53 protein-coding genes, 1 tRNA gene and 1 other RNA gene (2 of these 55 running past the window's edge) are annotated in these 56,330 nt (G+C 68.3%); 24 read left to right on the forward strand and 31 right to left on the reverse strand.

The features are described 5' to 3' along the window. On the reverse strand, positions 1–154 hold the beginning of the coding sequence (locus tag WFM69_RS11840) for an alanine racemase (protein WP_337004882.1). It extends 887 nt beyond the left edge of the window; the window shows 154 of its 1,041 coding nt (coding positions 1–154); the start codon lies at positions 152–154; the stop codon falls past the left edge of the window. Further along, a complete protein-coding gene (locus tag WFM69_RS11845; RefSeq protein WP_337004884.1) occupies positions 151–855 on the reverse strand; it encodes an alanine racemase in 705 nt (234 codons plus the stop codon). The genes WFM69_RS11840 and WFM69_RS11845 overlap by 4 nt, the downstream gene beginning before the upstream one ends. An 80-nt stretch (positions 856–935) precedes the next feature. On the opposite strand from WFM69_RS11845, the gene WFM69_RS11850 reads away from it, so the two are divergent. Beyond that, entirely contained in the window at positions 936–1,952 is a 1,017-nt protein-coding gene (locus WFM69_RS11850; RefSeq protein WP_337004886.1) for a sugar-transfer associated ATP-grasp domain-containing protein, read from the forward strand. A 114-nt stretch (positions 1,953–2,066) separates the two neighbouring features. On the opposite strand, the gene WFM69_RS11855 is transcribed toward WFM69_RS11850, so the two are convergent. The 3 genes from WFM69_RS11855 to WFM69_RS11865 form a co-directional block, all read right to left on the reverse strand. Next, positions 2,067–2,759, reverse strand: coding sequence for a coenzyme F420-0:L-glutamate ligase (locus tag WFM69_RS11855; protein WP_337004888.1), 693 nt, complete (start codon positions 2,757–2,759; stop codon positions 2,067–2,069). Beyond that, on the reverse strand, positions 2,759–4,003 hold the full coding sequence (locus WFM69_RS11860) for an RNA polymerase sigma factor (protein WP_337004890.1): 1,245 nt from the start codon (positions 4,001–4,003) through the stop codon (positions 2,759–2,761). Before WFM69_RS11860 ends, WFM69_RS11855 begins: the two co-directional genes overlap by 1 nt. 168 nt (positions 4,004–4,171) lie before the next feature. Beyond that, positions 4,172–5,113: a proteasome assembly chaperone family protein gene (locus WFM69_RS11865; RefSeq protein WP_337004892.1), complete on the reverse strand. Its 942-nt coding sequence runs from the start codon at positions 5,111–5,113 to the stop codon at positions 4,172–4,174. Positions 5,114–5,227: 114 nt separating this feature from the next. Between WFM69_RS11865 and WFM69_RS11870 the strand changes: the two genes are divergently transcribed. The 3 genes from WFM69_RS11870 to sucB all read left to right on the forward strand — a co-directional run bounded on the left by WFM69_RS11870 (position 5,228) and on the right by sucB (position 9,891). Then, positions 5,228–6,700 carry a leucyl aminopeptidase gene (locus WFM69_RS11870; RefSeq protein WP_337004894.1) on the forward strand — a complete coding sequence of 491 codons (1,473 nt, stop codon included), beginning with the start codon at positions 5,228–5,230 and terminating at the stop codon, positions 6,698–6,700. 4 nt (positions 6,701–6,704) lie between these two features. Then, positions 6,705–8,078 carry a dihydrolipoyl dehydrogenase gene (gene lpdA / locus WFM69_RS11875; protein WP_337004896.1) on the forward strand — a complete coding sequence of 458 codons (1,374 nt, stop codon included), beginning with the start codon at positions 6,705–6,707 and terminating at the stop codon, positions 8,076–8,078. 67 nt (positions 8,079–8,145) lie between these two features. Next, positions 8,146–9,891 (forward strand): 2-oxoglutarate dehydrogenase, E2 component, dihydrolipoamide succinyltransferase, encoded by a 1,746-nt coding sequence (gene sucB / locus WFM69_RS11880; RefSeq protein WP_337004898.1) that lies wholly within the window; start codon positions 8,146–8,148, stop codon positions 9,889–9,891. 10 nt (positions 9,892–9,901) lie between these two features. On the opposite strand, the gene WFM69_RS11885 is transcribed toward sucB, so the two are convergent. Then, positions 9,902–11,365: a hypothetical protein gene (locus tag WFM69_RS11885; RefSeq protein WP_337004900.1), complete on the reverse strand. Its 1,464-nt coding sequence runs from the start codon at positions 11,363–11,365 to the stop codon at positions 9,902–9,904. 163 nt (positions 11,366–11,528) lie between these two features. Here WFM69_RS11885 and WFM69_RS11890 point away from each other — a divergent pair, with 163 nt between their 5' ends. Beyond that, positions 11,529–12,239: a DUF4191 domain-containing protein gene (locus WFM69_RS11890; protein WP_337004902.1), complete on the forward strand. Its 711-nt coding sequence runs from the start codon at positions 11,529–11,531 to the stop codon at positions 12,237–12,239. A gap of 63 nt (positions 12,240–12,302) precedes the next feature. On the opposite strand, the gene WFM69_RS11895 is transcribed toward WFM69_RS11890, so the two are convergent. Beyond that, positions 12,303–13,490 carry a RimK family alpha-L-glutamate ligase gene (locus tag WFM69_RS11895; protein ID WP_337004904.1) on the reverse strand — a complete coding sequence of 396 codons (1,188 nt, stop codon included), beginning with the start codon at positions 13,488–13,490 and terminating at the stop codon, positions 12,303–12,305. 20 nt (positions 13,491–13,510) lie between these two features. Here WFM69_RS11895 and WFM69_RS11900 point away from each other — a divergent pair, with 20 nt between their 5' ends. Next, positions 13,511–14,002, forward strand: coding sequence for an ATP-dependent zinc protease family protein (locus WFM69_RS11900; protein WP_337004906.1), 492 nt, complete (start codon positions 13,511–13,513; stop codon positions 14,000–14,002). Between the two features lie 8 nt (positions 14,003–14,010). Here the strand turns inward: WFM69_RS11900 and WFM69_RS11905 are convergent, their stop codons facing one another. Beyond that, positions 14,011–14,439, reverse strand: a complete 429-nt coding sequence (locus tag WFM69_RS11905) for an RDD family protein (protein ID WP_337004908.1) — start codon at positions 14,437–14,439, stop codon at positions 14,011–14,013. Positions 14,440–14,586: 147 nt separating this feature from the next. On the opposite strand from WFM69_RS11905, the gene glnA (WFM69_RS11910) reads away from it, so the two are divergent. Beyond that, the gene (glnA, locus tag WFM69_RS11910) at positions 14,587–16,011 is read left to right on the forward strand and encodes a type I glutamate--ammonia ligase (RefSeq protein WP_337004911.1); all 1,425 of its coding nucleotides are present in this window, start codon (positions 14,587–14,589) and stop codon (positions 16,009–16,011) included. A gap of 180 nt (positions 16,012–16,191) precedes the next feature. Next, positions 16,192–17,325: an AI-2E family transporter gene (locus WFM69_RS11915; RefSeq protein ID WP_337004913.1), complete on the forward strand. Its 1,134-nt coding sequence runs from the start codon at positions 16,192–16,194 to the stop codon at positions 17,323–17,325. Between the two features lie 20 nt (positions 17,326–17,345). Here WFM69_RS11915 and WFM69_RS11920 read toward each other — a convergent pair whose 3' ends face one another. The 5 genes from WFM69_RS11920 to WFM69_RS11940 form a co-directional block, all read right to left on the reverse strand. Continuing rightward, entirely contained in the window at positions 17,346–18,266 is a 921-nt protein-coding gene (locus tag WFM69_RS11920) for a diacylglycerol/lipid kinase family protein (RefSeq protein ID WP_337004915.1), read from the reverse strand. A 49-nt stretch (positions 18,267–18,315) separates the two neighbouring features. Then, complete coding sequence (locus WFM69_RS11925) at positions 18,316–19,485, reverse strand: sulfatase-like hydrolase/transferase (protein ID WP_337004917.1); 1,170 nt, start codon at positions 19,483–19,485, stop codon at positions 18,316–18,318. A gap of 276 nt (positions 19,486–19,761) precedes the next feature. Next, positions 19,762–22,737, reverse strand: a complete 2,976-nt coding sequence (locus WFM69_RS11930) for a bifunctional [glutamine synthetase] adenylyltransferase/[glutamine synthetase]-adenylyl-L-tyrosine phosphorylase (protein ID WP_337004919.1) — start codon at positions 22,735–22,737, stop codon at positions 19,762–19,764. Positions 22,738–22,744: 7 nt separating this feature from the next. Further along, on the reverse strand, positions 22,745–24,082 hold the full coding sequence (glnA, locus tag WFM69_RS11935; protein ID WP_337004921.1) for a type I glutamate--ammonia ligase: 1,338 nt from the start codon (positions 24,080–24,082) through the stop codon (positions 22,745–22,747). Between the two features lie 2 nt (positions 24,083–24,084). Then, positions 24,085–24,327: an SPOR domain-containing protein gene (locus tag WFM69_RS11940; RefSeq protein WP_337004923.1), complete on the reverse strand. Its 243-nt coding sequence runs from the start codon at positions 24,325–24,327 to the stop codon at positions 24,085–24,087. Positions 24,328–24,395: 68 nt separating this feature from the next. Here WFM69_RS11940 and ppgK point away from each other — a divergent pair, with 68 nt between their 5' ends. Continuing rightward, positions 24,396–25,142: a polyphosphate--glucose phosphotransferase gene (gene ppgK / locus WFM69_RS11945; protein ID WP_337004924.1), complete on the forward strand. Its 747-nt coding sequence runs from the start codon at positions 24,396–24,398 to the stop codon at positions 25,140–25,142. Between the two features lie 56 nt (positions 25,143–25,198). Here ppgK and rnpB read toward each other — a convergent pair. The 6 genes from rnpB to WFM69_RS11975 all read right to left on the reverse strand — a co-directional run bounded on the left by rnpB (position 25,199) and on the right by WFM69_RS11975 (position 29,371). Further along, an RNA gene (gene rnpB / locus WFM69_RS11950) (RNase P RNA component class A) lies at positions 25,199–25,555 on the reverse strand. Between the two features lie 43 nt (positions 25,556–25,598). Next, a complete protein-coding gene (locus WFM69_RS11955) occupies positions 25,599–27,299 on the reverse strand; it encodes a bifunctional 3'-5' exonuclease/DNA polymerase (RefSeq protein ID WP_337004925.1) in 1,701 nt (566 codons plus the stop codon). A 22-nt stretch (positions 27,300–27,321) separates the two neighbouring features. Then, a complete protein-coding gene (locus WFM69_RS11960; RefSeq protein WP_337004927.1) occupies positions 27,322–28,056 on the reverse strand; it encodes a zinc ribbon domain-containing protein in 735 nt (244 codons plus the stop codon). 36 nt (positions 28,057–28,092) lie between these two features. Then, on the reverse strand, positions 28,093–28,476 hold the full coding sequence (locus WFM69_RS11965; protein WP_337004929.1) for a YchJ family protein: 384 nt from the start codon (positions 28,474–28,476) through the stop codon (positions 28,093–28,095). Further along, complete coding sequence (locus WFM69_RS11970; protein WP_337004931.1) at positions 28,473–28,850, reverse strand: hypothetical protein; 378 nt, start codon at positions 28,848–28,850, stop codon at positions 28,473–28,475. Before WFM69_RS11970 ends, WFM69_RS11965 begins: the two co-directional genes overlap by 4 nt. After that, a complete protein-coding gene (locus WFM69_RS11975; RefSeq protein WP_337004933.1) occupies positions 28,847–29,371 on the reverse strand; it encodes a PadR family transcriptional regulator in 525 nt (174 codons plus the stop codon). Before WFM69_RS11975 ends, WFM69_RS11970 begins: the two co-directional genes overlap by 4 nt. Before the next feature lie 72 nt (positions 29,372–29,443). Here WFM69_RS11975 and WFM69_RS11980 point away from each other — a divergent pair, with 72 nt between their 5' ends. Continuing rightward, positions 29,444–30,283 (forward strand): aldo/keto reductase, encoded by an 840-nt coding sequence (locus WFM69_RS11980; RefSeq protein ID WP_337004935.1) that lies wholly within the window; start codon positions 29,444–29,446, stop codon positions 30,281–30,283. Positions 30,284–30,289: 6 nt separating this feature from the next. On the opposite strand, the gene WFM69_RS11985 is transcribed toward WFM69_RS11980, so the two are convergent. After that, positions 30,290–31,126 carry a helix-turn-helix transcriptional regulator gene (locus tag WFM69_RS11985; protein WP_337004937.1) on the reverse strand — a complete coding sequence of 279 codons (837 nt, stop codon included), beginning with the start codon at positions 31,124–31,126 and terminating at the stop codon, positions 30,290–30,292. 100 nt (positions 31,127–31,226) lie between these two features. Between WFM69_RS11985 and WFM69_RS11990 the strand changes: the two genes are divergently transcribed. Then, positions 31,227–31,991 (forward strand): SDR family oxidoreductase, encoded by a 765-nt coding sequence (locus tag WFM69_RS11990; protein ID WP_337004939.1) that lies wholly within the window; start codon positions 31,227–31,229, stop codon positions 31,989–31,991. A 37-nt stretch (positions 31,992–32,028) separates the two neighbouring features. Here the strand turns inward: WFM69_RS11990 and WFM69_RS11995 are convergent, their stop codons facing one another. The 4 genes from WFM69_RS11995 to WFM69_RS12010 all read right to left on the reverse strand — a co-directional run bounded on the left by WFM69_RS11995 (position 32,029) and on the right by WFM69_RS12010 (position 35,412). Further along, positions 32,029–32,982, reverse strand: coding sequence for an L-lactate dehydrogenase (locus WFM69_RS11995; RefSeq protein WP_337004941.1), 954 nt, complete (start codon positions 32,980–32,982; stop codon positions 32,029–32,031). Between the two features lie 55 nt (positions 32,983–33,037). Beyond that, entirely contained in the window at positions 33,038–33,925 is an 888-nt protein-coding gene (locus WFM69_RS12000; protein ID WP_337004943.1) for a TIGR01777 family oxidoreductase, read from the reverse strand. Between the two features lie 80 nt (positions 33,926–34,005). Beyond that, positions 34,006–35,148 carry a serine hydrolase domain-containing protein gene (locus WFM69_RS12005; protein ID WP_337004945.1) on the reverse strand — a complete coding sequence of 381 codons (1,143 nt, stop codon included), beginning with the start codon at positions 35,146–35,148 and terminating at the stop codon, positions 34,006–34,008. Between the two features lie 191 nt (positions 35,149–35,339). After that, a tRNA-Val gene (locus WFM69_RS12010) sits at positions 35,340–35,412 on the reverse strand. A 153-nt stretch (positions 35,413–35,565) separates the two neighbouring features. Here WFM69_RS12010 and aceE point away from each other — a divergent pair. The 6 genes from aceE to WFM69_RS12040 all read left to right on the forward strand — a co-directional run bounded on the left by aceE (position 35,566) and on the right by WFM69_RS12040 (position 43,185). Beyond that, entirely contained in the window at positions 35,566–38,292 is a 2,727-nt protein-coding gene (gene aceE / locus WFM69_RS12015) for a pyruvate dehydrogenase (acetyl-transferring), homodimeric type (protein WP_337004947.1), read from the forward strand. A 31-nt stretch (positions 38,293–38,323) separates the two neighbouring features. Further along, positions 38,324–39,520: a PucR family transcriptional regulator gene (locus tag WFM69_RS12020; RefSeq protein WP_337005294.1), complete on the forward strand. Its 1,197-nt coding sequence runs from the start codon at positions 38,324–38,326 to the stop codon at positions 39,518–39,520. A 96-nt stretch (positions 39,521–39,616) separates the two neighbouring features. Beyond that, positions 39,617–40,537, forward strand: coding sequence for an ACP S-malonyltransferase (locus tag WFM69_RS12025; protein WP_337004949.1), 921 nt, complete (start codon positions 39,617–39,619; stop codon positions 40,535–40,537). Next, the gene (locus tag WFM69_RS12030; protein ID WP_337004951.1) at positions 40,534–41,535 is read left to right on the forward strand and encodes a beta-ketoacyl-ACP synthase III; all 1,002 of its coding nucleotides are present in this window, start codon (positions 40,534–40,536) and stop codon (positions 41,533–41,535) included. The genes WFM69_RS12025 and WFM69_RS12030 overlap by 4 nt, the downstream gene beginning before the upstream one ends. 68 nt (positions 41,536–41,603) lie before the next feature. Beyond that, the gene (locus tag WFM69_RS12035) at positions 41,604–41,852 is read left to right on the forward strand and encodes an acyl carrier protein (protein WP_017830435.1); all 249 of its coding nucleotides are present in this window, start codon (positions 41,604–41,606) and stop codon (positions 41,850–41,852) included. 94 nt (positions 41,853–41,946) lie between these two features. Further along, positions 41,947–43,185: a beta-ketoacyl-[acyl-carrier-protein] synthase family protein gene (locus tag WFM69_RS12040; protein ID WP_337004953.1), complete on the forward strand. Its 1,239-nt coding sequence runs from the start codon at positions 41,947–41,949 to the stop codon at positions 43,183–43,185. Positions 43,186–43,256: 71 nt separating this feature from the next. On the opposite strand, the gene yczE is transcribed toward WFM69_RS12040, so the two are convergent. Further along, a complete protein-coding gene (gene yczE / locus WFM69_RS12045; RefSeq protein WP_337004956.1) occupies positions 43,257–43,922 on the reverse strand; it encodes a membrane protein YczE in 666 nt (221 codons plus the stop codon). A 95-nt stretch (positions 43,923–44,017) separates the two neighbouring features. On the opposite strand from yczE, the gene yczR reads away from it, so the two are divergent. Then, on the forward strand, positions 44,018–45,421 hold the full coding sequence (gene yczR / locus WFM69_RS12050; protein ID WP_337004958.1) for a MocR-like transcription factor YczR: 1,404 nt from the start codon (positions 44,018–44,020) through the stop codon (positions 45,419–45,421). Between the two features lie 137 nt (positions 45,422–45,558). Here the strand turns inward: yczR and WFM69_RS12055 are convergent, their stop codons facing one another. Next, a complete protein-coding gene (locus WFM69_RS12055) occupies positions 45,559–46,062 on the reverse strand; it encodes a DUF3145 domain-containing protein (protein ID WP_337004960.1) in 504 nt (167 codons plus the stop codon). A 186-nt stretch (positions 46,063–46,248) separates the two neighbouring features. After that, entirely contained in the window at positions 46,249–47,022 is a 774-nt protein-coding gene (locus tag WFM69_RS12060) for a hypothetical protein (RefSeq protein ID WP_021200730.1), read from the reverse strand. A gap of 175 nt (positions 47,023–47,197) precedes the next feature. Here WFM69_RS12060 and WFM69_RS12065 point away from each other — a divergent pair, with 175 nt between their 5' ends. Genes WFM69_RS12065 through WFM69_RS12075 form a run of 3 tightly spaced genes read left to right on the forward strand, consistent with a single transcriptional unit; the run spans position 47,198 to position 50,789 of the window. Further along, on the forward strand, positions 47,198–49,201 hold the full coding sequence (locus WFM69_RS12065) for a DUF262 domain-containing protein (protein WP_337004962.1): 2,004 nt from the start codon (positions 47,198–47,200) through the stop codon (positions 49,199–49,201). After that, positions 49,198–50,451, forward strand: coding sequence for an alpha/beta fold hydrolase (locus tag WFM69_RS12070; protein WP_442928383.1), 1,254 nt, complete (start codon positions 49,198–49,200; stop codon positions 50,449–50,451). Before WFM69_RS12065 ends, WFM69_RS12070 begins: the two co-directional genes overlap by 4 nt. Before the next feature lie 56 nt (positions 50,452–50,507). Beyond that, complete coding sequence (locus WFM69_RS12075; RefSeq protein WP_337004966.1) at positions 50,508–50,789, forward strand: hypothetical protein; 282 nt, start codon at positions 50,508–50,510, stop codon at positions 50,787–50,789. A gap of 71 nt (positions 50,790–50,860) precedes the next feature. On the opposite strand, the gene WFM69_RS12080 is transcribed toward WFM69_RS12075, so the two are convergent. The 3 genes from WFM69_RS12080 to glgA all read right to left on the reverse strand — a co-directional run bounded on the left by WFM69_RS12080 (position 50,861) and on the right by glgA (position 53,197). After that, positions 50,861–51,118, reverse strand: a complete 258-nt coding sequence (locus WFM69_RS12080; RefSeq protein WP_021200734.1) for a type B 50S ribosomal protein L31 — start codon at positions 51,116–51,118, stop codon at positions 50,861–50,863. A 91-nt stretch (positions 51,119–51,209) separates the two neighbouring features. Further along, complete coding sequence (locus tag WFM69_RS12085; protein WP_337004970.1) at positions 51,210–51,995, reverse strand: ABC transporter ATP-binding protein; 786 nt, start codon at positions 51,993–51,995, stop codon at positions 51,210–51,212. A gap of 17 nt (positions 51,996–52,012) precedes the next feature. Further along, positions 52,013–53,197 carry a glycogen synthase gene (glgA, locus tag WFM69_RS12090; protein ID WP_337004972.1) on the reverse strand — a complete coding sequence of 395 codons (1,185 nt, stop codon included), beginning with the start codon at positions 53,195–53,197 and terminating at the stop codon, positions 52,013–52,015. Between the two features lie 46 nt (positions 53,198–53,243). Between glgA and WFM69_RS12095 the strand changes: the two genes are divergently transcribed. The 3 genes from WFM69_RS12095 to WFM69_RS12105 are packed head-to-tail and all read left to right on the forward strand — an operon-like array spanning position 53,244 to position 55,905. Next, complete coding sequence (locus tag WFM69_RS12095; RefSeq protein ID WP_337004974.1) at positions 53,244–54,485, forward strand: glucose-1-phosphate adenylyltransferase; 1,242 nt, start codon at positions 53,244–53,246, stop codon at positions 54,483–54,485. A 49-nt stretch (positions 54,486–54,534) separates the two neighbouring features. Beyond that, a complete protein-coding gene (gene serB, locus WFM69_RS12100) occupies positions 54,535–55,170 on the forward strand; it encodes a phosphoserine phosphatase SerB (RefSeq protein ID WP_337004976.1) in 636 nt (211 codons plus the stop codon). A 39-nt stretch (positions 55,171–55,209) separates the two neighbouring features. Next, positions 55,210–55,905, forward strand: a complete 696-nt coding sequence (locus WFM69_RS12105) for an alpha/beta fold hydrolase (RefSeq protein WP_337004978.1) — start codon at positions 55,210–55,212, stop codon at positions 55,903–55,905. Between the two features lie 15 nt (positions 55,906–55,920). Here WFM69_RS12105 and WFM69_RS12110 read toward each other — a convergent pair whose 3' ends face one another. Beyond that, positions 55,921–56,330, reverse strand: the 3' portion of a protein-coding gene (locus WFM69_RS12110) for a beta-ketoacyl-ACP reductase (RefSeq protein ID WP_337004980.1). 301 nt of this gene lie beyond the right edge of the window; only the last 410 of its 711 coding nucleotides appear in the window; its start codon lies off the right edge, out of view — the gene reads right to left on this strand; its stop codon occupies positions 55,921–55,923.

Here is a 56,330-nt window from a genome sequence, read left to right on the forward strand (position 1 = left end):
GCGCGACGGCGTTCTCCACGGCCCACGAGAGCCCGTGTCCGTAGGCGTCGTCCTTGAGCACGAGCATCAGCGCAGAAGGTGCCACGCGTGTGCGGACGGCATCGATGTTGGTACGGAATGCGCCGCTGCTCAGTCGCAGTTCGGGACGCGTCATGCTTCCCACCCCCGTGCGGCGTGCGCGCCGGCCACGGACACGAGTTCGGCGACTCCCATGCCGGTGACGGCAGCCCAGCGGGCCAGCCCCGCCGACGCCGGGCCTCCACCGCCGAAATAGGTGGCCTCGGCGCCGAGCTCCGCGGACGCGCCTTCCAGGTCGACGACGCAGACGTCCATCGCGACCCGACCGACGATCGGCCTTGCGATACCGTCGATCTCCACGTTCGCGCGGTTTCCCAGCGCGCGGACAATGCCCTGTGCGTACCCCCCGGTCACGAGCGCCACGGTCGTCTTCGCCGCAGCGCGGAAAGTGTATCCGTACGACACGGCGTCACCCGGCTGCAGCCGCTTGGTCGAGAGCACCCGACCCGTCAAGCGCATGACCGGGCGCGTCGCCGACTCACCCTGCGCGTCGGGGAGGCCGTAGAGAAGGTATGCATCGACATCCGGTTCTCCGGCCGTCACGGCTTCGATGCCCTCGAGCCGCAGCGCCTCGACCGCACCGCGCCCATCGACGAGTACCCGCTCCGCTCCCGCGGCGGTCACCGCCTGCGCGACGGCGAGGATCCCGTGGCCCCAGGCGTCGCGTCGAAGATCGGCGATCCGGCCCCCGGCGAGAACCGCAGCGGATGCTCCCGCGGCCAGGGCGGAGCGGGACATGATCGCTCGCGGCTGGGCACTGGACGTCGTCTCACACACGTGTTCCAGCCTAGCTTCCGCCTCCCAGGTCGCCCGCCGACGCCCCCGTAGACTGGTGGGGACCCCGACCCTGGAGCCTCATGACTCGTCTTTCTCTCGCGCCCCGCATCCGCTATCTGCTGGGACGTGCCCGCCGCATCGACGTCGGATCGGTGGTGGAGCGAGCCAAGGAGGCATCCGAGCAGCACCACAAGGCCGTACCCGCCATCGTGGTCGACATGCTGTGGTCCGCCGCGCGTCACAACGTCGGGTTCCAGGACTACATCGACTACGACTTCGCGATCCTCACCCGCGCGGAGCGTGAGACGTACATGACCCACCCCGTGTCGAACCAGCTCTCGCAGCGGTTCGACCACCCCGACTACCGCTGGATCTTCCAGGACAAGGTCGAGTTCGACAAGCAGTTCTCGCATTTCCTCAAGCGTGAGTGGATGATCGTCGAAGAGGGCAACGCCGACGCGGTCCGCGAGTTCACCCAGCGACTCAGCACGATCGTCACGAAGGAGCCGGTCGGACAGGCGGGCACCGGCGTGCACCGGTACCACGCGGCCGACATCGAGGACTGGGACGAGTTCCACCGTGGGCTGCTCGACCGTGGCGAGCTTCTCATCGAAGAGGTCATCCGTCAGCACGATGCGCTTGCGGCTGTGTGCCCCGGCACCGTGAACACGACCCGCATCACCGCCTTCTTCGACGGAGAGAAGGCGCACATCCTCGCGATGGCGCAGAAGTTCGGACGCGGGGCCGTGAGCGACCAGATGACGTTCGGCGGCTTCTACACGATGCTCGACGAGAACGGGCATGCGGTCGGCGCAGGCTACGACTCGCACGGGCACGTGCACGAGACGCACCCGGATTCCGGCTTCCGCATCGCGGACTTCCAGCTGCCGTGCATGGACGAGGTGCGCACCTTCATCGACGAGGTCGCCCGCGTCGTGCCTCAGGTGCAGTACGTCGGATGGGACGTCGTCGTGTCACCGGATGGCCCCGTGCTCGTGGAAGGCAATTGGGGCGCAGGGGTCTACGAGAACAAGCCCAGCGTCACCGGCATCCGCACCGGCCACAAGCCCCGCTACCGCGAGGTCATCGGCTTCTGACCCCGTTGCCCGGTTCCCGAGACGCGAACCGGCCCCTTCTACGCGAACCGGCCCCCTCCATACATATGGAGGGGGCCGGTTCGATGTGAAGGGGGTGGTTCGGCGCGCGGGCCGTCAGATCGCGCGGACGATACCGAGCGGCGTGGACTCCAGGCCCTGTCCGAGCGGGTTGTCGCCGAGGATCCGGACGAGACGGTGCTCCCCGGCCTTGTCGAGCGTCGATCCGAGGATGTTGCCACCGAGATCGTTGATGTCGACCACTGCGACCTCCGCCTGTCCGCCGATCAGTTTCTTCAAGCGCGCAGCGACACCGTCCGGGTCCTTCGGTCCGAGCACGACCGCCTCGTTGTACGGCGGGATGGTGTGCTTGGTGGGACCGTCGATCGCCCGGGCCTTGTCGCCAGCGATGCGGTAGAAGTCACCACGACGGCCGAACGCCTTGGTCACCGCGGCGACAGCCGAAGCGAACAGGATGCGAGGCGTCCCGCATTCCCGCAGCGCCATCTCCATCGTCTCCGGCATGCCGAGCCCGATGCCGTACGGCGTACGCGTGACGTACTTCGAGAGGAACAGGGCGAGCTTGCGGGGCTTGATCTCGTCGAGACGATACGACCGTCCCTGCGTGATCGCCACGATCTTCTCGGTCACGAACAGCAGGTCCCCCGGCTGCACGGCGTCCTTCGCGTACTCCGTGATGACCGCGTCGAGGTCGTCATCCGGCATCACGACGCGGGTACGCAGCGGGATACGCGCATAGCTCTTTCCGTCGACGCTCGTCTCGAGCGCCTTGCCCTCGTTTGCCTGCATCACTCGAGGTAGTCCCGCAGCGACTGCGAGCGGCTCGGGTGACGGAGCTTCGCCATCGTCTTGGACTCGATCTGACGGATGCGCTCGCGGGTGACGCCGAACGTGTCTCCGATCTGGTCGAGCGTCTTCGGCTGACCATCGCCCAGGCCGAAGCGCATGCGGATCACGCCGGCCTCGCGCTCGGAGAGCGAGTCGAGGAGCTGCTCGAGCTGACGCTGCAGCATCGTGAAGCCGACCGCGTCGGCGGGGACCACGGCCTCGGTGTCCTCGATGAGGTCACCGAACTCGCTGTCGCCGTCTTCGCCGAGCGGCGTGTGCAGGGAGATCGGCTCGCGGCCGTACTTCTGCACCTCGACGACCTTCTCCGGGGTCATGTCGAGCTCGCGGCTGAGCTCTTCCGGAGTGGGTTCGCGACCGAGGTCCTGCAGCATCTGACGCTGGACGCGGGCGAGCTTGTTGATGACCTCGACCATGTGGACCGGGATGCGGATCGTGCGGGCCTGGTCGGCCATGGCGCGGGTGATCGCCTGACGAATCCACCAGGTCGCGTAGGTCGAGAACTTGAAGCCCTTGGTGTAGTCGAACTTCTCGACCGCGCGGATGAGACCGAGGTTGCCCTCCTGGATCAGATCCAGGAACTGCATCCCACGGCCGGTGTAGCGCTTGGCCAGCGAGACGACGAGACGGAGGTTCGCGCCGAGCAGGTGGCTCTTCGCGCGCTGTCCGTCACGAGCGACCCACTGCAGGTCGAGCCCGAGCTGACTGGTCTTCTCGGCGGCCGTCATCGCGGAGAGCTTCTCCTCCGCGAACAGGCCGGCCTCGATGCGCATCGCGAGCTCGACCTCTTCGGCCGCGTTCAGCAGTGCGACCTTGCCGATCTGCTTCAGGTAGTCCTTGACCGGATCCGCCGTCGCGCCGGTGATCTGCGTCGAGTAGACCGGAACGTCTTCGTCGTCGTTCGACGAGATGACGATCGCGCCGGTCGGCAGCGGCTCGGTGAAAGCGGGCTTGGCGTCCTCATCCTCGTCATCGCCATCCTCGACGGCGGCGACGGCAGGCGACTCGTCTTCTTCGACGATGTCATCGGACTTCTTCTTCTTCACGGGCGCGCGCTTCGCAGCGGCACGCTTCGCCGCGCTCAGGGGCGCGGGCTTCTCGGGCGCATCGGCCTCGACCGGAGCGTCGGCGGTCGTCTCTTCGGCAGCCTTCTTCGTCCGGGTGTTCTTCGTCGTGGCAGGAGTCACGTTTCGCCTTTCACGGGACTGCTGTGAAGCCCCGGGACATTTCGGACACTAGTAAGACCCTTGTCAAGTCCAGTGCTCGAAAACACCGATTGACAACGGGTCAGAGTCCTAGTATCGCACACGTGTGGCGATGCGGACGCATTCCGACGAAGTTCTCGCCGATCCGCCTCAACCTCGACCGGGCTTGTCCTCGTCGCCGGAGGGGCGCGAGGCCAGGTAGCGCTCGAGCTCGGCCGCCAGTTCATCGGCACTGGGAAGGTCGCGCTCGCTGAATCCGCCCTCGTCGTACGAGTCATCGTCCGGGTTGCGGCCGGCCATGTAGGCGTCGTACCGGCGCTCGAGGTTATGCACCATCTGCTGCAACTCGTCGTTGCCCGCGACCTGTTCGTCGACGCGCGCCAGGTAGTCTTCGCGGCGCTCCTGCACGGCATCGAGCATGAGCACGAGCCCCGTCGAAGCCATCAGCCGCTCGGCGGCGGCGATCACCGCATCCGGGTTCTCGGTCTCGGCGAGGTAGTGCGGCACGAGGAGGACGAACCCCACGGCGCGGTCTCCGTGCTCGACGAAGCGGAACTCGAGGAGATGCCCTGCCGTCGCCGGCACCTGCGTGCGCGGACGCCACACCGAGTGGGCCACCGTGAGCTCACGGCGGTTGCCGCTGACGGTCGTCCCGATGGGACGGGTGTGCGGAACCGGCATCGCGATGGAATGCACCCAGTGCAGACCGGACACCTCGAACTCGGCGGCGAGATCGAGCACCGTGCTCGCGAAAGCATTCCACGCGAAGTCCGGCTCGTAGCCCGCGAGCAGCAGGAAGGGGCGCCCGAGAGCGTCCGTGGCGAGCGACAGTTCGAGCCGGGGCGGTCGGAACTCGGTCAGATGATCCTGATCGAACGAGATCACCGGACGACGTGCGCGATAGTCGAGCAGCACGTCGTTGTCGAAGATCACGACCGGCTCCGGAGAGGCCGTCTCGCGCAGATGGTCGATCAGGCCGGAGACGGCGTTGCCGGCATCGGTGAAACCGGTCAGAAGCAGCACCAGAGGCAGGCCGTGCGGCACTGTGGGCGCATTCGCGACGCGTTCGTGGATCTCACCGGAGAAGGGCATGTCTCCATGCTACGAGCAGGTCCGGACGCCGGGGCGCGGCGCATCATGCTGAGAGCGAACACGCGCACACGAGGGCGGACGGCCATGGTGTGGCGAAGATCCTAGGATGGAGACATGACGCTTCCCGTGCTCGCGCACACCACCGAAAAGTTCCCCGGAAGCGCTGCAGATGCCGCAGTGCTCGTCGTGTCCGCACTCTCGGAGTCGACGGAATCGTTGACCGCGTACCCCGGCCTGTCGGAGATTCTCGCCGGAATCGGATTCACCGGCGCTGCCGGATCCTTCGCTCGGGTATACGCGCCCGACGTCACCTCGCTGCCGTTCGCCGTGGTCGGAACGGGCGACAAGGTCGATGCGGCCGCGGTGCGCTCCGCGACCGGAACCGCCCTTCGCTCGTTCACCGGGTTCGACCACATCGCCATCGGGCTCGCCGACGGCCTCGAGCAGTTCGCAGCGGCCGCCGCGGAAGGCGCTGTGCTCGGCGGTCACCGTTTCGACGGCTACCGCACCGAGAAGGGGAAGACGCGCGCGAAGACGGTCACCCTGCACGCCGGGATCGGCGACGAGGACGCGCACCGCGCCCAGGTGATCGGCGACGCCGTCGCCCTCATCAAGGACCTCGTGAACGTGCCCGCCGACTGGCAGAGCCCCGCACAGCTCGCGCAGAGCGCCGCCGACAGCGTCGCCGATCTCGACGTCGCCGTGGAGATCCTCGACGAGGCCGCCCTCGCCGAGCAGGGCTTCGGCGGCATCCTCGGCGTCGCGCAGGGGTCGGACCGTCCGCCGCGACTGGTCCGCCTGGACTACTCCCCCGCCGGAGCCGAGCGCCACATCGCGCTGGTCGGCAAGGGCATCACCTTCGACACGGGCGGACTGTCGCTCAAGCCCGCGGCCTCGATGGTCGGGATGAAGTTCGACATGGCCGGAGCGGCCACGTCCCTCGCCGCGCTCCGTGCGATCGCGGCGCTCGGTCTCCCCGTCCGCGTGACGGCGTGGCTCTGCATCACCGACAACATGCCGTCCGGCCGCGCGCTGCGTCCCGGCGACGTGATCCGCATCCTCGACGGGACCAGCGTCGAGGTCCTCAACACCGATGCAGAGGGTCGGCTCGTGCTCGCCGACGGACTCGTCGCCGCCAGCCGCGAGACGCCCGACGTGATCATCGACGTGGCCACCCTCACCGGCGCGATCGTCGCAGCCCTGGGACACCGTCACACGGGCGTGTTCGGCGACGACGACACGGTCGCCGAGTTCCTCGCGGCAGCGAAGCAGGCGGATGAGCTCGCCTGGCACATGCCGCTGCCGACACACATGGAGGAGTCGCTCGAGTCCCCCATCGCCGACCTGCAGAACGTGAACATGAGCGACCGCATGGGCGGGGCGTCATTCGCCGGCCTGTTCCTGCGTCGATTCGTCGGGCGCACCTCGGAGGCGGACGACGCTCCCCGCATCGCCTGGGTGCACCTCGACATCGCGGGCTCCGGCGAACACGCCGGCGCTCCCTACGGCTTCACCGAGAAGGGCCCCACCGGGGCGATGGTCCGATCGATCGTCGCCTTCGCCGAAGCATCCCACACGGAGGCATGAACACATGACAACCCACACCTTCGACATCGTCGTCCTGGGCGGCGGCAGCGGCGGATACGCCGCGGCTCTGCGAGCGAGTGAGCTCGGCAAGTCGGTCGCCCTCATCGAGAAGGACAAGGTCGGCGGAACGTGCCTGCACCGCGGCTGCATCCCGACCAAGGCGCTGCTGCACGCGGCCGAGGTCGCCGAGCACGTGCGCGATGCCGCCTCCGTCGGCGTCACGGCGACGCTCGACGGCATCGATCCGGCCGGAGTGCGCGCGTACCGCGAAGGCATCGTGGCGAAGAAGTTCAAGGGCCTCGAAGGTCTCGTCAAGGCGCGCGGCATCACGACCGTGGCCGGACTCGGACGCCTCAACCCCGACCGCAGCGTGAGCGTCGGCGACGACGTGTACGTAGGCGCGGACGTCGTGCTCGCGACCGGCTCGTACAGCCGTTCGCTCCCCGGCCTCGAGATCGGAGGGCGCATCCTCACCAGTGAGCAGGCGCTCGCGCTCGATGTCGTGCCGGAGCGGGTCCTCATCCTCGGCGGAGGCGTCATCGGCGTGGAGTTCGCCAGCGTGTGGCGCTCGTTCGGCTCAGAGGTCACCATCATCGAGGCCCTGCCGCACCTGGTGCCCAACGAGGACATCGCGCTGAGCAAGGGTCTCGAGCGTGCCTTCCGGCGGCGCGGCATCCAGTACTCGCTCGGCATCCGCTACCAGAGCGCGGTGCAGGACGACTCTTCCGTCACCATCACGCTCGAGGACGGCAAGACGTTCACCGCCGACTACCTTCTCGTCGCCGTCGGCCGTGGGCCGGCGACGGCTGATCTCGGCTTCGAAGAGGCCGGCGTCGCACTCGACCGTGGCTTCGTGACCGTCGATGAGAATCTGCGCACCGGTGTCCCCGGCGTCTGGGCCGTCGGCGACATCGTCCCGGGGCTGCAGCTGGCGCACCGAGGATTCCAGCAGGGCATCGCCGTCGCCGAGCGCATCGCGGGACTCTCGCCCGCGAACATCCCCGATGTGCAGATCCCCAAGGTCACCTATTCGAGCCCCGAGGTCGCGTCGGTCGGCGTGACCGAGGCGGCGGCGATCGACGAGCATGGAGCAGACGCGATCGTCGCCTACGAGTACAACCTCGCCGGCAACGGCAAGAGCGAGATCATCGGAACCGGAGGTCTCGTCAAGGTCGTCCGCCTCAAGGACGGTCCCGTCATCGGTGTGCATCTGCTCGGCGACCGCGTCGGCGAGCTCATCACCGAAGGGCAGCTCGCAGTCGCCTGGGAGGCGCACCCCGAGGACATCGCCCCTCTGATCCATGCCCACCCGACCCAGAGCGAGGCACTCGGCGAAGCCTTCCTCGCTCTGGCGGGCAAGCCCCTGCACGCCCTCTGAGCACCAACCGGTGCCCGAGTCACTAAGCTAGACAAGCGTCATACAACTTCCTGAAGGAGACTCAGTCATGAGCACATCCGTCGTCCTCCCCGCTCTCGGCGAGAGCGTCACAGAGGGTACGGTCACCCGCTGGCTCAAGCAGGTGGGAGACACCGTGCAGGCGGACGAGGGCCTGCTCGAGATCTCGACCGACAAGGTCGACACCGAGATCCCCTCCCCTGTGAGCGGCGTGATCGAGGAGATCCTCGTGGCCGAGGACGAGACCGTCGAGGTCGGCGCTCTCCTCGCGCGCATCGGCGATGGCAGCACCGCCGCCCCGGCTGCGGATGCTCCGGCCGCGGCAGAGCCCGCCACTGAAGAAGCGCCTGCCGAGGCTCCCGCGGCCGAGGCTCCCGCGCCCGCGGCCGAGACTCCCGCTCCCGCTGCGGAAGCGCCCGCCGCTGAGGCCGCCCCGGCTGCACCCTCCGGTGACGCCACCGACATCGTCCTCCCCGAACTCGGCGAGAGCGTGACCGAGGGCACCGTCACCCGCTGGCTCAAGCAGGTCGGTGACAGCATCGCAGTCGACGAGGCGCTGCTGGAGATCTCTACCGACAAGGTCGACACCGAGATCCCGTCGCCGGTTGCCGGCGTGCTGCAGGAGATCGTCGCGGGCGAAGACGAGACCGTCGCCGTCGGTGCTGTGCTCGCGCGTGTCGGTTCCGGCGCTGCTCCTGCGGCGGCACCCGCCGCGGCAGCTCCCGCGGCCGAAGCTCCCGCCGCCCCGGCACCTGCTGCTCCGGCTCCTGCTGCTCCCGCCCCCGCCGCCGCCGAAGCTCCCGCTGCTGCTCCGGCACCTGCTGCCCCGGCACCCGCCGCGGCGCCCGCGCCGGCTGCTGCCGCTCCGAAGCTCACGCTGCCTACCGAGAACGACAACCTGTACGTGACGCCGCTCGTGCGCCGCCTCGCCGCCCAGCAGGGCGTCGACCTGGCTACCGTGGCCGGAACCGGTGTGGGTGGGCGCATCCGTAAGGAAGACGTGCTCAAGGCCGCCGAGACCGCGGCAACTGCCCCTGCGGCCGCTGCCGCAGCGGCTCCCGCTCCGCTCGAGATCTCGCCGCTGCGCGGTACCACGCAGCCGATGTCGCGACTGCGCAAGGTTCTCGCCAAGCGTGCCGTGGAGTCCATGCAGCAGACGGCTCAGCTCACCACGGTCGTCGAGGTCGACGTCACGGCTCTCGCGGAGTACCGCGACAGCGTGAAGGCGTCGTTCCTGCAGAAGACGGGCGACAAGTTGTCGTTCCTGCCGTTCTTCGCACTCGCGACGGCCGAAGCGCTGCAGGCGTTCCCAATCGTGAACGCTACGGTCGACGGCGAGAACATCGTCTACCCGGCAAGCGAGAACGTCTCGATCGCCGTCGACACCGAGCGCGGCCTGCTCACTCCGGTGCTGCGTGACGCCGCGTCGAAGAACATCGCGCAGATCGCGCACGAGATCGCTGACCTCGCCGCTCGTACCCGCGACAACAAGCTGAAGCCCGACGAGCTCGCCGGAGGCACGTTCACGCTGACCAACACCGGTTCGCGTGGCGCTCTCTTCGACACTCCCGTCGTGTTCCTGCCGCAGTCGGCCATCCTCGGTACCGGCACGGTCGTCAAGCGTCCCGGCCTCGTCAAGGTCGGCGGATCCGACGCGATCGCCATCCGCTCGTACGTGTACCTGGCGCTCTCCTACGACCACCGCATCATCGACGGCGCCGACGCGGCCCGCTTCCTCGGTGCGGTCAAGGCTCGTCTCGAAGCAGCGCAGTTCGCCTCGCAGCTCGGCGCCTGACACGGAGTGATCATCCTGGCTGGTCCGCGACGTCGTAGACGTCGCGGACCAGCCATTTGTCTTCCACCCGGATGAGAACAGCCATCAGCTGAGCCGGAGCCGATCCGTGTGCGCGGCCGCCGTCGCCTGCCGCATCGCCGACGTTCAGCCGAATGACGGCGACATCCCCGTACTCGTCCACAAGTTCCGCTGCCGGCGCACGCGTACCCACCTCCGCGAGAGCGTCCACAGCACCGCTCGAGCCCGCCGCGACCGCTTCTCGACACGACATGTCTCCCCGCGCATGGCACGCAGCGATCGCCACCGCCAGCTCTGCGGACGCGGCGACTGGGTCTTGCTCACTCGGGCGCTCGGCGTCTCCTGCCCGCGGCGCATCGCCCGAAGAGCGCTTGTTGCCAGACGATTCCTCGGCGGACGATCCCGCACTCCGCGAGGGAGAACTCGATGTGGACGGCACCGCGTCGCCCGCTGCACTCCCCGCATCGCCGCCGCTGGGCCAGAGCAGTCCACCGACCAGCACGACCGCCGCGACTCCGCCTGCCAGGAAGAGCGAATGGCGCCTTCGTCGACCTCGCGATTCCGTTCCGTCCGCCGCTCGGGAACGCGGGAGCCACCGCGAAAGGCTCGCGCGCACGCTGTGGAGATGCCCGACCACGGCGTCGACCGCGGCGCGCAGCGCATCGACACCGATGCCGTGGCCCGCGCGCCTGCGGTCGCGCCCGCGCGCACGGTCCGTACGCAGACGCTGAGCACTCGGCGCCGATCCTCGCGTGCTCGAAACCACCGTCCGCGCGAGCTCCCTTGCGCGCTCTGGCGCAAGGACTCCGCGCTGAAGAGGCTGCGGCGCGGCGACGTTCAGCAGCTCGGCCTCCCAGTTCTCCACGAGTCGGCGCGGCACCTTCGGCTGCGCGATCGTCTTGGTAAGTCCCTCCTCGATCGCGCCGACCGCCCGCCGCACGACCTTCTCAGCGCAGTGTTCGCGCACGCTCGCGAGGATCTCGATGACTCCCGCACGTGCATCCGGCCCGTCCCCCAGCACGAAGACCGGGCGCCCGCCGTCCGTGAGCCACCAGACCCCGGTGCGCACGCCTTCGGCCCCCTCCCCGAGCTCATCGAGCCCGCGCAACAGGCTGATCACGAGAGTGCTGCACTCCCCTGCGCTCAGCGCCGCCTCCCCCGCGGCGCGCCGGACCAGGTACCCCAGAACCCGATCGGTGCACCAGGGAAGCAGCACCTCGTGACCTCCCCTGCGTCGGCAGACGTCGATGGGTGCCGCGACGTGTTCGGCCCCCGCGAACCGCCACCCCACCCATCCCCCCAGACCCGCGGCGTCCGCACGCACGCACACCTCGTCCCCCGAGGTCACGAGCGCACCCGCGAACGGCCCCTCCTGCGCATCGAGTGTGCGGATCACTCGATGCACACCCGGAAGAAGCACCGTCCCCCTGCCGCCCTCGTTCTCGCTGTCTGCCATTCCCCCATCACACCGCAGCGCAGCGCAGCGAACTCCGTGATCCAGGGCGATGGGGAGCGATTGTCTCGGACCTCCCGCGCGTGCAGGAATAGTGGCCGATCTCCACTCCGCTTCACGCGAACGGCGACATCACGGCGCCCTCGGACTCGGTAGGCTGGTGCCCATGGCAAAAAGTGCTTCTGAACCCGAAAAGCGTCCTGGGTTCTTCTCCCAGATCAAGTCCCTCTTCCGGTTCACGCGCGAGGCATACGCCTGGCTGCCCTGGGCACAGGCCGCGATCCTGGTCGCCGGCATCCTCCTCGGTCTCGTCGCCGGATACCTGATCCCGCCGTTCCAGGTCTGGACGCTCATCCTCTGGGCGATCACCGGACTCATGCTCGGCATCCTCGGCGCGCTCTTCCTCATGACGCGACTGTCGACGTCCGCGATGTACATGAAGATCGACGGCATGCCCGGCGCCACCGGCCACGTGCTCAGCACGAGCCTCGGCCGCAGCTGGCAGGCCTCGGAGACGCCCGTCGGCATCAACCCGAAGACGCAGGAAGCGGTGTACCGCACGATCGGACGCGGCGGGATCGTCGTCGTCGGCGAGGGAGCACGCGGCCGTCTGACACGCCTCGTCAACGAGGAGCGCAGCAAGGCGCAGCGCGTCGCGCACGGCGTGCCCGTGACCGTCCTCTACGTCGGACACGGTGACGACGAGGTCGCTATCGCGGATCTCGCGAAGACCATCAAGAAGCTCCCCAAGGCGATCGACAAGGCCACCATGGCCGCCGTCATCCGCCGGGTGGAATCCGTCTCGCAGTCGCTCTCGTCGTTGCCGATCCCGAAGGGCATCGACCCGACGAAGGTGCGCTCTCAGCGCCCTCGTTGAGCCGGATCCCGCACAGACCCGCAGAGCGCGGCCGTCCTCCGTCGAGGGCGGCCGCGCTCTCTTTCACTCCGACAGCGGCTGCCGAGGAAGACGCCGGACCTTCGCCCGCCGACGACGACGCTCCGGAACCATCGACCGCATCTCGTCGAGCTTGCCGAAGCAGAACAGCCGGTCGTCGGCCTCGAGGACGACGTGCTTGCGCGGGTTCGGGATCACGCTGACACCGCGGTGGAGTGTGAGTACCGTGATGTCCCGCTCCCACAGTCCGGCTTCGCCCAGGGTCTTGCCGACCAGATCGACCGCACCGTGCACCATGAGCTCGGCGACACCGTAGCCCGTCGACACCGTCAAGCGCTGACGCACGTCGATCTCGGGGAACGCGACCTGCCCGGCGATGTAGTCGATGATGGCGCCGGCGACGTCGAGCTTGGTCGCCGTCTCGATGCCCTGCAGCCCCGGTGAGGAGTTGACCTCCATCACAAGAGGCCCGTCGTCGCCCTCCAGCATGTCGACACCCGCCACGCGCAGACCCATGATCTGCGCGGACCGCACCGCCGCGCGCTCGTACACGGGGTCGAGCTCGACCGCTTCGACGGATCCTCCGCGATTCACGTTCGAGCGGAACTCGTCTCCTGCCGCGGAGCGCCGCATCGCTGCCACGACGCGATCCCCCACGACCAGTGCGCGGATGTCACGGCCGCGGCTCTCGGCGATGAACTTCTGGATGAGCACGTTCTGCTTCGTGGAGTGCAGTGTCTCGATGATCGCCTCCGCGACCTTGACCTGCGGCGCGAGGATGACGCCGATCCCCTGCGTGCCCTCGAGCAGCTTGATCACGACGGGCGCTCCACCGACGCGCTCGATCGCCGGCCGCACGTCGGCGCGGTTGCGTACGAAAGCGGTCGGCGGCATCGCGATGTTGTGACGCGACAGGATCTGGTTTGCGCGGAGCTTGTCGCGCGCACTCGAGATCCCGTTGGCCGTGTTCGGCGTGTAGACGTCCATCTGCTCGAACTGCCGCACCACCGCCGTGCCGAAGTACGTGATCGAGTTGCCGATGCGCGGAAGGATCGCGTCGTAGTCGCTGAGCTGGCGCCCCCGATAGTGCAGGTCGGGTTCGTCGGCCGTCAGATCGATCGCGAAGCGCAGCGTATTGAGCACCTTGACGTTGTGCCCGCGCTGAAGCGCGGCTGCTCGCAGTCGCTGGGTGGAGTACGCCTGCGGCGCGCGGGAGAGCACTGCGATCTTCACGGGGGATTTTTCCTGCCAGGATGTATCAGGTGAGTAGGTCTACCCCCCATTCAAACACCCTTACGGGGTGGCGAGAATGGGTGAGCCTGCCCGATCTCGGAGTCGACTGGCTCAAAGCCAAGATCGACACGGGCGCGCGCACCTCTTCTCTGCATGCATTCGACATCGTGGAGTTCATCCAGGACGACGAACCCTGGGTGCGGTTCAAGGTCAAGCCCTGGCAGGACAGCCAGGAGGATGCCGTCGTCGTCGAGAGCCCCGTGCACGACCGGCGAGCCGTGCGCAGCTCGTCGGGCCACGCGCAGGAGCGTTTCGTGGTGGAGCTGTTGATCCGTCTCGTGGATCGCGAAGTCCTCGCCGAGGTGACGTTGAGCAACCGCGATGAGATGGGCTTCCGGATGCTCATCGGTCGTGAAGCACTGCGGCAGGGGTACATCGTCGATCCCGCGAGGTCCTTCCTCGGCGGACGCGCCCCGCGCGAAGCACGTCGGCGCAACCGCGGTCGCGACTGACGCGGCGCTCAGGCGCGGATGAGAACGGTGCCGACGGCTTTGTCGTGCAGGCCGCGCTGATCCGCGTCCCAGATCACCGCGGGCACGACGACCACGAGCAGCAGCGTGCGCACGATCGGACGCCACGGGCCGATCCATCCGCCGCCGAGGCGCACCAGACGCATGCCGAGGATGCGGTGACCCGGGCTGCCGCCCGCCGTCGGGATGAACAGGATCTGCAGCACCGCGAACACCAGCATCGGGGCGAACTGGCTGAGGCCGGCTTCCGTGGGCAGCGCGAACTGGTCGAATCCGAGGAAACCGGTCGCGATGATCGTCGCCGCCGCGTAGTCGATCAGGAGCGCCCCGATCCGTCGACCGGGACGGGCGATGCTCCCGCTGCCCGATTCGGGGAGTCCGAGTCGCTCGCCGGGGTACACGTTCACAGCATCCGTCACTCCCCCAGCCTACCGAGCGCGGAATGTCGCTCTGACGCCCCGGCTCCTGTAACACGCCCGAAACAAAGCGGATACCGTAGAGAAATCCCCCGTCCGTACTCTGCAGAGTGGCCGTGAAGCCATCGATCCGCATTACAGGAGTCGTACATGTTCAAAGATTCGTCCGAGGTACTGACCTACATCAAGGAGAACGACGTCAAGTTCCTTGACATCCGTTTCACCGATCTCCCGGGTGTGCAGCAGCACTTCAACATTCCTGCATCGACGGTCGACGAGGCATTCTTCACGGACGGCCAGCTGTTCGACGGCTCTTCGATCCGTGGCTTCGCGAGCATCCACGAGTCCGACATGCAGCTCATCCCCGATGTCACGACGGCGTACATCGACCCCTTCCGCGAGGCGAGCACCCTCGTGATGCTCTTCGACATCTACAACCCGCGCACCGGAGAGATCTACTCGAAGGACCCGCGCCAGGTGGCCAAGAAGGCCGAGAAGTACCTGTCCTCCACGGGCATCGCCGACACCGCGTTCTTCGCCCCCGAGGCCGAGTTCTACATCTTCGACGACGTGCGCTACTCGGTGACCGCCGGCGAGAGCTTCTACAAGGTCGACTCCGAGGAGGCCGCGTGGAACACCGGTCGCGAGGAAGAAGGCGGGAACCTCGCCAACAAGACGCCGTACAAGGGCGGCTACTTCCCCGTCAGCCCGGTCGACAAGACCGCTGACCTGCGCGACGACATCACCCTCAAGCTCATCGACGCCGGATTCATCCTCGAGCGCTCGCACCACGAGGTCGGCACGGCCGGTCAGCAGGAGATCAACTACCGCTTCGACACGATGGTGCACGCGGCGGACGACATCCTGAAGTTCAAGTACATCGTCAAGAACACCGCCGAGCAGTGGGGCAAGGTCGCGACCTTCATGCCCAAGCCCCTCTACGGTGACAACGGCTCGGGCATGCACACCCACCAGTCGCTGTGGAACGACGGCAAGCCGCTGTTCTACGACGAGGCCGGCTACGGCCAGCTCAGCGACATCGCGCGCTGGTACATCGGTGGAATCCTGGCGCACGCGCCAGCCCTGCTCGCCTTCACGAACCCGACCCTGAACAGCTACCACCGCCTGGTGAAGGGCTTCGAGGCACCGGTCAACCTCGTCTACTCGGCCGGCAACCGTTCCGCCGCGATCCGCATCCCGATCACGGGCTCCAACCCGAAGGCCAAGCGCATCGAGTTCCGTGCGCCCGATGCCTCCGGAAACCCGTACCTCGCGTTCGCCGCACAGCTGATGGCGGGCCTCGACGGCATCAAGAACCGCATCGAGCCGCACGAGCCCGTCGACAAGGACCTCTACGAGCTCCCGCCCGAGGAGGCCAAGGACATCCCGCAGGTCCCGAACTCGCTGCTCGACTCGCTCGACGCTCTCGCGGCCGACCACCAGTTCCTCCTCGAGGGCGGCGTGTTCACCAAGGAGCTCATCGAGACCTGGATCTCCTACAAGTACGAGAACGAGATCCTGCCGATGGCGCAGCGTCCGCACCCGTTCGAGTACGAGCTGTACTTCGGGGTCTGACCCGTTCCACAGCCTGGGGAGATGCCCCGCCGGTCCGCCCGGCGGGGCATCTCGCTGTCTCGGATGTCACCGCGGAGACAGCACTCGTCATCTGCCGCGCAACCGGCTTGACCGCACGAGGTCCGGGTGATCAACTGGTGAGTCTGACCGTCGACCGGGGGAACCATGCGCCGTAGAAGAGTGACCGCGAACACCGAGCCTCGCACCCCTGCCGAGGTGTCCCCCTCGCCGTCGTCCAACGCCGTCGCCGCGTATGCCAGGACCAACCCGTTCATGTTCGGGCTGCTGGGTGCACTCGGCGTTCTCGTCGCGTTGGCGATCGGCGGCATCGTCGGTCAGCTGGCCACCGTCCTGGTCTACATCGGCGTCGCGATCTTCCTCGCGCTCGGGCTCGACCCGATCGTCACCTTCATCGAGAAGAAGCTGCCGCGACCGGCGGCCGTGACGATCGTCGTCGCCGCGGTGGTCCTCGCCTTCGCCGGCATCATCCTCGCGATCGTCCCGATCCTCGTCGAACAGGTGAGCAACCTGATCAAGGACGGACCGAAGATGGTCGAGGACTTCATGGCGAGCGACTGGTACAAGGACATCACCGGGCAGTTCGGCACGACGATCGACGACGCCGTGCAGGGCATCCTGAGCTTCGTCAAGGATCCGAACAACTTCCTCGACATCGGCGGCGGCGTGTTCGCCGTCGGAGCCGGGATCGCCGGCGGGTTCACCGGCATCACGATCGTGCTGATCCTGACCCTCTACTTCATGGCGTCGCTGCGCAGCATCAAGCACGTCGCGGCCCGGTTCGTCCCCGCCTACCAGCGCGACACGTTCAGCGGCCTGCTGGAGGATGTCTCCGGCGCGGTGGGCCGCTACGTGATCGGCCAGGCGAGCCTCGCGCTGATCAACGGCATTCTGAGCCTCATCTTCCTGAGCATCATCGGCGCACCCGTGCCCGCGTTGCTGGCGCTGATCGCATTCATCGGCTCGATGATCCCCCTGGTCGGAACGCTCACGGCGTCCATCATCAACTCGCTGATCTGTCTGTTCGTCTCGCCGCTCACCGCGCTGATCGCGATCATCTACTACCTCATCTACATGCAGATCGAGGCATACGTGCTCTCGCCGCGCATCATGAGCAAGGCCGTCGCCGTTCCCGGCGCTCTCGTCGTGATCGCCGCGGTCGCCGGAGGCGCGCTCGGCGGCATCCTGGGCGCGCTCGTCGCGATCCCGGTCGCCGCGAGCATCATCATCATCGTGCAGAAGGTGACTTTCCCCGCGCAGGACCGGAAGATCGTTCCACCCGCGACCGCGCGCTGAGAGCTCTCGGGGGCGTCGACTCAGCGGACCAGCAGCGCTCCCGCCTGCACGCGGACGTCGAACGTGGTGATCTCCCCCATGTCCTCGCCGTCGATCTCGAACACCAACGGCGTCGCCAGCTCCACGGAGATGGTCTCGACGGGCAGGTGCCGCGCGGACTCGGTGCTGACGGCCTCGTCGGTCGCACCGAAGAGGCGACGGATACCGTTGTCCCACACGAAGGAGCGCAGCGTGTCCAGCCACTGCAGTGCACCGTCGGCGCTGACCATGAGCACGTCGAGCTTGCCGTCGTCGAGCACGGCGTCAGGCAGCAGCCGGATTCCGCCCTGGACCATGCCGCAGTTGCCGATGAGCATGGTGTGTCCCCGCACGGCGACCGCCTCCTCACCGTCGATCTCGAGGGTGATATCGGTCATCTCCGTGCCCGCCAGTGCCCGGCCCATCGCCTCGACATAGGCCAGCCAGCCCGCCTTCGACTTGAGATCGTCGTCGGTCTCCACCAGCATCTGCGCATCGATGCCGAACCCGACCATGACCGCGAACGCGTGCTCCGCGCCGTCGTACGACACCCACCCCAGGTCGATCCTGCGCGGCTCGGCGTCGCGGACCCGCTCGAGCGCGGCGGTCACGTTGTTCAGCGGCACCTCGAGGTTGCGGGCGAGCAGGTTGCCCGTGCCCTGCGGCACGATGCCCAGAGCCGTCTCCGATCCCGCGAGGGACTCGGCGACAGCGCGGACGGTGCCATCGCCTCCGACGGCGATCACGATCTCGCGGCCATCGGCGACAGCCTCCGCGGCCATGCCCACACCGGGATCTTCGGGCGTCGTCTCCCACCACCGGATGTCGACGTCGCCGTCGAAGACCTGCGTCACCCCCGCACGCAGGGCGGCGGCGTCGATCTTCGACGGGTTCCAGACGATTCCAATGCGCGATGAGGCCATACCGCTCAGCATGGGCGACCCCGTCCTGAATCGCAAACGGAGACGGACGTCAGTCGAGCTTCAGCAGTTGCTCCAGCTTCTCGTGCGCCGAGATGTCGTTGCCCGCGCCGCTGAATCGCAGCGTGACGTGCTCGATGGCACCGGTGAACGGGAAGTGCGGCGTGTCCGCCGGGTAGCCGTCCGTGACGGGCGAGAGCGAGTACTCGCCGACGTCCATGCACCCTGCACCGAAGCGCGCGCGGTTCTGCCGCGGCACGGTTCCCGTGCCCACCTCGACCTCGTCGATGTACAGTCGCACATCCTGCACGTGCAACGACCAGCCGCCGCCGTCCCCGCCCACGCAGATGAGCATGCCTTCCGCCCCGCCTTCCGGAATCGTAACGACCGCCGTGACGGTGTGATCGACATTGGTCGTCTTCGGTGCGCTCCCCTCGGGCAGCCGTGTCATCCCCGGTCGGAACACCACCTCGTCCCGTCCATAGAAGTAGCTGGGTCGCAGACGAGGGTCGCCGCGCTCGATGAATCTGTCGTCGAGCGGGAGCACGTTGTGCGTCGCGGCCTTCTGCATGAAGAGGTCCTGCAGGGCTCGGAGCTTGTCGGGATGCTGCGCGGCGAGATCCTTCCCCTGGCTGAAGTCGTCGCGGAGGTCGTACAGTTCCCAGACGTCGTCGTCGAACGACGCGCTCGCGAAGGTGTAGGCCATGCTGGTGCCCTCGATCGGCTTCTGCGTCACGCCGTCGATCGACGCCGGCTCGGCGATGCCCGCGATCTCGAGCAGCGTCGGCATCACATCGATGACGTGGTGGAGCTGCGAACGGAGCTCACCGTGGGCCGCGATGCCGGCCGGCCACGACACGAGCATGCCGCTGCGTGTCCCCCCGAAATGCGAAGCGATCTGCTTCGTCCATTGGAAGGGGGTGTCTCCCGCCCACGCCCACCCCACGGCGTAGTGCGGTGCGGTTCCAGGATGACCCCACCGCTCCCGCTCGGGAAGCAGCTGCGCGAAGTCGCCGACGTTCCCATCGAGCCCCATCATCTCGTTCAGGAGACCAGTGAGCGTCCCCTCCGCACTCGATCCGTTGTCGCCCACGATGTAGAGGACGGTCGTGTCATCGAGCTCGCCCAGCGCCTCGAAGGCATCGACCACACGACCGACCTCGTGGTCGGCGTGCTCGAGGAAGTCGGCATCCGGACCAGTCCGCCGAAGGCGCTGGACCACCCGAAGCCGACGTCGTCGAGCAGGACGAGCAGGACGTTCGGCGCGCGGTCGGGCGCGGAGACGGGAGGCGGGAAGTCCGCCACCGAGTCCACATAGGTCGTGCCTGTACGACCGTCCGGATACCTCCATTCGGGAGCCGGGTACGTCTCCCGCGAAACGCGGATCGGGAACTGCTCGTCCTCGTCCTTCGACATGGCTCCTCCTCAGTCCACGGGCCACGCGCCCGCAATGATCAGGGCCACGTAGAACCGGCCGGAGGAGAAGAAAAGAGGTCACTCACCCATAGAAGAGGAGCTCGAAGCTCTTCCGCGCACGTCGAGTGACACCGAGATAGTCCTCTTCGAGCTCCGTGGCGGAACGATCCGGATAGCCGAGCAGTCGTCCGATCGCATCCAGCTGCCGGCGGTCCGCGGGAAGGACGTCGCTCGTCTGGCCGGTGAGCAACGTGATCGCCGAGCGGAGCCGACTGGACAGACGCCAGGCCTCCCGCAGGCGCACGGCATGTTCCTCCGGGACGAGGTCCGCCGCCACCGCAGCATCCAGCGCTCCGAGCGTCGACGTCGTCCGCAGTCCGGGAGCCTCGTAGGCGTGCTGCAACTGGAGCAGCTGCACCAGCCATTCGACGTCGCTCAGGGTGCCAGGGCCGAGCTTCAGATGTCGACGCGGATCAGCGCCCTGCGGCAACCGCTCCCCCTCGACCCTGGCTTTGATGCGCTTGATCTCCCGGGTGCCCTGCAGATCGACCGACTCCGGGTAACGGATCGTGTCGGCGAGCATCGTGAAGCGGTCGATGAGCTTGACGCTCCCCGCCACTCCCCTGGCACGCAGCAGTGCCTGCGCCTCCCACGACAGCGACCAGCGTCGGTAGTACTCGGTGTAGGCCTCGATCGACCGCACGACGGGCCCGTTGCGGCCCTCCGGACGAAGGTCGGCATCGAGGTCGAGCGGCAGTCGATGGTCGGTCAGATGCTCACGCAGCCCCGCCACGATCTGCGTCGCGAGCTTCTGCGCACGCTGCGGGTCGACGCCGTTCGCGTCGTAGACATAGAGGATGTCGGCGTCGGAGCCGAAGCCGAGCTCGGCGCCCCCGAACCGCCCCATCGCGATCACCGCGAAGTCCAGAGCATCGTCCTCGGGCGGGACCACCTCACGGATCACGGCCCGCAGCGCAGCCTGGATCGTCGCCTCCGTGATCTCGGTGAGCGCCGTGGCGACCTCCTCGATCGTGAGGACGTCGAGGACGGCGCCCATGGCCGTGCGCAGCAGCTCCCGGCGGCGCAGCGCCCTGACCGCGCGCAGTGCGTCGCCGATCGTCTCGTGCCGCGTCTGGATCGCACGTGCCTCCTCGTCGAGCGCGGCGGCACCGCGCGGACGCAGGCGCCCCGTGCTGTCCAGCCATGCCACCGACTCGGGGATCCACTCCAGCAGCTCGCCGATGTATCGCGACGAGGACAACAGCCGCGTGAGGCTTTCGGCGGCTCCGGACGAGTCTCGCAGCATCCGCAGGAACCACGGGGTGTCACCCAGGCGCTCGCTGATGCGTCGGAACGCGAGCAGGGCGTAGTCGGGGTCACTGCCGTCGGCGAACCAGCGCACCATGATCGGCATCAGGTGTCGCTGGATGGTCGCCTTGCGGCTGAGCCCGCTCGTGAGTGCGCCGATGTGACGCAGCGCCCCCGCGGGATCGCGGAAGCCGATCGCCGCAAGCCGATCGTGCGCCTGGGCGGCCGAGAGCGTGCGCTCCTCCTCCGGCAGTCCCGCGACCGCACTGAGCAGCGGCCGGTAGAACAGGCGGGTGTGGATCTCCCGCACCTCGCGCCGCACGCTCTCCCAGCGCGCCCACACGCCCTCGCCGCTCTCCGCCAGTCCCGTCCCGCGCGCGAGGATCCGCAGGCCCGCCGGTGTCCGCGGCATCAGGTGCGTGCGGCTCAACTCGCGAAGCTGCAGCCGGTGCTCCATCAAGCGGAGCAGCCGGTAGTCGTCGGCGAACGCCGCCGCATCCGCCCGGCCGATGTAGCCGCCGTCGACGAGGGCGTCCAGGCTCTCAAGCGTGCCGCGGGTGCGCAACGACTCGTCCGTGAGGCCGTGGACCAACTGCAGCAGCTGCACCGTGAACTCGATGTCGCGCAGCCCGCCCGCGCCGAGCTTCAGCTGGTAGGCCGCATCCTCCGGGTCGATGTGCTCCATCACGCGCTCACGCATGCGCTGGACGCTCTCGACGAAGTCCTCCCTGGCCGCACTCGACCAGATCTTCGGCTGCACCGCGGCAATGTACTCCGCCCCGAGCTCGGCGTCGCCGGCGAGCGGACGCGCCTTCAGCAACGCCTGGAACTCCCAGCTCTTCGCCCAGCGGTCGTAGTACGCCAGGTGCGACGCGAGCGATCGAACCAAGGCGCCCTGCTTGCCTTCGGGGCGCAGCGCGGCATCCACCTCCCACAGCGGCGGCTCCACCTCGATCGCGTCGAGGTTCCGCATCGTCTCCCGGGCGAGGCGAGTGGCGATGTCGATCGCGCGCGCCTCGCTCACGACCTCCTCGTCGCTGCTGCCGCCCACGAAGATCACATCGACGTCGCTGACGTAGTTGAGCTCGCGCGCGCCCGCCTTGCCCATTCCGATCACGGCGAGCCGGGTCGCGGCGACGGCCTCGCGGCCCATCGCCTCCTGCAGGCGGGTCCTGGCCACCGCGAGCGAGGCCTCGAGGGCGGCTCCGGCGATATCGGCCAGTGCCGCGGACACGGTGGCGACGACCGTCTCGGGCGACGGATGCGTGAGGTCGTACGCAGCGATCGCCGCGAGGTTGCGTCGATACGCGACACGGACCGCGACGACCGCCTCATCACCGCCCGACCGCGCGAACCCGTCAACCGCACCGATCGAGGCCAGCAGCCGCTCCCGCAACTCGTCCGCGGAAGGCAGGCCGGCGATCGGTCCCGCGAGCACGGAGAGCTGCTCCGGATGCCGCAGGAAGAACTCCGCGAGGCCCTCGGAGGCGCCGAACACCCGCCACACGCGTCGACGCGTGAGCTCGTCGTCGAGCAGCGCGCGAAGCGGGGCCGGATCCCTCCTGGCGACTCGCAGCAGCCCTCGCACGGCAGCATCGGGATCGGCGGCATCCTGCGCCTCGAGCAGCACCTCACGCGGTCGATCGAGGATCGTCGCCAGCTCCGACAGGGATGCCGCCGCGTCGCTCAGCTCGGCGAATCCGAGCCTGGCCAGTGCGGAGAGCGAGACGGAATCGTCGGGACGGGCCATGCCGGACTCAGAGGAGCTCGAGGTTGTTCTTCAGCTCCAGCGGCGTGACCTGCCCGCGGTAGGCCTCCCACTCCTTGCGCTTGTTGAGCAGCACGTAGTTGAAGACCTGCTCGCCGAGCGTCTCGGCGACCAGCTCGGAGCCCTCCATGAACTCCAGCGCGTGGTCGAGGCTCGCCGGAAGCGCCGAGTAGCCCAGCGCACGACGTTCGGCATCGCTCAGAGCCCACACGTTGTCCTCGGCCTCGGGCGGGAGCTCGTAGCCCTCCTCGATGCCCTTGAGTCCGGCGGCGAGCATGAGCGCATAGGCCAGGTACGGGTTCGCCGCCGAATCCAGCGCCCGATACTCGACGCGCGACGACTGACCCTTGTTGGGCTTGTACATCGGCACGCGCACGAGCGCCGATCGGTTGTTGTGCCCCCAGGTGATGAAGCTGGGAGCCTCATCGCCGCCCCAGAGCCGTTTGTAGGAGTTGACGAACTGGTTCGTCACGGCCGAGATCTCGTTCGCGTGCCTGAGAAGACCGGCTATGAAGTGCCGACCGGTCTTGGAGAGCTGGTACTTCGCACCCTCCTCGTAGAACGCGTTCTGGTCGCCCTCGAACAGCGACATGTGCGTGTGCATGCCGCTGCCGGGGTGCCCGCTGAGCGGCTTCGGCATGAACGTCGCATAGACGCCCTGCTCGATCGCCACCTCCTTGATTACGGTTCGGAACGTCATGACGTTGTCGGCCGTCGTCAGCGCATCCGCGTAGCGCAGATCGATCTCGTTCTGTCCCGGCCCGCCCTCGTGGTGGCTGAACTCGACCGAGATGCCAAGGTCTTCCAGCATCCGCACCGAACGACGGCGGAAGTCGTGCGCCGTGCCGCCCGGCACGTTGTCGAAGTAGCCGGCCGAGTCCACGGGCACGGGGCCGTCCGGGCCGAACGACGAGGACTTCAGCAGATAGAACTCGATCTCGGGGTGCGTGTAGAACGTGAATCCGGCATCCGCGGCCTTCGCGAGCGTGCGCTTCAGGACGTGTCGGGGGTCGGCCACGGCAGGCTGCCCGTCCGGCGTCGTCAGGTCGCAGAACATGCGCGCGGTCGGGTCGATCTCACCGCGCCACGGCAGCGTCTGGAACGTCGTCGGGTCGGGCTGAGCCAGCAGATCGGACTCGTAGGAGCGGGTGAGCCCCTCGATCGCCGAGCCATCGAATCCGATGCCCTCCGCGAACGCCCCCTCCACCTCGGCCGGTGCGATCGCCACCGACTTGAGCGTGCCGATCACGTCGGTGAACCACAGCCTCACGAACTTGACGCCGCGCTCCTCGATGGTGCGGAGGACGAAATCCCTCTGCTTGTCCATGACTACTCTGCGCCCTGGCCCTTTGCCTCGTCGCCGGCCGTCTTGGGGGGCGTGACGTCCCACCCCTGCTCCGCGATCTCCTCCTCGGCCCAGGCGCGCGAACGCTCCTTGAGCACCTCGGGCGCGCGGCGGGCTTCGGCTTCCGTGTCGAACGGGCCGATGCGGTCGATGGAGGGCGAGATCATGCCGAACTCGACCTCGCCGGTCTCGGAGTTGTACCAGTACTTGTGGTCGCCGTCAGACATGTCTGCCCCTTCTTCGCGTGATGTCATCGATCCTACTGGCGTGCACCGCGGTCGCTAAGCTATCGCCCATGGCAAAAGCGATCGGCGTCGACATCGGCGGCACGGGTATCAAAGCAGGAATCGTCGACCTCGAGCACGGCACCATGGCGTCCGACAGGGTCCGCGTCCCCACCCCGGAGGGCGCGTCGCCCGAAGACGTCCTCGTCGCCGTGCAGACCGTTCTGAAGACGCTCGACGTGCACGAGTCGACCCTCCCGCTCGGCGTCGCCTTCCCGGCCATCGTGAAGCGGGGAAAGACGCTCTCCGCCGCCAACGTCTCCAAGGAGTGGGTCGACTTCGACGCCGAACGCTTCTTCCGAGACGGACTCGGGCGCAACATCGTCTTCGTGAACGACGCCGACGCGGCGGGAGTCGCCGAAGCGCGACACGGCGCGGCCAGGGACGTGCGTGGATTCACCCTGCTGACCACGCTCGGCACCGGGATCGGATCCGCCTTCATCAACGACGGCGTGCTGCTGCCGAACACCGAGCTCGGCCACCTGAACTTCCGCGAGTACGAGTCGGTGGAGACCTGGGCGGCGACGTCGGCGCGCGAGCGCGAAGGCCTCACCTGGGCCGAGTGGGCCGAGCGTCTGCAGGCGTTCTACTCGCACATCGAGTTCCTCTTCAGCCCCGACCTGTTCGTGGTCGGTGGCGGCGTCTCGAAGAACGCCGGAGACTTCCTCCCCCTGCTCGACCTCAAGACCCCGATCGTCCCGGCGATCCACCGCAACAACTCGGGCATCATCGGCGCCGCGTCGCTCGCCGGCGACTGATCACCGCATGCGGAGAAGGCCCCGCATCGGATGCGGGGCCTTCTTCATGTCTGAGGCGAATGGGCCGACCTGTACGCCGGGTTCTGTTCCGGGGTTCTTCGCCCCTTCGACGGCCATCTCTCTCGGCGACACGTTGCCGTGGCACTCTAGCGGTCTACCCGAGGACTCGGCGAGCCGCGTCAACATCCTCTGTCTGACCTTGCTCCGGACGAGGTTTACCTGGCGGGCCATGTCACCATGACCCCCGGTGGTCTCTTACACCACCCTTTCACCCTTACCCCTTGCGGGGCGGTCTGCTCTCTGTGGCACTTTCTCGCGGATTGCTCCGGGTGGGCGTTACCCACCGTCCTGCCCTGAGGAGCCCGGACGTTCCTCGGTGCGGTTGCCCGCCACGCGACCGTCCAGTCGACCCATTCGCACATCCAGTCTACGTTCTCCGGTTGCGCCCTTCGGCGGTCACTTCTCGGCCGACTCCGCGATGCGCAGATCGAGCGGCACGTCGATCGGGAACGAGCCGAACAAGCGGGTCGTGGCGACCGCCGCAGCATCGCGCACGGCTGCGGCCGCGACATCCGCGTGCTCCTGCGGAACGTGCAGGATGACCTCGTCGTGCAGGAAGAACGCCAGGTGCGGTGAGTGGGCGAACGGGCCGGACGCCGGCGCCTCGGCGAAGCCCTCCGGAATCTGCTGGAGACGGTGCCGGATCTCGGCGAGCCAGATCAGCGACCACTCCGCCGCGGTCCCCTGCACCACGAAGTTGCGTGTGAACCTGCCCCAGTCCCGCGCTCTTCGCCGCGCGAGCGCCACGACCGCGGGGTCGGCGTCGGCACCGGTCGCCTCGGACTGCAGCCGCATCCACTCCGCCGAAGGGCGGGGCGAGGAGCGCCCGAGCCAGGTCGAGACGACGCCGCCGTCCTCGCCGGTCCGGGCGGCCGCGTCGACCAGCGCCATGGCGCGCGGATACACCTTGCGCAGACGCGGCACGAGACGACCGCTGTCGCCCGTCGTGGCTCCGTACATCGCACCGAGCACCGCGTACTTCGCCTCTTCCCTGGTCGCGACCGCGCCGGAGGCGACCACGCCCGCATAGAGGTCGCTCCCCCGGGCGGCTCGCGCCATCGCCTCATCGGACGCCATCGCCGCGAGCATCCGGGGCTCGAGCTGCGCGACGTCCGCGACGACGAGCGTCCAGCCGGGGTCGGCGCGCACCGCGGGTCGCAGGCTGCGCGGCAGCTGCAGCGCCCCTCCTCCGGCCGACGCCCATCGCCCTGTGACGACGCCGCCCGGGATGTACACGGGTCGGAATCGCCCGTCGCGCACCCACTCGCCGAGCCACGTCCAGCCGTTGGCACTCAGCAGCCGGGAGAGCTTCTTGTAGGCCAGCAGCGGCTCGATGACCGGGTGATCGTGCTCAGCGAGCTGCCATCGACTCGTCGACTCGACATGCACACCGACGCGATGCAACGCCCGCAGCAGCTTCGGCTGACTGTCGAGGTGGAGCGAGGTGTCGCCGAGGAGCGCGCGCACCCGATCCCCGAGCTCGACCATGCGGCTCGGGAGTCCCCCCGCGACCGGCCGCGTACCCAGCGTCTCGGTCAGGATCGCGTCATGCACGCGAGGATCCCACGGGAGTCCGGCGACCCGCATCTCCTCCGCGATCAGCCCGCCCGCGGACTCCGCGGCGCACAGCAGTGTCAGGCGGCCGTCCGGCGCGGCGGCGATCACCGCGCGCTGGGCCCGGTACTGCGCGAGCGCCGCCTCGATCGCCGCCTCGCCGCCCGCCTCCTCGAACACATCGAACAGCGAGGGGGCCGCGACGCTCTGCTCTCGACGCTCCCATCCTGCCGCGGCAGGAAGCGGTGAGGTCACGGATGCCGTGTCACGCAGGATCGCGTGGCACAGGACCAGGTCGTGACTGCGACCGATGCGCACGCCTTCGGCGAGGAGCACCGCGTAGGTCTCGGCCGCGGTGCGGATGATCCATCGGGGCGCATCGGATTCCTCGACCGACGAGACCCATTCCGCGAGCTCAGCCGCACGCAGGTGCGTGCGCGCATGCTCCTCGTCGTTCTCATCGAGCTCGATCGCGGTGTAGTCCTGTGGACCGACCGAGATCAGCGCGATCCTCCGTTCGCCGCCCGACGCCGGCACCGTCATGGCCGATGCGTACGGGCGCTGCTCATGCGAGCCCGGACTCCTCGGTGCGCACCAGGATGCACCCGCACTCGGGGCACGAGACCACGACGTCGTCGGCGGCGCGGCGGATGTCGTTCAGGTCGGTGCTGGGCAGCAGGATGCGGCAGCCCTCGCAGGTGCCGCGTGTGAGGAGAGCAGCACCGGCGCTGTTCGTGGCACGACGCGCGTATTCGGCGAGGAGATCCGGCGCCACGGACTCGGCCACGGCGGCACGGTCGCGGTCGAGCTGCGCGCCGAGCTCGGTCGCGGCAGCCACGTCGGCCTTGGCCTGCGCCGTGAGGGCGGATCCCTCCGCGGTCGTCGTGTCGAGGAGAGCCTGCTGCGCGGCGACGGCAGCCTCTGCCTCTTCGAGCCGACCCATCACGTCGAGCTCGGCATCCTCCAGGTCGCTCTGCCGACGCGCGAGACTCGCCAGCTCGTTCTCGAGCGCCTGGGCGTCCTTCGGGCTGGTCGCGACGGCCAGGCGTTCGGCATCGCGGTTGCGGCGCTGCTCGACGACCTTCACGTCGGACTCGAGTCGGGTGAGCTCGGTGCGCACGTCGTCACGCGTGCCGGTGAGCGAGGTCAGCTCGCGGAGCTGCTCCTGGCGGATTGCGACGAGCTCGGTGATCCGCCCCGCCTGGCTCGGCTTCGTACGGGCGCGCTCGGCCTGCGCGATGCGCCGGTCGAGGTCGGCGATGTCGAGCAGGGTGCGCTGGTTCTCGGGGCTGGCGTTCACGTACTCAAATCTAGTCGCTGTGGCGACATCCGCCCATCAGCGCACCTCGCCGTCGACGTAGTACCAGTGCCGGTCCTCGCGCACGAAGCGGCTGCGCTCATGCAGCGAGCCCCGCTCCGCGCCCTGACGCCAGTACGCCTCGAACTCGACCACCCCGTCGCGGTCGAAGGGTCCGCCGGCCTCACGATCGATCACGAGCAGCCGTCGCCACTCGAGGTCGGACTCGAAGCCGATCGTCCGCGGCCGGGTCGTGGCGTGCCAGGTGCGCAGCAGGTGCTCCGCATCCTCGAGGGCGAACGCCGTGTAGCGGGACCTCATCAGCCGTTCGGCCGTCGGCGCGGGCGCACCCGCGAGGATCGGACCGCAGCACGCGTCGAAGGCGTCTCCCGAGAAGCAGGGGCAGCGTCGGGCATCCGTCATGAGAGCGCGATGATCAGGGTCATGAGGGCCAGCATCGCGCATACCGGCGTCATCGTCCAACGCTCCGGGCGGCTGCGGGAGATCCCGTTGAGCACGACACCGACCGCGAAGTACGCGAACAGGATCCAGGTGAGCACCATGACCGGCGCACCCTCGCGGCCGGGTAGCACCCCGCCGCGGCTGAGCAGCAGCGCGGCGAACGCGACGTAGAGCACCACCGCGACGATGCTCCCGACCCGCAGGCGTCGCGGGAGGACGCGGTGCGCACCTCCCCAGGCGAACCGTCCCCAGGGTGCCCCGGACGCCAGCGCCGTCTGGAACACGACGCCCGCTGCGAGCAGACCGAGGGCGAAGATCAGCGCGACCGTGGTCATGCTGGCCCGTCGATCTCGTCGAGCCAGGCGAGCCCGAGCGCGTGGGAGCGGATGCCGTAGTCGAGCGTGGCGCGCTGATACCGGAAGACGTCGACAACGGAACCAGGGACCTCGATCGCATCGAGCTCGTCGGCCAGGGACCGCAGACGTTCGGCGTCCTCGACGACGCGTGCGCGGATCACGGCGACGCAGGATGATCGTTCGCTCGGCGGCAGGTGACCGAGCAGGTAGATCCGGGCCAGCATCAGCTGCTCCGCGTCGGCTCCGGTCACCGGGGTCAACATCCACTCGTACCAGGCGGCGCGTCCGGAATCCGTGATGACGTACAGCTTCTTGCGACGCCGGGTGTCCGGTGCGTCCTCGGTCCGCGCCCACCCCTGCGCCTCCAGCTGGCGCAGGGCGCGCTGGATACTGCCGAAGCTCGCCGCGTAGAAGAGGGAGATACCGGCACTGAAGCGCTTGTGCACGTCGTACAGCGCCAGCGGGGCGTCGAGGAGGATGCCCAGGATGAGGAACTGCATGGTCTCATATATACCCCTTAGGAATATATGAGGCAAGCCCTACGCTGAGATCACCCCACCGAAGGAGCCACCATGACCACTGTCCCCACCTTCACCGCATACAACGGCTTCGCCCTTCCGGCCATCGGCCTCGGGACATACGGGCTCAACGGCGATGCCGGTGCGGAAGCCGTGGCCGGGGGCATCGACGCGGGATACCGTCTCATCGACACGGCCTTCAACTACGAGAACGAGGGCTCGGTCGGTCGCGGGGTCGCCGCGTCCGACGTGGCGCGTGCGGAGATCATCGTCACCACCAAGCTCCCCGGACGCCACCACCCGACCGCGAAGGCACGCACCAGCATCGAGGAGAGCCGGTCACGACTCGGCCTCGACATCACCGATCTGCACCTCATCCACTGGCCCAACCCGAGTCAGGACGAGTACGTCCAGGCGTGGGCCGCTCTCGTCGATGCGCAGGCGCGCGGCGTGGTCCGGCAGATCGGCGTCTCGAACTTCCTTCCCGAGCACCTCGAGCGCCTCGAGCGCGAGACGGGCGTGCGTCCGGTCGTGAACCAGATCGAGGTGCATCCGTACTTCCCGCAGGACGAGCAGCTGGCGTACCACCGCGAGCACGGCATCCTCACCGAGGCGTGGAGCCCGCTGGGTCGCGCGAAGGAACTGCTGGACGAGCCGGAGATCCTCCAGGTTGCGGCCGCGCACGGCATCACGCCCGCCCAGACTGTACTCGCCTGGCACGTCGCCCGCGGCACGGTCTCGATCCCGAAGGCCTCGTCACTCGCGCACCAGACCGCCAACCTCGTGGCAGCCGAGACCGTGCTCGACGATGCCGAGGTCACCGCGATCGCAGCGCTCGGGCGCCCGGACGGCCGACTGTTCGGAGCGGACCCGCGCACGCACGAGGAGTCCTGACGCACCTCAGACGGTCTGCGTCCCCAGCACCCGCAGGAACTCGAGCTTGCTCGCCGCCTCGCTCCCCGGCGCGGCCGTGAGCACGATCAGGGCCTGCGACTCGTCCTCGGTGAACAGCGCCTGGCAGTCGACCTCGATCTCACCGAGTTCCGGGTGCACCATCACCTTGTGCTGCTCGAACCGGCGACTCACCTCGTGCGCTTCCCACAGCTCGACGAACTCCGGGCTGCGCGCCGAGAGCTCCGCGACGATCTCGCCCGCCCGCGACCGTGCGCCCATCACCCCGTGGGCTGCGCGGAGCGAGGCGACGAGCGCCCGGGACTGCCGCGCATGGTCGTTGTCCCGGTACCGACGACGCTCGGTCTCGGGGTGCGCGAACCAGCGGTAGATGCCGCTGCGGTCGAGACCGGTGAGACCGCTCGCATCGCCGATGAGCGCACGTGCCGCGTCGTTCTGCACCAGCACTTCGTCGAGCACCGACACCACGAATGCGGGTGTGTCGTGCAGGCGGTCGAGCACCCGGAGGATGCCGGGGCGGACGTAGTCCGTGACATGCGCGCGATCGGGCGCACTGTGACCGCAGAGCCGGAACAGATAGTCGCGCTCGTCTTCGGTCAGCCGCAGCGCTCGCGCCAGGGCCGCGAGGATCTGCACGCTCGGCTGGGGGCCGCGCCGCTGCTCGAGGCGCGTGTAGTAGTCGGTCGACATGGTCGCCAGCTGCGCCACCTCTTCGCGGCGGAGTCCCGTCGTGCGCCGTCGCGCCCCGGCCGACAGGCCGACGTCGGCGGGCGTCAGCGCCTCCCGTCGACGAAGGAGGAACTCGGCAAGCGCATCACGATCCACCTCTGAAGTATCCCCCGCCGCCACGACCCGATCCAGGGACGCCCGATCCCTGGATGAGCGCTCTCTGGAGCCGACCCGACACCCGCCGGAGGCTGGGAGCATGAACATCAGCGGAAACACCATCTTCATCCCCGGCGCGACCAGCGGCATCGGTCTCGCGCTCGCCGTCCGACTGCACGAGCGTGGGAACACGGTGATCGTGGGCGGCCGCCGCGAGGAGCTGCTCGCCGAGATCGCCAGCGCGCATCCCGGCATCCACACGGTGCGCATCGACGCCGCCGACGCCCAGAGCATCCGCGACGCCGCGCGCGAGGTGCTCGCCGCCCACCCCTCCCTCAACGTGCTCGTCACGATGGCAGGTGTCATGCGCGCCGAGGACTGGAGCACGCCCTCCGGGTTCCTCTCGACGGCCGAGGAGACCGTCACCACGAACATCCTCGGGCCCATCCGACTCATCGCCGCGTTCATCGACCACCTGCGGGCGCAGCCGGACGCCACGATCATGACGGTCTCCTCCGGGCTCGCTTTCGCCCCGTTGCGGGTCACGCCGTCGTACAACGCCAGCAAAGCGGCGATCCACATGCTCAGCGAATCGCTGCGCCTGCAGCTCGCGGACACCACGGTGTCGGTGCAGGAGCTGGAGCCGCCTGCCGTGCGCACCGCACTCATGCCCGGCCACGAGGAGAACGAGGCCGCGATGCCGCTCGACGAGTTCATCGACGAGGTGATGACCTTGATCGAGACGCAGCCGGACGCCAGGGAGATCCAGGTCGAACGGGTGAAGTTCCTCCGCTACGGCGAGGCCCGCGGCGACTACCCGCAGGTCGTCGCGACCCTGAACCGGACCGACCCGCACGGAAACTGACGAGGCACGGGCATCGGCCGCGTGCCGACGCCCCGGCTCACGGGCGCAGCGAGGCCGCGGCCGCGGTCAGCGCATCGGCCGACTGGCGCAGCAGTGCGAGCTCCTCGTCGGAGAACGACGTGTTCCGGATCGGCACGGCCCCCGACGCGCTCACGATCGAAGGCACCGAGAGAGCGACACCGTCGATCCCGTGGAAGTCGCGGAGCACCGTGCTCACCGGCATGACGGCATGCTCATCCCGCAGGATGGCTTCCACGATCCGCGCGCTGGACAGGCCGATCGCGTAGTTGGTGGCCCCCTTGCCGAGGATGACCTTGTAGGCGGCGTCGCGCACGTCGACGGCGATCTCCTGGAGCTCGTCGAGCGTGAAGCGCGGGTGATCCGGGGTCTCCCACTCCATGATCGGCACCGTGCCGATCGTCGCCCGCGACCACAACGGGAACTCCGTGTCGCCGTGCTCGCCGATGATGTGCGCGTGGACGCTGGCCGTGGACACGCCGGCCCGCTCCCCCAGCTTCCAGCGCAGACGAGACGTGTCGAGCACCGTCCCCGAGGCGAAGATGCGCTCGGGTGGAAGCCCCGTCTCCTCCTGGGCGATGACGGTCAGCACGTCGCACGGGTTGGTCACGATCACATAGATCGCGTTCGGAGCCACCTCCAGCAGGTCGGGCATCATGCGACGGATGATGCCCGCGTTGACCTCGGCGAGCTCGATGCGGGTCTGGCCGGGCTTCTGCTTCGCACCCGCGGTGATGACCACCACGTGCGATCCCGCTGCGACCGAGATGTCGCTGCCGCCGATGATGTCGCTCGACCCGGTGAACTGCGTGCCGTGCGCGAGATCGAGCACCTCGGCTTCGACCTTCGCCGTCGCGATGTCGTACAGCGCCACGTGGCGCGCCGATCCGCGGATCAGCGCTGCATACGCGACGCTCGATCCCACACTTCCCGCGCCGACGACCGTGAGCTTCGAGTTCTCGATGATCTCCATGCGCACAGTCTTGCAGTGCGACGCCCCCAACTGGGAGGCCTCACCCGGACGAGACTCAGAGCGCCGCGGCGACTGCTTCGGACGCAGCGCGATGGGTGAAGACGAAGCCTGACCGCTCCAGCACCTGCGGGCGAACGTCGGCGTCGGGCAGCAGCAGCGACTCCGCTGCGTCGCCGAGGGCGAGGCGCAAGGCCCACGCCGGTGCGGGAAGCCAGAACGGACGGTGCATCCGCGTGGCGAGGGCGCGGCCGATGTCGTTCGCGGAAGCCGACGTGGGCCCGGTGAGGTTGACCGGTCCGGCGATCTTCGCGTCCACGACGTGCCGGATCGCGCGCACCTCGTCGTCGAGCGAGATCCACGGCCAGATCTGGGTGCCGCGCCCGAGGGGACCCGAGACACCGAGACGGGTCAGCGTGATCAGAGGTTTCAGCACTCCGCGACGGTGGACGACAGGAGCCGTCCGCAGCAGGGCGACCCTGGTGTGATCCTGTGCCCGGCGCGCCTCCGCCTCCCAGCGCACCGTGAGGTCGGCGAGGAACGTCTGACCTGCGGCGGAATCCTCGGTCAGGGTCTCACCGGGCGCGGAACCGTAGTAGCCGACAGCAGACGCCGATACGAGGGCAGGCGCATCCGCCCGCAGCGCTCGCAGTGCCGTGGTGATCGTGCGGGTCGCCTGCAGGCGCGAATCGACGAGCTCGCGCCGATACGCGCGCGTCCACGGCAGCCGTCCGACACTGGCACCACCGAGTGCGATCACGGCCTCGGCACCGGCGAGCACGTCGGGATCGAGGGGTCGCTCCCCCGGCATCCACTGCGCCTCGCTGTCGAGGCGAGGTGCACGCCGTACGAGGGTCGTGACCTCGACACCGTCAGCGCGCAGCGAAGCGGCCAAGGCGGCACCGATCAGCCCCGATGCCCCGCTGATGACGATGCGTCGCGCCATTGTGCTCGCTCCCGGTCCTTCGATCGTGTCCCGCACCACGGTACGCCCCTTGTGCGCGGGAGATCGACGACGGCGCGAGGTCAGCTCCCGGCGGCTCCGGTGACGACCCCCGCCAGTGCTCGGAAGGCCGCATCTGCGGGGTGGGCGTCGGGAACGTTCGACTCGTTCATGTACACCACGATGTTCGCGCCCGACACCGGGTCATGGAAGGTCGCGGCGGTGAACCCGACTCCTTCACCGTTGTGCCCCCACCAGCCGTCGGTCTCTCCCATCCCCACGGCGTACTCGTCGTACGGCGGCTGCGGGATCGGATGCCCGACCTGACGCAGCTTCTGGGTCTCGGGAGTGAGCAGCGCACCGGTGCCGAGGGTCTCGGCCCACACCCGGCCGTCGTCGAGCGTCGAGAACATCGCCCCCGCTGCGCCGAGGATCGAGGGGTTCTCGGTCTGCGGCTGCAGCGCACCGTCGATCGTCATGTACCCGATCGCGTGCGGGGTCGCCCAGTCGGCCACGTCGGCGACGTAGGCCGTCCCGCTCTGTCCGAGCGGGGTGAGGATGCGCTCGTCGAGCACCTCCGCATACGGCTTCCCGGTGACCTTCTCGATGACGGCGCCGAGCAGGTTCGTGTTGGCGTTGGTGTAGCGGTATTCGGTGCCGGGCGCGAACTGCGCGGGCTTGCCGAGCGCGAAGGCGTTCAGCTCATCGATCGTGTAGATCTTCTCGGGGTCGACGCTGAAGTCGGCGAGGAACTCGTCATCGACGTAGTCGGCGTTCCCGCTCGACATGTTCGCGAGTTCGAGCAGGGTGATCTCCCCGCCGTCGGTGACGCCCTCGACGTACTCGTCGATCGTGTCATCGAGGCTGACCTCCCCCTCGTCGACCAACTGCAGCAGGAGCGTCACGGTGTAGGACTTGGTGATGCTGCGGATCGGCCACGTCATGTCGACCGTGACGGGGACGTCGCCCTCCCTGTCGGCGACGCCCACGGCCGTCGTCCACGACCCTTCTCCCGGGATCCAGACGCCGGCGGCCGCGCCCGGGACGTCGTACTCGCTCATGACCTGCTCCAGCGCATCCTGCAGTTGCGCCTGGAGGTCCGCGGGCAGCTCGCCTTCCGGTGCCGCCGGCCGGGTGACTGCGTTCGTCGGCGTCGCTGTGGCGACGGGAGCCGCTGTGCCGGCGCATCCGACGGTCACGAGGGCGGCCATCCCGAGCGCCGTCATCCCTACGATCCGCGGGTTTCGTACACGTGCATCGAGGGGCATGGTGACCTTCCTGGGCGATCGTGTCTCCGGCGCGACGAGCGCCACGGACACCAGAGTCCTCCAGAGGGAGAGGACTCGACAAGAGACCTGAGTCCTGGTTTCGCTGGCGGAAGGATCGACACACGACGCAGGTGCACAGGGATACGAGGTGGGCCCTGCCGGGATCGAACCGACGACATCCACGGTGTAAACGTGGCGCTCTACCAGCTGAGCTAAAGGCCCTGGTGCCGTCAGTCTATCGGTCGCCCGGTGCGCACCCGTGTCGTGGAAGAGGGATAGGCTGATGGCGGCGCGCGTTGTGCACAGCTGACAAGGCTGCCCGTGTCGCTTCCCGTTTCCTTGGCATGACCTGCCAGCTTGACGAAAGGTTCCCCCGTGACCGTGCACGACCAGGATCCGTACTCCCAGGGCCCCCTCGACAGCGATCCGGAGGAGACCGGCGAGTGGCAGCAGTCCCTCGATGAGCTGGTCGATGCCAAGGGCCATGGCCGAGGCCGCGAGATCATGCTCAGCCTGCTCAAGCGCTCGAAGGAGCTGCACCTGGGCGTGCCGATGGTCCCGACGACGGACTACATCAACACGATCGCTCCCGAGAACGAGCCCGAGTTCCCCGGAGACGAAGAGGTCGAGCGCCGCTACCGCGCCTGGATCCGGTGGAACGCCGCGATCACGGTCCACCGCGCACAGCGTCCCGGCATCGGCGTCGGTGGCCACATCTCGACGTACGCCTCGTCGGCGGCACTCTACGAAGTCGGCTTCAACCACTTCTTCAAGGGTGCGGACAACCCCGGCGGTGCCGACCAGATCTTCATCCAGGGTCACGCCTCCCCCGGCACCTACGCCCGCTCCTTCCTCGAAGGACGCCTGAGCGAGGACCAGCTCGACGGGTTCCGCCAGGAGAAGTCGCACGCCCCGTACGGCATCCCCTCCTACCCGCACCCGCGCCTGATGCCCGAGTACTGGCAGTTCCCGACCGTGTCGATGGGCCTCGGGCCGATCAACGCGATCTACCAGGCCATGTCGAACAAGTACCTGGAGAACCGCGGCATCAAGGACACCTCCCAGTCGCACGTCTGGGCGTTCCTCGGCGACGGCGAGATGGACGAGGTCGAGAGCCGCGGACAGCTGCAGGTCGCCGCCAACGAGGGTCTCGACAACCTCACCTTCGTCGTGAACTGCAACCTGCAGCGCCTCGACGGCCCGGTGCGCGGAAACGGCAAGATCATCCAGGAGCTGGAGTCGTTCTTCCGCGGCGCCGGCTGGAACGTCATCAAGGTGGTCTGGGGTCGCGAGTGGGACGACCTGCTCGCCCGCGACACCGAGGGTGCGCTGCTCAACCTCATGAACGTCACCCCCGACGGTGACTACCAGACGTACAAGGCCGAGTCCGGTGCCTACGTCCGTGAGCACTTCTTCGGACGCGACGAGCGCGCCGCGGCCCTCGTCAAGGACTACTCCGACGACGACATCTGGAACCTCAAGCGCGGTGGTCACGACTACCGAAAGGTGTACGCCGCATTCAAGGCCGCGACCGAGCACAAGGGCAAGCCCACCGTCATCCTCGCGAAGACCGTCAAGGGCTACGGCCTCGGACCACACTTCGAGGGCCGCAACGCGACCCACCAGATGAAGAAGATGACGCTGGACAACCTCAAGACGTTCCGCGACGCGATGCACATCCCGATCACGGATGCCCAGCTCGAAGAGAACCCGTACCTGCCCCCGTACTACAACCCGGGGCCGCAGGACGAGACGATCCAGTACATGCTCGAGCGCCGTCAGTCACTCGGCGGCTTCCTGCCGGAGCGCCGTTCGACGCACGTCGGCCTGTCGCTTCCGGACGACAGCGCCTACGCACTGCCGAAGAAGGGCTCGGGCACGCAGGAGATCGCCACCACGATGGCGTTCGTCCGACTGCTGAAGGATCTGCTGCGCGCGAAGGACTTCGGCCACCGCATCGTCCCGATCATCCCGGACGAAGCGCGCACGTTCGGCATGGACGCCTACTTCCCGACGGCGAAGATCTACAACCCGAACGGCCAGCACTACACGTCGGTCGACCGTGAGCTGCTCCTCGCCTACAAGGAGAGCCCGCAGGGTCAGATCGTGCATGTCGGCATCAACGAGGCCGGTGCTCTCGCGGCCTTCACCGCCGCAGGCACGTCGTACGCCACCCACGGCGAACCGCTGATCCCGGTCTACCTCTTCTATTCGATGTTCGGGTTCCAGCGCACGGGCGACGCGCAGTGGGCGGCCGGCGACCAGATGGCGCGCGGCTTCATCATGGGCGCCACGGCCGGTCGCACCACCCTCACGGGTGAGGGCCTGCAGCACGCGGACGGTCACTCGCACCTGCTCGCGGCGACCAACCCGGCCACGGTCTCGTACGACCCCGCCTACGGCTACGAGATCGCGCACATCGTGCGTTCGGGCATCGAGCGCATGTACGGCGGACAGCACGAGGACCCGAACGTGATGTACTACCTCACGCTCTACAACGAGCCCCTCGTGATGCCCGCCGAACCGGCGGACGTGGATGTGGACGGCATCGTCCGCGGTATCCACCGTGTCTCGGTCGGCGAGGGCGAGGGCCACCGCGCCCAGTTGTTCGCGTCGGGAGTCGGACTCCCCTGGGCCCTCGAGGCGCAGGAGCTTCTGAAGAACGACTGGGGCGTGATCGCCGACGTCTGGTCGGTCACCTCGTGGACCGAGCTGCGCCGCGACGGCCTCGCCGCCGACGAGCACAACTTCCTGCACCCCGAGGCTGAGCCGCGCACCGCGTACCTCACCGAGAAGCTGCAGGGCGCCGAGGGTCCGGTCGTCGCCGTGAGCGACTTCATGCACGCCGTGCAGGACCAGATCCGCCCGTGGGTTCCGAACCGCTTCGCCACGCTCGGTGCCGACGGCTTCGGCTTCTCCGACACCCGTGCCGCCGCGCGTCGCTTCTTCAAGATCGACGGCCCGTCGATCGTCGTCCGCACGCTGCAGTCGCTCGCGGAAGACGGCAAGGTCGACCGCGCGCTCGCAGCCCAGGCGATCGAGAAGTACCGTCTGCACGACGTGAACGCCGGAACCAGCGGCAACGCGGGCGGCGAAAGCTGAGCCCTCGGTGACAGGTTCTTCTCCCTCCGGCATGGACAAGGCCGCGACGCTCACCTGGCTGCGCCGGATCTCCGGCGACATCGCCTCGGTGACGATCAAGCGCCTGGAGGACACCCTCCCGTGGTACGCCGACATGCCACCAGCCCGCCGCTCGGCGGTCGGGCTGGTGGCCCAGGCCGGCATCACGTCGTTCATCCAGTGGTATGAAGACCCGACATCGACGCCGTGGATCGCGGCCGACATCTTCGCTGCGGCCCCGCGCGAGCTGTTGCGCAGCGTGAGCCTGCAGCAGACCCTGCAGCTGATCCGCGTGACGGTCGAGGTCACCGAAGAACGCGTCGCCGGGCGTGGCGAGGACCTCCGTGAGGCGATCCTGCTCTACTCCCGCGATGTGGCGTTCGCTGCGGCCGACGTCTACGCCAGGGCGGCCGAGGCGCGTGGCCTCTGGGACGCTCGCCTCGAGGCCCTGGTCGTGGACTCGATCCTCACCGGCGAAGCCGACGAGGAGCTCCCGAGCCGCATCGCTGCACTCGGCTGGCACGGCCACGGCGAGGTCGCGGTGCTGGTGGGGACCACCCCGCCGCAGTTCGACGTCGACCTCGTCCGCCGCACCGCGAGAAAGCTCGCGGTCGACGTGCTCATCGGCGTGCAGGGTTCTCGACTCGTCCTCGTGCTCGGACGCGCCCGCGTCGAGGGCCAGGAGGGCGAGGAGGAAGAACTCGGCTTCCAGGAGATCGCCTCCCGTCTGGAGCCTTCGTTCGGTCCGGGCTACGTCGTGCTCGGCCCTGCCGTCGCGGCACTCGTCGACGCGAGCCAGAGTGCACGCGCAGCCCTCGCCGGATTCGCGGTCGCCCGTGCCTGGCGCGGAGCTCCCCGCCCCGTCGAGGCCGACGATCTCCTCCCGGAGCGCGCCCTCGCCGGAGATCCGCTCGCGAAGCAGACTCTGATCGAGCGCATCTTCCGTCCTCTGCAGGCGCACTCCACCGATCTGGTGACCACGCTCTGGAGCTACCTCGACAACGGGCGCTCACTGGAGGCCACGGCGCGCGAGCTCTTCGTGCACCCGAACACCGTGCGCTACCGCCTCAAGCGTGTGAGCGAGGTGATCGGCTGGGATGCCACGGGTCCGCGCGAGGCTCTCATACTGCAGACCGCGCTCATCCTGGGCTCGATCGGTGCGGCAGAGCAGGTGCGCCGCCGTCCCCCGCTGCGACGCCCACAACGCTGACCCGACCCGGCTTTCTGTACGCCACACACAAGGGTTTCTCGCAATCTTGTGATGCATCATCCACCGCTCTGCCGCAATCGTTGGCAGACTGGGTGGGTGATTGTCGTCGTATGCCCTGGACAGGGCTCGCAGACCCCCGGTTTCCTCGCCCCCTGGCTCGAGCTCGACGGGGTGGCCGAGCGCCTCGCCGCGTACTCGGACGCCGCCCAGGTCGATCTTCGCGAGCACGGCACCGTGTCAGACGCCGACACGATCCGCGACACCCGCGTCGCGCAGCCGCTCATCGTGGCGGCATCCCTGATCGCCGCGGATGCGCTCTCGCAGCGTGCCGGCCGACGCGCCGATGGTATCGCCGGCCACTCGGTCGGTGAGATCGCCGCCCTCGTCGGCAGCAACGTGATCGACGCCGAGACCGGCATGCGCCTCGTCGGCATCCGTGGACGTGCGATGGCCGATGCCGCCGCACAGACCCCGACCGGCATGAGCGCGGTCCTCGGCGGCGACGAGGATGCGCTCCTCGCCCGCCTCGCCGAGCTCGACCTCAGTCCCGCCAACTACAACGGCGGCGGGCAGATCGTGGTCGCCGGAGCTCTCCCCGCACTCGCCGCTCTCGCGGACGAGCCCGTCAAGGGTACCCGCGTCATCCCGCTGCAGGTGGCCGGGGCGTTCCACACCCGATACATGGCCTCGGCCGTCGCGGCCCTCCGTGACGCGGTCGCCGACGTCACGCCCGCGAACCCCGACATCACCCTCTGGTCGAATCGTGACGGCTCCGCGGTCACCGACGGCGCGCAGGCACTCGACTACCTCGTCGACCAGGTGTCATCGCCGGTGCGCTGGGACCTGTGCATGCAGTCGTTCGCCGACGCGGGCGTCACGGGTGTGATCGAGCTCGCTCCCGCGGGGGCCCTGGTCGGACTCGCCAAGCGCGGCCTCCGGGGTGTGCCGACCGTCGCCGTGAAGACCCCCGAAGATCTTGATGCAGCCGTCGCGCTGCTGAACGGAGAAGCCGCATGAGCGCCACGCTCGCCCAGATCACCGGCCCCGCCTACACCCGTATCTACGCGTACGGTGCGGCCCGCGGCGAGAACGCCGTCCCCAATGAGGACCTCATCGGGCCGATCGACTCGAGCGACGAGTGGATCCGCCAGCGCACCGGCATCGTCACCCGTGCCCGCGCCGACAAGGGCACGGATGCGATCGACCTCGCGACCACCGCAGCCGCCGAGGCCATCGCGAAGTCGGGCGTCGCTGCCGATCAGGTCGATCTGGTGATCGTCGCGACCATCAGCAACCCGAAGCAGACGCCGTCGGTCTCGGCCATCGTTGCCGACCGTGTCGGCGCGAACCCCGCTGCGGCCTACGACATCAACGCCGCCTGCGCGGGGTACGCCTACGCGATCGCGCAGGCGGACGCCCTCATCAAGGCCGGCGCCGCTCGCTACGCCCTCGTGATCGGCACCGAGAAGTTGTCTGACGTCGTCGACCCGACCGACCGCAGCATCTCGTTCCTTCTCGGCGATGGCGCGGGCGCCGCACTCATCGGCCCGAGCGACACGCCGGGTATCGCGCCCGCGGTCTGGGGCTCAGACGGCTCGAAGGCCGACGCGGTGGGCATGAACGCGACGCTCACCGAGTTCCGTGACGGCGAGGTACCGTGGCCCACGCTCCGCCAGGAAGGCCAGACGGTCTTCCGCTGGGCGGTGTGGGAGATGGCCAAGGTCGCCCGTGAAGCACTCGACAAGGCCGGCGTCGAGCCGTCCGACATAGCCGCGTTCATCCCGCACCAGGCGAACATGCGCATCATCGACGAGTTCGCCAAGCAGCTGAAGCTGCCCGAGACGACCGTGATCGCCCGCGACATCGAGACCACGGGCAACACCTCCGCCGCGTCGATCCCGCTGGCGAGCCACCGTCTGATGACGGAGCACCCCGAGCTCTCGGGCGGACTCGCGCTGCAGATCGGCTTCGGCGCGGGTCTCGTGTTCGCCGCTCAGGTCGTCGTCCTTCCCTGAGAATGCGCTGACCTTCCCTAGACTGTTCCACGGTTCCGAATACAACCCGCAAGAAAGAGGAAGACCACATGGCTTTCACCAACGATGAGGTCCTCGCCGGCCTCGCAGAGCTCATCACCGACGAGACCGGCATCAACGCCTCCGAGGTCGCTCTGGAGAAGTCGTTCACCGACGACCTCGACATCGACTCCATCTCGATGATGACGATCGTCGTCAACGCCGAGGAGAAGTTCGGCGTCACCATCCCCGACGACGAGGTCAAGAACCTGAAGACCGTCGGCGACGCCGTCAGCTTCATCGTCGCGGGCCAGGAGTAATCCCGGCAGGATGCCACCCCCGCTTCGTCGGGAGTGGCATCCTCCGCTCTGACCTCCCACCCCTCGACCTCGTCTCGACAAGGAACCACACCCCATGACCAAGCGCATCGTCGTCACCGGCATCGGCGCCACCTCCGCCATCGGCGGCACGGCCCCGGACAACTGGACGAATCTGCTGGCCGGCATGTCCGGTACCCGCACGCTCGAGCACGACTGGGTCCAGCAGTACGAGCTGCCCGTCACGTTCGCCGCCGAGGCGATCGTCCGCCCCGAAGAGGTGCTCCCCCGCCACGAGGCGAAGCGCCTCGACCCGTCATCGCAGTTCGCGCTGATCGCGGCACGCGAGGCCTGGGCGGATGCCGGCTCCCCCGAGGTGGCACCTGAGCGCCTCGGTATCGACTTCGCCACCGGCATCGGTGGTCTCTGGACGCTTCTCGACGCGTGGGACACCCTCCGCGAGAAGGGCCCGCGTCGCGTCATGCCGCTCACGGTCCCGATGCTCATGCCGAACGCCGCCGCAGGTAACCTGTCGCTCCAGTTCGAGGCACGCGCCTATGCGCAGACCGTCGTCAGTGCCTGCGCATCGAGCACCGAGTCGATCATCCACGCCTTCCACCACCTGCAGGAGGGCCTCGCCGACGTCGTGATCGCCGGTGGCACCGAGTCGGCGATCCACCCGATCACGATGGCCTCCTTCGCTTCTGCGCAGGCGCTGTCCCGTCGCAACGACGACCCGGCACATGCCTCCCGCCCTGGTGCGATCGACCGTGACGGCTTCGTCATGGGCGAGGGCGCCGCGGCGCTGATCCTCGAGACCGAGGAGCACGCGAAGGCGCGCGGCGCCAAGATCTACGGCTACATCCTCGGCGGTGGAGTCACCGCCGACGCCTACCACATCACGGGCAACGACCCCGAGGGCAACGGCGCCGCACGAGCCGTGACGCAGGCGCTCGAAGAGGCCGGGATCACGGCCGATCAGGTCACGCACATCAACGCACACGCGACGTCGACCCCGGTCGGCGACCCGAACGAGTACGTCGCACTCAAGAAGGTCTTCGGCGACCGGATCGACGAGATCCCCGTGTCCGCCACGAAGGCCTCCACGGGTCACCTGCTCGGCGGCACGGGCGCGCTGGAGGCGATCTTCGCGCTCCTCGCCCTGCGGGATCGCGTGGCCCCGCCGACCATCAACATGACCGAGCCGGACCCGGCCGTGCCGTTCCGTCTCTCCGGCGAGGCGACACCGCTCGGCGACGGACAGCAGATCGCCATCAGCAACTCCTTCGGGTTCGGCGGCCACAACGCCGTGCTCGTGGTCGCCGGCGCCGACTGACGCACCGCAGCAGCACACAGGAAGAGAGGCCCTCGGGATTCCGAGGGCCTCTCTTCGTGCGCACCGCAGCGTCAGGCGGAGCGGAGTTCACCCAGCCGGCGCGACCGGGTCTCGCGTATCCGCGTCATCCACGGCAGCAACCATCCGATGAGCGGGCCGACGCCGAACGCGAAGAGCACCGTGCCCACACCCACCGGCCCGCCGAGCAGGAAGCCGATCAGGAGGACACCGCCTTCGATCATCGTGCGCACGATCCAGACGGCCCAGCCGGTGCGGCGCACCAGCCCGGTCATCAGACCGTCACGCGGGCCGGGACCGAAGTCGGCGGAGATGTACAGGCCGGTCGCGAATGCCAGCAGCAGCAGCCCGAAGACGAACATCGGTGCGCCGATCCAGACCGACGGCGGTTGCGGGATCACGGCGAGGGCGAGATCGGCGCTGGGGCCGACCAGGAGCGCGTTCAGCACGGTGCCGAGTCCCACACGCTGGCGCAGCGGAATCCAGAGAAGCAGCACCACGATCGAGACGAGCACGGTCATCGTCCCGTAGCGGAGACCGGTCTGCCCGGCGAGACCGAGGGCCAGCACGTCCCACGGAGCGACGCCGATACCGCCGCGCACCATGAAGCCGAGCGAGACGCCGTAGAGGAACAGCCCGACGAGGAGCTGCACGAAGCGCTCGACGAGGTCGCGCCGACTGGTGGCGGTGATGGGGAGCAGCACGGCGCGGAGAAACATACTCCCACTGTGGCGTGCGGTGTGAACGCGAAGGCGGATCCACTGGGTGAAAGTGGCATGCACTTATCAGGCCACTTCTGCGTCATGCTGGAGGCATGGGATCACGACTCGTCGAACAGCTCGGTGCGCACAACGTCGCGGGTGCCGCGGCGACCGCACTCGCAGACCAGATCCGCGCCCTGATCCTCGACGGGCGCCTCACGGTCGGCGAGCGTCTCCCCAGCGAACGCGCACTCGCACTCGAGCTGCGCCGGTCGCGCTCGACCATCACGCGGGCTTACGGCGTGCTGGAAGGGGACGGCTACGTCACCCGGCTGCACGGCGGAAGCACCCGGGTCACGCTCCCCCACGGACACATCGTCGCCGATTCGGACTACGACGACGAGGCGATCGATCTGTCGATCGCCTCGATGGACTCGACCCCCGGTCTCTATGACGCGACGGTGCGTTCACTCCCCCGACTGGCCGCCCTCCGCGGCACGAGCGGATACTCTCTGCGCGGCCTTCCCGAGCTCCGCGCCGCGGTCGCGCAGCGTTTCACCGAGCGCGGCGCTCCGACCTCGGCCGACGAGATCATCATCACCTCCGGCGCCCTCAACGCGGTCAACCTCATCCTGACGGCAATCGGACATCGCGGCGAGCGAGCGCTGGTCGAGCAGCCGACATTCCCGCACGCTCTGGAGGCGCTGCATCGGCACGGGTACCGCCTGCTCCCGACTCCCGTCGATGTCGACGGCTGGGACACCCGCCATCTGACGGAGACGCTGCTCAGCGCTCGCCCCCACGTCGCCTATCTCATCCCCGACTTCCACAACCCGACAGGCGCCACGTTGCCCGACGAGGAGCGCTCACGCGTCGTCACCACAGCGCGAAACGTCGGCACGCATCTGATCGTGGACGAGACGACGACCGAGCTCGACATCGACCGTGGCTGGTCGCCCCGTCCGATGGCGGCGAGCGGGCCCAATGTGATCACCGTGGGATCGATGTCGAAGATCGCGTGGGGTGGCATGCGCGTCGGATGGATCAGGGCCGAGCGCTCGCTCGTTTCTCGCCTGCTCGCGGTGCGACCCTCGTTCGAACTCGGCACCGCCCTTCTCGAGCAGTGCATCGCGGTGGAACTCCTCTCCGACATGCCCGCCCTGACCTCGCACGTCCGCCAGCGCCTGCAGGTGGGTCGTGCCGCGGTCGAAGCCGGAGTCTCCGCCATCCCCGGATTCCGGATGCCGACAACGCCGGGCGGCCTCTCGGCCTGGATCGACATCGGCGCTCCGCTGTCGACCTCCCTCTCCCTCGCCGCGCGCGAGCGTCAGCTGATCCTGCCGCCGGGCCCGCGCTTCACCACAGGCGGGGTGCTCGAGCGGCGCCTCCGCATCCCGATCACTCTGCCCCCGGAGCGGATGGCCGAGGCGATGGAACGACTGGCGTCCGCCTGGGCCGACGTCCGCGGCGGGGCCCACATCCGCCCCGATGAGCTCGCGCACGCGGCGGTCATCTGATGACGCACGAGGACCCCGCCTCGGTTCCGGGGCGGGGTCCTCGTCGTGCGGAGCGGGGATACGTCTTCTCAGCGTCCGGGATGACTCACCGGCATCCGATACTCACGCCTCCCCCGCTCCCGGTCTGTGACGTCGGACTAGCCGACCTTGTGGAGCCAGACGACCCTGGCATCGTCGCTGGCGTGACGGAACGGCTCCAGCTCCTCGTCCCAGGCCGAGCCGAGCGCGATGTCGAGTTCGCGCTGCAGCTCGACCGCGTTTCCTGCCGCGATCTCCATCGCGTAGCGGATCCGATCCTCGCCGATCACGATGTTGCCGGCGGCGTCGGTCTGGGCGTAGTGGATGCCGAGATCGGGGGTGTGCAGCCACCGTCCTCCGTCGCTGCGCGGCGTGGGGTCTTCGGTGACCTCGAACCGGAGGTGCTCCCACCCGCGGATCGACGTCGCGAGTGCCGCACCGGTGCCGACGGGGCCGTCCCAGTAGAACTCCGCACGTCGAGCGCCGTCCAGGACGGGCTGCTCGGTCCAGTCGAAGTTCACCGCACGCCCGATAGCGCGTCCCACCGCCCATTCGAGGTGCGGGCAGAGCGCGCGAGGCGCAGAGTGGATGAACACCACTCCGCGTGCGTAAGCCGTCGCCATGATCTCTCCGTTTCATCAGGTGCGTCTTCCCCAACGACCTGAACCACGAAGTGGCGAGAATATGCGGTTGTGCGCCCATTCTCGCGGAGTTCCCCGGAAATCACAAGCGTGTCATTCCACGACGAAGGCCCCGGTCACGAGACCGGGGCCTTCCGATCGGAAACCCGATCGCGCGTCAGTCGAGGGTCACGCCTCGCTCATGGCCTGCTTGACCTGCTGGCCCTTGGCGGCGTAGTAGGCGGCGCGAGCAGCGTCCTTGCGCGCCTGCTCGGCGTAGCCGAACTCGAGCGTCTCCTGGTCGACCTCGTAGTTGGGCACGTCGTCGGTGCCGTGGTACTTCTCAATGTAGGCGTCGAGCTCGGGGCCCGAGGTCCACGACGTGATGAGGCAGTAGCGGGGCTCGGTGCCGTTGTGCGTCGCGGCGTGCCACAGACGCTGCGTGTCGACGATGAGCTGGGCGCCGGCCGGAAGGGCGATGCGGTACTCGATGCTCGGGTCGGTGCGGTTCTCGCGCAGGACGAAGTAGCTGTCCTTGTCGTCCGTCAGGTTGAAGAAGCCGCGGACCACCCAGCCCGTGCCGTCCGGGTTCAGGCGGTTGTTGTCGTCCTGGTGCAGGTTGTAGAGGCAGTCGCCGTAGGGGGTCGGCTGCAGCTCGATGACCCGGCAGCGGCCGACGTTGGCACCGGGCTCCTGCGCGCGACGCGTGAGGTTCGGAGCCTTCTCGGTCTGGGAGTCGATCCAGACGCCGTCCTTGTCGGTGCGCGGCGGCTTGTGGTTCCAGAAGCCGTTGCACTCGATGTCTCCGAAGGCACTGGCGAGCGGCGCGAAGCGGGTGTCACCCGACGACTTCCAGTCGTTGTACTCGATGTCGAGCCACTCCTTGGGGTCGAGCTCCTGGTTGTAGCTGTCGAGGACGACGAATCCCTTTTCCTCGAGCGCAGCGGACTTGATGTATCCCATGACGAGTCATGTTCCTTTCATCGGGGGCCAGCACGTTTTAACAGGCCCTGATAAGGCAAGCCTAACAGCGAAGCCCGCGAGCCCTTCGGAGGTCGGCCGTGCATAACCGAATAGACTGATCGGGGCGCCCGGCGAGTCCTCGGCACCCGTCGCAACGGGAGGACGAGACACCAGCATGAGCACCGCGACCAACGTCGAGGCGACAGCAGTCAACACGATCGAATGGCTCGCAGGAGGGACCACGACGATCGTCGTCCCGGTGTATCAGCGGCAGTATCGGTGGGACATCGGCGGCTGCGAGCGGCTCCTCTCCGACATCCGCGCCGTTGCTCGCGAAGACGATGCCCACCGGCATTTCATCGGCTCGATCCTTTCCGCGGAAGACGGCACCTCCGCCGATTCCGACCTGATCCTCATCGACGGTCAGCAGCGGATCACCACTCTCATGCTCCTGGTCGCGGCACTCCACCACTCCGTGCGAGACACCGATCCCGCGCTCGCGAGTGCGCTCGAGCGTGTTCTGGTCCGCACCGACGTGCCAGGGCGCACCACGCTCCGACCCCATGACGCGTGGGCCGACCTGTACGAGTCCGTGGTGCTGGATCGTCGCGGCGACGCCGATCGCGAGTCCCGATTCGATGACAACTACGCGTTCTTCCGCAGCCAGATCCACGTCGACGAGGTCCCCCTCATCTGGCGGGGGCTCCAGAAGCTCGAGCACGTGTCGATCACCCTCGGGGCCCAGGCGAACGCCCAGCAGATCTTCGAGAGCCTGAACTCCACGGGCGAGCCGCTGCGCGACCACGAGCTGATCCACAACTACATCCTGATGGGGTTGAGCCACGCGGAGCAGCTCGACGTCGAGAATCGCTTCTGGGTGCCGATCGAGCAGCACACCGGAGAAGCCATCGGCGCCTTCTGGCGGCACTTCCTCGTGCGCGTCACCGGTCGCGAGGTCGCGGCGAACGGCGAGCACGGGGTGTACAGCGCCTTCCGACAGTCGTTCCCGCGTGTCGACGTCGCCCACCTCCAGGCGGATGCCGAGGAGTGGCGGCACTTCGCGGAGATCTACGGGATCCTGCTCGACCCCTCGAAGGAGCCCGACCCGGAGGTCGCACGGCAGCTGCGGCACGTGAACACCTTCGGCAGGTCGTCCTACCCGCTCGTGATGAGCGCGTACAGCGACCACGTACGCGGCGTCATCGATCGTGCCGAACTGATCGAGACGCTCGAGTGGCTGCAGGCGCTCTACCTCCGCCGGGCGCTCGTCAACCTGCCTGCCGAGCGACTGATCGCCAGGCTCTGTCGCGCACGCCGCGACGGCCGGGACGCCCTCGCGCGCGCGTTCGCCCCCATCACGCCGTCGGACGAGCGCGTGAGCGCGGTGCTGAAGTACAGCGAGCTCCCCCACCCCGCCTATGTGCTGGGGCGACTGGAGGGCGTCGACGACCTCGACGCGTTCGACGTCGAGCACATCGTCCCGACCGTGCCCGGCGACAGCTGGTCCGGCGATGGGGAGCGACCGTGGATCGAGTACTCCGAGGACGAGCAGAACAGCCACCGCGCACTCGCCCCGACCCTCGGCAACCTCACGCTGCTCGAGCAGTCGCTGACCGAGCGGGTGTTCGGCGCGTCATTCCCGATCAAGCGGGAGCAGGCCTACGCGCGCAGCTCCGTCCCGGCGACCAGAGATCTCGCCGAGGCGGAATCCTGGGGAACGGCGGCGATCACCCGACGCACCATCGCGCTCACGGCCGACCTGATCCGCATCTGGGCGCGCCCCGCGCTCCCGGAGATCGATGATGACGGCCTGACCCCGATCCTGGATGCGGTGCGCCGTCGCGGATGGCCGACCGGTTGGGAGCGGGAGTTCGACTACGTCGAGTATCGGGGCGAGCGCTGGGAGGTGCCCGACGTCAAGTACCTGTTCAACCGGGTCTTCCGGCGCGCGTGGACCGACGCGCGCCCGGCCGCCCTGGCGTACTGTGCCGCCCACGGCGGGCCGATCTACGACGAGAAGTCGTGGAACGGCCAGTGGGACGAGCTCGACGAGTCGCACTTCCTCTACATGGGATGGGACTCCAACTACATGATGACCGCCGTGCAGGGCGTGCTCGAGGAGTCGGGCATCGCCTCGGAGGTCTTCGTCAAGTACTCCTACATCGGAAATGTGATGTGACCATGACCACGATCGTCCGCCGTCTGCTGGATCTCACCGTCGAGGAGCACACGCTCACCGTCCCCCTGGTGTGGGGAGATGACTCCGATCAGCGCACCATCGAGATCTTCGCCCGCGTCGTCGCCCGCGAAGGAGGCGAGGCCCTCCCCTATCTCGTGTTCCTCCAGGGCGGTCCCGGGCATGAGGCACCGCGCCCGTTCCACTCCTCACCCTCGCCGGCCTGGCTCGACGAGGCGCTCGCGCACTATCGGCTGGTGCTCCTCGATCAGCGCGGCACCGGCCGGTCCACCCCGGTCGGCGATGGCGACCTCGCACGAGGCACCGAGGCCGTAGCCGAACACCTCACACACCTCCGGGCCGATGCGATCGTCCGCGACTGTGAGGCGATGCGTGAGCATCTGGGTGCGAAGACATGGAGCGTGCTCGGCCAGTCGTTCGGTGGCTTCACCACGCTGGCGTACCTCTCCACTGACGCGGGCTCGCTCGACGATGTGTTCATCACCGGGGGTCTCAGTGCGATCGGGCGTCACCCCGACGACGTGTACGCGCTCTGCTACGACAAGATGCGCACCGCCTCGGAGCGGTACTACCGGCGGTTCCCCGAGCACCGCGATGCGATGCGCCGTCTCGTGGACCTCGCCGATGCCGGGGAGATCGTCCTGCCGGACGGCGAGGTCGTCTCGCGGTCACGCCTCCGTTCCGCGGGTTCCGCCCTCGGCACGAACGACGGCTGGCAGACGCTCTGGTCGCTCCTGGAGCGTGACCCGTCAACGAACGCGTTCCGCTACGACCTGATGCACGCGATGCCCTACGACGGCCGCAACCCGCTGTACTTCGCATTCCACGAGTCCAGCTACGCCGACGGACACGCCACACGCTGGTCTGCCGAGCGCACCGAGCCCGCGGACTTCCGTGACGACCCCACGCTGTTCACCGGCGAGCACATCCGCCGGGAGTGGACCGAGACCGTGCCCGCGTTCCGGCCGTGGCGCGACGTCACGCTCGCTCTCGCGGAGTACGAGTGGCCGATCATCTACGACGCGCAGGCGATCGGCGCCTCCGGCGCGACGGGTGCGGCGGCTGTCTACGTCGACGACGTCTACGTCCCGTTGGAGTTCTCGCTCGAGACGGCGCGCCTGCTGCCCGATGTGAAGCTCTGGGTCACGAGCGAGCACGAGCACAACGGCCTGCGCAGCGGCCCCGTGCTCTCGCGACTGATCGACCTGGCTCAGGGGCGCCGCGTCCGCTGACCGGGTCCGTCGTGTGAGGGATGTCATGGACAGCGCCCGCCGCATACTCTGAAGCCATGGACGAAGGAGTGGGCGTCATCGTGACGGTGGGAGTGCTTCTGCTCGTCGTCTGCGCGGCCATCGTGCTGCTCGCTTTCCGCTTCTCGAAGATGCCCGTCGAGAAGAAATACGAGACAGGCGGGGGCGGGCTCAGCGGTGCGTTCGATGCCGTCTGGTCGCCGTCCGCACACGAGGCGGGGATCGAGCGCGATCGCCAGACGCAGCGAACCGCGCCGGCGCCATCTCCTGGCGATCCTCCCGACACGATCGACCACGGCCGGATCCGCCTCGACATCTGATGCAGGAATGCCGACACGAACGAAGAAGGCCCCACGCTCCGAGGAGCATGGGGCCTTCTTCGTGGCAGTCGTTACTTGGACGAGCCGCCGAAGCCCTTGAAGCGCTGGTTGAACTTCTCGACGCGACCGGCCGAGTCCATGATGCGCTGCTTGCCCGTGTAGAACGGGTGCGATGCCGAGGAGATCTCGACGTCGATCACCGGGTACTCCACGCCGTCCAGCTCGATGGTCTTGTCGCTGGAGACGGTCGAACGGGTGAGGAACGTCTCGCCCGAACCGAGGTCGCGGAACACGACTGCCTTGTACTCGGGGTGAATGTCAGTCTTCATGGGATTCCTTAGTTGCTGCCCTGGATTGTGCCAGGGACGAGGGAAGTCTGTAGTGCAGAGAGCACCAAGGATCGATTCTATCAGATGCGAATCAGGAAGCTGCGCGGGCGGCGTAGCGGCCGCCTTCGCTGCTGAGCACGATCGGCATGCCGAAGGTGTCGCTCAGCGCATCGGCCGTGAGCGTCTCCGCGATCGGACCGGCCGCGACCACAGCACCGTCGCGGATCAGCAGCACATGCGTGAACCCGACCGGGATCTCCTCGACATGGTGGGTCACCATGAGCATGGCAGGAGTCGTCGGCGAGGAGGCGTAGCCGCTGAGCAGTGCGAGCAGCTCCTCCCTCGATCCGAGATCGAGGGACGCCGTCGGCTCGTCGAGCAGCAGGAGCTCCGGGTCGGTCATGACGGCTCGGGCGATCTGGACGCGCTTCTGCTCGCCGTCGCTGAGCGTGCCGAACGTGCGCTCGGCCAGGTGATCGAGGCGCCAGTCGCCGAGCACGCGGAGGGCGCGGCGCTCGTCGATGTCCTCGTAGTTCTCGTTCCACCGACCCAGCACCGAATAGGCCGCTGTGAGCACCGTGTTGAGCACCGTCTCGTCGCGCGGCACGCGCTTGGCCATCGCCGACGAGGCGAAGCCGATGCGCGGACGCACCTCGAACACGTCGGTGCGCCCCAGGGTCTCCCCCAGCACGGTCACCGTCCCGGAGGTCGGGTGCATGAGGGTGTCGGCGAGCTGCAGCAGCGTCGTCTTGCCCGCACCGTTCGGGCCGAGGATCACCCATCGCTGATCGTCGCTGACCTCCCAGGTCACGTGATCGATGATGTTGCGCCCCTCACGGCGCACGACGACGTCGGTGAATTCCAGAGCACTCGGCATGCGATCAGCCTATCTGCTCAGGCGGTCAGCTCCGCGTAGAGCGCGCGCGTCGTCTCCGCGATCGCCGCCCAGCTGAAGTCGTTCCGTGCACGCTCGCGTCCGGCTTCTCCGAAGGCACGCGCGCGCTCCGGATCCGTCGCCACCTCGGTGAGCACGGCCGCGAGATCGGCCACGTAGCGCTCCGGGTCCACGGGAGTGCCGGTGCCGTCCTGCAGCTGATCGATCGGCACGAGCCGACCGGTCACGCCGTCGGCGACGACCTCAGGGATGCCGCCGGTCGCGGTTCCGACGACCGCGGCACCGCACGCCATCGCCTCGAGGTTCACGATCCCGAGCGGCTCGTACACCGAGGGGCAGACGAAGGTGGTCGCCACGGTCAGGATCGCCGACAGCTCCTCGCGCGGGAGCATCCGTTCGATCCAGATCACGCCGTCCCTGGTCTGCTGGAGCAGCCGCACACCCTCCTGGACCTCCGCCATGATCTCGGGGGTGTCGGGCGCGCCCGCGCACAGCACCAGCTGCACCTCGGGCGGGAGGAGCCGCGCGGCCTGCAACAGATACGGGAGCCCCTTCTGCCGCGTGATCCGGCCGACGAAGACGACCGAGGGGCGAGTCGGGTCCATCCCGATCGACTCCAGGAAAGCCGCATCGTGCACGGGACGCCAGCGCTCGACGTCGATGCCGTTGTGGATCACCCGCACCCTGGCGGGATCCACCTGCGGGTAGCTGCGCAGGATGTCGGCACGCATCCCCGCGCTCACGGCGATCACCGCGGCCGCGTTCTCGTACGCGAGGCGCTCGATGCCGCTGGAGATCGCGTAGCCGCCGCCGAGCTGTTCGGCCTTCCAGGGGCGCAGCGGCTCGAGGCTGTGCGCGGTGAGCACGTGCGGAATGCCGTGCAGCTGCGCAGCGAGGTGACCGGCGAAGTTCGCGTACCAGGTGTGGCTGTGCACGAGGTCGGCCCCCGTGATGGCCGAGACGATCTCGAGATCGGTGCCCAGTGTCTGCAGCGCGGCGTTCGCGTCGGCGAGTTCGACGGGTGTCCGATACGCGAAAGTGTCGGGTTCCGCGCGCGGCGCACCGAACGCTCTGACGCGCACATCGACATGCTCACGGAGCGCGGCGACGAGCTCTGCGACATGCACGCCGGCGCCGCCGTACACCTCCGGCGGATACTCCTTCGTGATCATCTCAACTCGCATGTCTGAACGCTAGTACAGCGAGGAGGAAGGCATCTATGGTGGAGCCATGTCCGCTCCTAAGAAGGTCTTCGGGATCATCCTCGCCGGCGGCGAGGGCAAGCGACTCATGCCTCTCACGGCCGATCGTGCGAAACCCGCAGTGCCCTTCGGTGGCCAGTATCGACTCATCGACTTCGCGATCTCGAACCTCATCAACTCGGGCCTCCGACAGATCGTGGTGCTGACGCAGTACAAGTCGCACAGCCTCGACCGGCACATCTCCCAGACCTGGCGCATGTCCGCTCTGCTCGACTCGTACGTGACGTCGGTGCCCGCGCAGCAGCGTCTCGGAAAGCGCTGGTTCTCCGGTTCGGCCGACGCGATCCTGCAGAGCATGAACCTCATCAACGACGAGAAGCCCGACATCGTGGTCGTGATCGGCGCCGATCACGTGTATCGGATGGACTTCCGTCAGATGCTGGAGGCGCACATCGAGTCCGGCGCCAAAGCCACCGTGGCGGGCATCCGTCAACCCCTCGCGCTGGCGTCGCAGTTCGGCGTGATCGACGCGGACGCGGAATCGGGCCGCATCAAGCAGTTCCTCGAGAAGCCGACCGACATCACCGGTCTCGAGGACTCGCCCAACGAGGTCCTCGCCTCGATGGGCAACTACATCTTCGACGCCGACGCCCTGATCGCCGCCGTCGAAGCCGACGGCGAGTCGCCGGTGTCGGGACACGACATGGGCGGCGACATCGTGCCGTACTTCGTCGAGCGCGGCGAAGCCGGCTATTACGACATGAAGCAGAACGAGGTGCCCGGCTCCTCGCCGCGCGACCGCTCGTACTGGCGCGACGTGGGGACGATCGACTCGTTCTTCGACGCGCACCGCGACCTGATCTCGACCCTGCCCGTGTTCAACCTCTACAACATGGAGTGGCCGATCCATTCCCAGGCGGTCAACTCGCCGCCGGCGAAGTTCGTCCGCGACTCGGTCGGGCGCATCGGCAATGCGATCGACTCGATCGTCTCGCTCGGCTCCGTGCTGTCCGGGACGCATCTGGAGCGGAGCGTCGTCGGACCGTGGACGCTCGCCGGCGGGGGCTCCACGATCACCGACTCTGTCGTGTTCGATCACGTGCACGTGGGCCAAGGCGCCCGTGTGCATCGAGCGATCCTCGACAAGAACGTCGTGCTCGCCGACGGCGCGACGGTCGGCGTCGATCGCGAACGCGACCTCGCGCGCGGTTTCACCGTGACCGAATCGGGCATCACGGTCGTGGGCAAGGGCGTCTTCATCGAGCGCTGAGCACGTCATGCGGCCGGCGACCGGCCCGGTGATCGCTAGGCTCGATGGTGTGACCGCCGCGCGATTCCTCGTCGTCCTCGATGCCGATTCGACCCTCATCCGCAACGAGGTGATCGAACTGATCGCCGACGAGGCGGGGCGGCGTGCGGAGGTGCAGGCCGCGACCGAAGCAGCCATGCGCGGCGAGGTCGACTTCGCGACGAGCCTTCGCTCCCGGGTCGCGGCGCTGAAGGGTGTGCCCGTCGCCGCGTTCGAGCGAGTGCGAGCCCGGATCGAACCCACCCCCGGCGTCCGTGAACTCACGGCGGCCGTTCACGAGCGCGGCGGTGTCGTCGGTGTCGTGTCCGGAGGCTTCCACGAGATCCTCGACGACGTGGCCCCGACGCTCGGCGTCGACCGCTGGCACGCGAACCGCCTGGAGGTCGTCGACGGCGTCCTGTCCGGACAGGTCTCGGGCGACATCGTGGACGGTGCGGCCAAGGCGGCGTCGCTGCAGGAATGGGCGGCGGAACTGGGCGTCGCGCCCCGCGCGACCATCGCGATCGGCGACGGCGCGAACGATCTCGCGATGATGGCGGTGGCGGGACTCGGCCTGGCCTTCAACGCGAAGCCCGCGGTGCGCGACGCCGCCAGTCTCGTGATCGGTCCGCAGGACCTGTCCGAGGTCATCGCCCTGCTCCCGTAGCCCCTGGCCGATGTCGGCGGCGGTCGCTAGCGTCGGGATATGGACATCATCCTCATCCCCGGACTCTGGCTCGACGCCTCCAGCTGGGAAGACGTGATCCCGGCGCTCGAGCGCGCGGGTCATCGTGTTCATCCGCTCACCATGCCCGGCCTCGATGCGCCGGCATCCGAATCCGCCGATATCGGCATCGCAGACTGGGTCGACGCGGCCGTCGCGGCGGTCGATGCCCTGCCGGGCGAGGTCGTCGTCGTGGGGCACAGCGGTGGCGGTAACGTCGCCTGGGGCGTCGCCGATGCGCGCCCGGAGCGGATCAGCCGGGTCGTGTTCGTCGACACCGTGCCGCCGCCGCCCGGCAACGGCATCAGCGAGTTCGAGATCGTCGACGGCGTCATACCGTTCCCGGGCTGGGACTTCTTCCCGGACGAGGACGTGCACGACCTCGACGAGGTGACCAGAGCGCGCACAGCGCCGCTCACCCATAGCGTCCCGGCCCGTGTGCCGACCGACGGCATCGTGCTGAGCGATCCCGGTCGGTTCCGTGTGCCGGTGACACTGCTGATGGGAGGCCTCGATCAACCCACCTTCGAGAGCATGATCGACCAATGGGGGCCGTACGCCGAGGAGTACCGGGCCATCGATGACGCCGAGGTCGTGCGGATCGGTTCCGCGCACTGGCCGCAGTTCTCGGTGCCGCACCGGCTCGGCGAACTCCTCAACGCGGCGATCGCGCGCTGAGGCAGCGAGTCGAGGTCAGTGCCCCATCCCGAGACCGCCGTCGACAGGGATGACCGCGCCGGAGATGTACCCGGCGTCGTCTCCGGCGAGCCACGTCACGACACCGGCGACCTCGTCGGGCGTCGCGAAGCGTCCGGCAGGGATGTTCGCCTTGTACTGCTTCTGCGTCTCCTCGGGCAGCTCCGCGGTCATGTCGGTCTCGATGAAGCCGGGAGCGACCACGTTGGCCGTGATCCCCCGGGCACCCAGCTCGCGGGTGATCGAGCGGGCGAAACCGACGAGTGCGCTCTTCGAGGCGGAGTAGTTGGCCTGCCCGGCAGAGCCGTAGAGGCCGACGACGCTCGAAATCAGGATGATCCGGCCGAACCGGGCGCGGAGCATCCCCTTCGACGCACGCTTGACGACACGGAAGGTGCCGCCCAGGT

This window comes from Microbacterium sp. LB12, assembly GCF_037150835.1.
GTDB lineage: Bacteria > Actinomycetota > Actinomycetes > Actinomycetales > Microbacteriaceae > Microbacterium.

Excerpts from the sequence above, each read along its gene's own strand:
- WFM69_RS11970 (WP_337004931.1), bottom strand. The coding sequence starts at position 28,850 with ATGACCACGGTCGCGCTGATCTTCGCCCTCGGTCTGCTCGCAGCGGGC.
- glnA (WP_337004911.1), top strand. The coding sequence starts at position 14,587 with ATGTTCAAAGATTCGTCCGAGGTACTGACCTACATCAAGGAGAACGAC.
- lpdA (WP_337004896.1), top strand. The coding sequence starts at position 6,705 with ATGACAACCCACACCTTCGACATCGTCGTCCTGGGCGGCGGCAGCGGC.
- WFM69_RS12040 (WP_337004953.1), top strand. The coding sequence starts at position 41,947 with ATGACCAAGCGCATCGTCGTCACCGGCATCGGCGCCACCTCCGCCATC.
- sucB (WP_337004898.1), top strand. The coding sequence starts at position 8,146 with ATGAGCACATCCGTCGTCCTCCCCGCTCTCGGCGAGAGCGTCACAGAG.
- yczE (WP_337004956.1), bottom strand. The coding sequence starts at position 43,922 with ATGTTTCTCCGCGCCGTGCTGCTCCCCATCACCGCCACCAGTCGGCGC.
- WFM69_RS11855 (WP_337004888.1), bottom strand. The coding sequence starts at position 2,759 with ATGCAGGCAAACGAGGGCAAGGCGCTCGAGACGAGCGTCGACGGAAAG.
- WFM69_RS11975 (WP_337004933.1), bottom strand. The coding sequence starts at position 29,371 with ATGCAGTTCCTCATCCTGGGCATCCTCCTCGACGCCCCGCTGGCGCTG.
- WFM69_RS12030 (WP_337004951.1), top strand. The coding sequence starts at position 40,534 with ATGAGCGCCACGCTCGCCCAGATCACCGGCCCCGCCTACACCCGTATC.
- WFM69_RS11920 (WP_337004915.1), bottom strand. The coding sequence starts at position 18,266 with ATGGCCTCATCGCGCATTGGAATCGTCTGGAACCCGTCGAAGATCGAC.
- WFM69_RS12055 (WP_337004960.1), bottom strand. The coding sequence starts at position 46,062 with ATGGCGACGGCTTACGCACGCGGAGTGGTGTTCATCCACTCTGCGCCT.
- WFM69_RS11930 (WP_337004919.1), bottom strand. The coding sequence starts at position 22,737 with ATGGCCCGTCCCGACGATTCCGTCTCGCTCTCCGCACTGGCCAGGCTC.
- WFM69_RS11990 (WP_337004939.1), top strand. The coding sequence starts at position 31,227 with ATGAACATCAGCGGAAACACCATCTTCATCCCCGGCGCGACCAGCGGC.
- WFM69_RS12085 (WP_337004970.1), bottom strand. The coding sequence starts at position 51,995 with ATGCCGAGTGCTCTGGAATTCACCGACGTCGTCGTGCGCCGTGAGGGG.
- WFM69_RS12065 (WP_337004962.1), top strand. The coding sequence starts at position 47,198 with ATGAGCACCGCGACCAACGTCGAGGCGACAGCAGTCAACACGATCGAA.
- glgA (WP_337004972.1), bottom strand. The coding sequence starts at position 53,197 with ATGCGAGTTGAGATGATCACGAAGGAGTATCCGCCGGAGGTGTACGGC.
- WFM69_RS11885 (WP_337004900.1), bottom strand. The coding sequence starts at position 11,365 with ATGGCAGACAGCGAGAACGAGGGCGGCAGGGGGACGGTGCTTCTTCCG.
- glnA (WP_337004921.1), bottom strand. The coding sequence starts at position 24,082 with ATGGACAAGCAGAGGGATTTCGTCCTCCGCACCATCGAGGAGCGCGGC.
- WFM69_RS12020 (WP_337005294.1), top strand. The coding sequence starts at position 38,324 with ATGGACAAGGCCGCGACGCTCACCTGGCTGCGCCGGATCTCCGGCGAC.
- WFM69_RS11995 (WP_337004941.1), bottom strand. The coding sequence starts at position 32,982 with ATGGAGATCATCGAGAACTCGAAGCTCACGGTCGTCGGCGCGGGAAGT.
- WFM69_RS12035 (WP_017830435.1), top strand. The coding sequence starts at position 41,604 with ATGGCTTTCACCAACGATGAGGTCCTCGCCGGCCTCGCAGAGCTCATC.
- WFM69_RS11965 (WP_337004929.1), bottom strand. The coding sequence starts at position 28,476 with ATGACGGATGCCCGACGCTGCCCCTGCTTCTCGGGAGACGCCTTCGAC.
- WFM69_RS11850 (WP_337004886.1), top strand. The coding sequence starts at position 936 with ATGACTCGTCTTTCTCTCGCGCCCCGCATCCGCTATCTGCTGGGACGT.
- WFM69_RS11890 (WP_337004902.1), top strand. The coding sequence starts at position 11,529 with ATGGCAAAAAGTGCTTCTGAACCCGAAAAGCGTCCTGGGTTCTTCTCC.
- ppgK (WP_337004924.1), top strand. The coding sequence starts at position 24,396 with ATGGCAAAAGCGATCGGCGTCGACATCGGCGGCACGGGTATCAAAGCA.
- WFM69_RS12080 (WP_021200734.1), bottom strand. The coding sequence starts at position 51,118 with ATGAAGACTGACATTCACCCCGAGTACAAGGCAGTCGTGTTCCGCGAC.
- WFM69_RS12075 (WP_337004966.1), top strand. The coding sequence starts at position 50,508 with ATGGACGAAGGAGTGGGCGTCATCGTGACGGTGGGAGTGCTTCTGCTC.
- WFM69_RS11940 (WP_337004923.1), bottom strand. The coding sequence starts at position 24,327 with ATGTCTGACGGCGACCACAAGTACTGGTACAACTCCGAGACCGGCGAG.
- WFM69_RS11865 (WP_337004892.1), bottom strand. The coding sequence starts at position 5,113 with ATGCCCTTCTCCGGTGAGATCCACGAACGCGTCGCGAATGCGCCCACA.
- WFM69_RS12060 (WP_021200730.1), bottom strand. The coding sequence starts at position 47,022 with ATGGGATACATCAAGTCCGCTGCGCTCGAGGAAAAGGGATTCGTCGTC.
- WFM69_RS11980 (WP_337004935.1), top strand. The coding sequence starts at position 29,444 with ATGACCACTGTCCCCACCTTCACCGCATACAACGGCTTCGCCCTTCCG.
- yczR (WP_337004958.1), top strand. The coding sequence starts at position 44,018 with ATGGGATCACGACTCGTCGAACAGCTCGGTGCGCACAACGTCGCGGGT.
- WFM69_RS11870 (WP_337004894.1), top strand. The coding sequence starts at position 5,228 with ATGACGCTTCCCGTGCTCGCGCACACCACCGAAAAGTTCCCCGGAAGC.
- WFM69_RS11900 (WP_337004906.1), top strand. The coding sequence starts at position 13,511 with ATGTATCAGGTGAGTAGGTCTACCCCCCATTCAAACACCCTTACGGGG.
- WFM69_RS12105 (WP_337004978.1), top strand. The coding sequence starts at position 55,210 with ATGGACATCATCCTCATCCCCGGACTCTGGCTCGACGCCTCCAGCTGG.
- WFM69_RS12095 (WP_337004974.1), top strand. The coding sequence starts at position 53,244 with ATGTCCGCTCCTAAGAAGGTCTTCGGGATCATCCTCGCCGGCGGCGAG.
- WFM69_RS12000 (WP_337004943.1), bottom strand. The coding sequence starts at position 33,925 with ATGGCGCGACGCATCGTCATCAGCGGGGCATCGGGGCTGATCGGTGCC.
- WFM69_RS12005 (WP_337004945.1), bottom strand. The coding sequence starts at position 35,148 with ATGACGGCGCTCGGGATGGCCGCCCTCGTGACCGTCGGATGCGCCGGC.
- WFM69_RS11955 (WP_337004925.1), bottom strand. The coding sequence starts at position 27,299 with ATGACGGTGCCGGCGTCGGGCGGCGAACGGAGGATCGCGCTGATCTCG.